The following is a 57,671-nucleotide window of genomic DNA, read 5'->3' on the forward strand; positions in this document are numbered from 1 at the left end:
AGGAATGCGAGGAAGGTTCCGAAGTAGGCGACGATTCCGAGAATCAGGCCGACGAGCAGGCCGACGGTGGTTTTACTCATGTTCACGAGTTCTCCTAGCAGTGGATGGGTGCGTGCGGCGATGAGGATCCAGCCGTCGCGCATCGGGATCTGGGGCCGACCACACACCGTGCGGCCGGCCCCAGATGGTGTCAATCGAGTTCAGGTTTGTCTGACTTCGCGGAGTCTTCCGCCTCGGGCAGCTTGACGTCGGTGACATTGACGTTCACTTCCACGACTTCGAGTCCCGTGCCGTGTTCAACTGAGCGGATGACGTTGCGACGGATGTCCTCTGCAACCTCAACGATTGCAGTGCCGTACTCGACGACGATCGCAAGGTCGATGGCAGTCTGGCGTTCGCCCTTCTCGACCGAAACCCCGCCTGAGACGTTCGTCTGAGAACCGGGGATGCGTTCGTTGATTGCATCGAAGGCGCGTCGCGCGGCGTTACCCATCTCGGCAACACCTGGAACTTCGCGGGTGGCGATTCCCGCCAGCTTCTGGACAACTGTCTCTGAGATGGTTGTCGTCCCCTCGTCGGTGATGAGCGGGCTGTTTGGAACGACGACCGAACCCTGTGGATCGTTTGCTGTGTCGGACACGGAAGTTCCTTTCTGTCGTGCGCAGCCGTGGTGGCGCGCAGCTTTCGGTGTCACAAGTACAGACGAACGGCAGCGCGGATGTTCACGGTGGAAACGGAAATTTCTTGTGCCCGCGCACCTGCGTCAAGATTCAGTCACAGCTGACGTACGGCTTCCAGAGCGGCTCCAGCGGTGATGAGCGAAGCATGGGGACGGTGACGACGGCACGTAACCGACCAGTAGAAATCTGCTCGGTTCAGCTCGATGGCTCGAAATGCTCGTTTATGCTGACAACATGGACGCGTCGGCGCAGGCAATGGAGAGAGCGGACGATGAAACCTTAGTCATCCGCTTGCAGGACGGGGATATTCGCGCTTTCGAAGAACTTGTTGCGCGGTACCAGGTGCCATTGCTCGCCTTCGCGCGGCGGACGCTCGGCGACGCAGCCGAAGCTGAGGACGTCGTGCAAGATGCATTGCTCAGCTTGTGGCACAACGCCTGTGCGATTCGAGAAGCGGCGGCCATCAAGACCTGGATCTACCGTCTCGTAGCGAACGGCTGCTTCGACGTGCTGCGTCAGCGCCGTCGCCATGACACGACGGCGATGGATGCGCATCACCTGAGCGAGCTGAGCGATTCGCAGTCCACGACCTCTCGGGCGTCTGGCTCTTCGGCGCACCGACTAGGCTTCCCGGAGCAGCAGGCTGAGTCCAATGCGGCCGTCGACGCGCTGAAGGCAGCGCTGGCGGAATTGCCGGATGACCAGCGAATGACCTGGGTGCTCTTCGAGTTGCAGGGGCTGACGTACGATGAGATTTCACGATCGCTCGAACTGACCACTGCAAGCGTGCGGGGAAAGATCTATCGCGCACGCAAATCGATTGCAACGAAGATGGCGGGTTGGAAATGAACGAGGACTTGACCGGCGGTTTCGCTGATAGCGCTGACCGCACCAGCGGCGAGGCTGATCGAGCCTCGCGGCCGGCAGACTTGTCCGCGGATGCAGAATTCCCCACTCCCGAAGAAGAAGCTGCACTTGAAGTCGAAACGCAGCGCATACGGCAGATCATTGATTCGTACGCCGCAGAGACAACGCCAGATCCCGAACGTGCGCACTTGTTGGAAGGCTGGGTGCTGCGGGTTGCACGAGCCGAGATGCTGCGCGGGCCAAAGCTTGAACTGGTTGATGAATCGGGTCTCGAACTCACCGTTCTCGTAGGAGCTTTGAAGCATCGCGTCCGTAATATCATTGACGCTCATCCTCAGTCACGAGCCCGTTCCGTCAGCGCAGCTGTGTCTACTCCAGCAGAGGATTCCGATGCCGACCTGTGCATTGAATTCTCTCTCGGGATCGATGTAGCGCTGGAGGGGTCTGCTCCGCAGATCGCGCAAGAGATTCGTCGAAGCGTCGGCGCTGCCATTGCGGCAGAGCTCGGGGTGCCGGTGTCTCGCGTTGATGTCCTTGTGGGAGACCTGCTCCCACCGCGGTCGGAAGCCGGAGCAGAGGTACACCCCTCTCAGAATCTGATGAGCGAAGACGGTCCAACGAGTTCGGATACGCATGCGGCGGACTGCCCGCAGAGGGGCACCGCCACTGAGGCTGAAGACCGCAGCGACGAGGTAGCAGAATCCACCGAGCCAGCTGCGGTGGTTGCGGATATCACCCGTCGGACTCCTGGCATCGCGGGACTCTCCCCAAGTCTCCGAGATCGGTTCGAGGATTTTGTGCGACAGCGGCAGACAGAGACGACGACAGTTGACTTGGTGTACCGCGGCGACCGTGCGGACCTTCACCTGGACTGTCAGCTCGACGGTAGCCGGTCAGCGACTGCGATCGCCCGTGAAATCGCCGAGACCGTCTGCGGTGCGGTGACTAAAACCCTGCAGAGCGACGAATCGGCACATGCTCAGCGCCGAGTCAGTTCGACCCGCGTTCGGATGCGCATCACCGAGCTCGGGGTTGAACCTCATGACCGAGCGATGCCGGTACAGTCACGAGCTGACTGCGCATGCACGCGGAACGACGGCAAAGACGATTAGGGTCCAGAATCGTAGCGCTCGCCCTCGATTGAATGGGCCGCTCTCGGAGTAGATGAAGCATCGGACAGGTGAGCTGGCGCTCAGATTATGCGGAATGTCGCCGCATAGGTCGTCACGGCGGCGTCTGTGCTGTGCGCCAAACGGATCGTCCGCCTCGGAGACCTGCCGCTGCCACAAGGCCTGCGGCTCGAAGAAGCTCGGAAGGGCTGCTGCGTTGACTGTTCATGTGGGGCGCGCCGACCCTGCCTGCGCGAGCGGTTCGAAGGCGCTGAATGCGCCGGGGAGCTCGGTGTGCGGCCGACTTCGAGGGAGTCGAGCGTGTCCGTTACCGTGATGTGAGACCTCCTGAGGCAGTGCCGAGAAAATAATTCAGAAGAATTCTTCGACGTTCTGACCAGTGCAAACGGTTACTGAGTCGAGCACTTTGGCCCGGACTCGTCTCATCGAGTCCCATATTCATCTAAGCGATGTCAGCGCCTGAATCTAGAGTGAAATCAGGTACAGCGCACGGGGGTGAATCGATCGTGAGTGCGGAACCTGAATCCGGCATCGGAGCCGGCAGCAGCGCAGCTGAGTTTCTCACGGCTGCTGACACAGAATCGATCGCTCAGCATTGCCCGGAGATCCTCACAGCGATACACGCACTGGACACTGCCAACGCCACTATCGGCAACTCTGCTGCAGTCGATGGTTTCGCCTCTCTTGCGATGGGAAAAGGGCTGGAACTCCTCCGTCGCAAACTTGAATCTGCAATGGCTTCGAACACACGTGTCATGGTCGATGAGGTCGACCCTCCTCAATACGGCGCCCGACGCCTGCCGCACCTGCTGCGTCAGACCATGCGCATCAGCGCCTCCGGGGCCACCCGTCGGCTTCGCATGGCCAGCTGGCTGACACCTCGGCGAACCCTGTCCGGTCAGCCCGTGCCAGCGCAGCTGCCGGAGGCAGGCGGCTCCATGGCAGCAGGGCTGCTGTCCGTCGAGCAGGCGCAGGAAGTCATCAAGCAGATCGAGATGCTGCCAGCGCGGGTCCGGAGCGAACACGGACCGGCGGTCGAGAAGCTCCTCGTCGACAACGCCCCAGACTTGCAGGTGACTGATGTCCGAGCACTCGGAGCGCGTGTGCGCGGTCATCTGGATCCCGACGGCAGGCTCGCCGCTGAACCAGCGCACCCTGATGAGTACTTCGTAAGCGTCAAGCAGAAGACCAACGGTGACTGGCGACTCAGCGGTCTGCTCGATGCAACAACGGGGCTTACACTCAATGCGCTGCTGACCAATCGGCAGCAGAATCCAGCTGACATCGTCGCCTAGACTCCAGGCAGTGCCGCAGAGCCGGTGGGCAGCGCGGCGGCGACGACGGGTGGCATGGGCTCTGGCGCGAACGCCGTCGGTGCAGACGGCAGGCCGCAGGTCATCAGCCTGTTCAAGGACTCCCGGCCCGACGGTGCTCGCCGACACGATCGATTCAGCGTGCTCATCTCCCGTGGCGCCTGTCAGCCGGGGGCGGCTGGAGCCTACGCACTCGTCGTCACCGCAACGGCCGAGCAGTTCGCTCGGGATCGCGGGGAGGTCGAAGCAGCCGGGGGCCATGCCCGGCTAGAAGACATACTCCAGCTGTCGCCGGGTGGGAAGTTCTGCTACCTCTCCCAGGCCCCCGGCTCCAGAGATGTGATGGTCCGCTCCGAGGGGCGATTCGCCACCGGCACGCAGATGACGCTGCTGAAAGCGCGAGACCGCGGCTGCAGCTTTCCCGACTGTGATATTCCCGTCGGCTGGTGCGAGGCGCACCATATCCGGGCCCATCGGCACGGCTGGCCCACGGAGATCTCGAACCTGACTTTTCTGTGCCGCTTCCATCACGGATGGCACGAGCGACACGGGTGGCGCGCGGCTCTCCTCAACGGGCTTCCCGCCTGGATCCCTCCGTATACCGTCGATCGTGAGCGGCGTCCCATCTATCACTCGCGCTACATCGCTGAGCTGACCCGTCCTGAGGCTCTGCTCTCTTGCGAATTGCTCGCTGACGCGTCGTTCGCTGACTCACTGCCGCCCGATGATGCCGACGGCGCGAGTGACCGGAGTGCTCCTGGTCCCTCAAATACTGACGACGCCCGGATCTCTGGTGATGCAGAAGTGGACGACGGCGCTGGCTTCAGTGACGACGGCTGGTTCGAAAGCGCATCGCTTCTCCCAGAAGACGCACTGTTCCCTGAAAGCCGTTGCGATGACCCTCCCTGATGCGCCGCGTCAGCTTGGCTGATGCACGATGTCGACTTAGGCCGCGCCCGCAATGCCCGCCGCCGCGGCGAGCAGCCCGAGCCGCGCGAACCGGATGCCGGACGGCCGGACGGCACCGACTGAGACACCGCGTCAGCCGGTCACGGGTGTGCGCTGCACCGCAGCCGGCAGACCGCTCAGCCGGCTGATCGCCCAGCCGGCCACACCGGTGAGCAGCACCGCTGCTGCTGAGGGCGGTGCTGCGGTGGTGGCGGCCAGCAGCATTCCCAGTGCCCCGAGCACCGTCATGAGGATCGGGGTGGTCAGCTGCGCGATCACGCCGACGGGCAGTGCCCCGGCTTCGGTCATGACCGCCGGTGCCAGCCAGTTCGGCGGTGGCCGCAGCGCAGCATGCGTCGCGGTTGCCGCGCAGATGAGGGCGAAGAGGCAGGCGAGGGCGAGCAGCACGGGCTGGCCGAGTTGGACGGTCAGCGGCAGGAAGACGAGCACACCGGCCGGCAGCAGCACGGTGGCAGGGGTGAGTGCGATGAGGAGCCGGCAGGTGCCGCTGCCGAACGGGAACGCCTCGGTGAAGGCCGGGTTCGCAGCACAGCTGCGCACGCTCATGACGGCCAGCCAGCCGGCGATGCCCAGGCTCAGGCAGGCGATGAGGACACCGGCGACCGGCAGCCGGCCGAGTGGCAGCGCGCTGGCCGCCCACGGCAGCAGCACCGTCATGGCGAGCAGCGCGGGCACCCCTGCTGTGCGGGCGAGCCCGATGAGCAGACCGGCCGGCAGGGTCATGAGGGCCGGCAGGCTCATGAGCTTCGGCGGCCCGGTCAGGCCTGCGGTCAGCTGACCGGTGGGCGCACCCCGGCGGGTCCGCAGGCGGGCGAAGAGGGTCGTGGCAAGCGCATTGGCATCGGCTGTCACCAGCCCGAAGCGCATGAGCTGCCCGGCCCGCGACCCGGTTTCGAGCTGCGGCCACGACAGCACTGGAGGCCGCCGCACCATCCACGCGGCAGCAGCGACGACGAGCAGCGCCAGGCTCGCGGCGAGACCCAGGGCCACCGGTGCGGTCAGTGAGCCGGCTGCCGTGTGCATGACCGGGTCGATGAGGTCAGCCAGCGGTGCGGTGAGGGCGAGCAGCGCCAGCGCAGCGACCGCCGCCCACAGCAGCCGGTCGCCGAGCTGCTCGGTGTCGGCCGAGACGCCGAACAGCCCCGCCTGCAGACCGATGAGGATCAGCGCTCCGGCCGCGCCAGTGGCTGCCAGCACGGTGACAAGTGCGATCGCGGCAGCCGCGGTGATGCCGAGGTTGAACACCACCGCACCGCCGGTGGCCTGCCAGGACAGGTGCGGCACGACGGCCAGCGACCCGATGAGGATCCCACCAGCGACCCCACCGAGGATGACCGCACTCAGCCGGCGGCGCAGCCAGGCCGGACTGAAGTTCGGGTGCTGGAACAGCCACACCCGCACCGGCTCGGGCAGCCCGAGCGGACCGAGACGGGTGAGCAGCCAGGTGAGGACGAGCAGCCCGGCAGCGGCGATGAGGACCGACTGCAGGACCGGCAGCGGGGAGGCGACCACCGCCTCGGCGACGGTACCGGCCGGCAGGGTGGTGAGCGCTGCGAGCAGCGGTGCGGCAAGGGACTGCGCGGCAGAGGTGAGGACGGCGATGGCGACGGCGGCGGTGAGTGCGTACGTGTAGACGATCCCGGCGGTGAGCGGGTGCCGGCGGCGGCTGCGGGTGAGCCGCGCGAGGCCGGCGGGTGTGAGGACCTCAGGCAGCGTCGGTTCAGGCCGCGTCAAAGCCCAGCGTCCCGTCGAGGTGTTCGCAGATCTGCACGGTCGTGGTGCGCTCGGGGTCGATGAGTGCGTCGTCGTGGGTGGCGAGCAGGATCGCCGTGCCGCTCTGCGCGCGGTCGGTCAGCAGGCCGCGCAGCGCCTGGACGGAGGTGGCATCGAGGTTCTGTTCAGGCTCATCGAGCAGCAGCACGCCGGCCGGCCGGATGAGGACGGCGGACAGCAGCACCTTGCGCCGCTGTCCGCTCGACAGGGCTTCCGGGTAGTCCTCAAGGAACCGCACCGGCAGGTGCAGCGCCCGGCACACCGCGGTGATGGCAGCCTCGGGTGCGGGCACACGGTGGGCGCAGGCGAGAAGCCTCAGATGCTCACCGGCGGTCAGCCCGGTCAGCCAGGCGTCGTCACCGAGGAGGGCTGCGACCTGCCGCTTCCAGACAGGCCCGGTGGGTTCGGCCGGCTCGCCGCCGAGCAGCACGCGGCCGGCCAGCGGAGCCTGGCGGCCGGCGATCGTCTGCAGCAGCGTCGACTTGCCGGCCCCGTTCGCACCGGCCAGCCGGACGATCGACCCAGCAGCCAGGTCCAGGTGCACAGGCGGCAGCGCGAACCCGGCCGGGTAGCCGGCGACGAGACCGGTGACGGTGAGCATCAGCGACCTGCCGGCATCGTCGCGGCGACGGTCGGGGCAGCGCCGCCGTAGTGGGCGGCGAGTTCGGTCAGGCCCTCGTCGATGCTGACCCTGGGCTGCCAGTTGAGGACTGCGCGGGTGCGGCGCTGGTCGAACCAGTGGGCGGTCGAGAGCTGTTCGGCGAGGAACCGGGTGAGCGGCGGCTCATCGGCCAGAGTCTCGTGCAGGCGAGCTGCGGCCGGGTCCGGCAGCCGGGCGGCCAGTGCGTCCTCGACGTCAGCGGCGAGATCCCACACCTTCTCGACGACGGTGCCGGCGGCCAGGGCGGCGGGCACGGGCACGCTGAGCTTCGGGCGGCGGGCACCACCAGCCAGTGCCATCTGGGTCATGAGCTCACCGACCGGCCGCGGCTGGCCGTTGGTGACGACGAGCGCCTCACCGTGATGGTGCTCGACTGCCGTGAGCGCGGCGAGGATCGCGTCGACGGCATTGGTGATGTAGAGCGTGTCGATGAGTGCCGCCCCGGTGCCGAGCACCGGCATCCGGCCGGCGCGGGCGCGGTCGATGATCCGCTCGGTCAGCTGCACATCACCAGGGCCCCACATGAGGTGCGGGCGCAGCACGAGGACCCGGAAGTCCGCGCTGTCAGCAGCGAGTGCGAGCAGTTCGCCGTGGGCTTTGGTGCGCGCATACTCTCCCCGAGCCTGCTCCGGGTCAGCCGCGCTTGCGCCCTCGCCGACGAGGGAGTCACCGGCATGGGCGACCGAGGGGGAGGAGATGTGCACGAACCGGTTCACGCCTGCATCCTGGGCCGCTGAGAGCAGTGTGCGGGTGCCGGCGATGTTGATCGCCTCGAAATCGGCCGGATCCCCGGTCATCGAGACCTTCGCGGCCAGGTGCACGACCGCCTGCTGGCCGGCCACCGCCTCGGCGACGGCGGCGGCATCGGTGATCGAGGCGGCGATGTCCCGTACCCCGCCGACCCCGGATGGACGGCGCTGCAGGGTGGTGACCGTGTGACCGGCGGAGGCCAGCGCGGCAGCGACTGAGGAGCCGAGCAGACCGGATGCGCCGGTGACGAGAATCTTCACTGTTCCTCCTGGAGTGCTGGCCGGGCCCGAGGCGGTGGTCAGGGTGTGCGGATCGGCTCGCCGCCCAGCACGGCGGCGGCCCAGTCGGCCAGCCGGGAGCGGTCGATCTTCGAGTTGTGGCGGATGTCGGTCGGGAACGACGGGGCGATGAGCACGGCGGCGACGTCCGAGCCGGTCGCGGCGGCCACCTGAGCGCGCAGCCGCTGGGCGACCGGCAGCGGTGCCAGGCCGGGGGCCAGGGGTTCGCCGGATTCCGGGTCGCTGCCGGCTGCGGGTTCGAGCACGAGGGCGAGTGCCTGTGTGCCGGTCGGTCCGACGCCGACGGCCGCAGAGCGGAAGACCGCTGGGTCGCGGTCGGTCAGTGCTTCGATCCCGCCGGGGCCGAGCGGGCCGGCCGGGGTGGTGATGATGTGCTGGAGGCGGCCTTCGATCCAGATTCGGCCGGAAGCGTCGATGTGGCCGATGTCGTTGGTGCGGTGCCAGCGCTGCCCGTCGAGCGTGTCGCGGCCGGCCTGCTGGTCGGTCGACCACAGCCTGTCGTAGCCGTTTCTGATGTGGGCGGCGGAGACGACGAATTCGCCGAGCACCTGCTGGGCGTTCGTCCCGGTCAGCAGCTCATCGGCAGACCGGCCGTCGGCGTCGATGGGGGCCAGGGCGAAGCGCACCCCGTCGATCGGGGTGCCGACGCACACGCCGCGCGCCGCCTGCGCACCCGGGTCTGCGTCATCGGCGCTGTCCGTGCGCGCGGTGCTCTCCGCCTCGGCGGCGGCCACTTCATGCCGGTCGATATCGGCCAGCAGCAGGCCCTCGGTCATCCCGTAGGGGGAGTTGATCTGTGCGTGCGGGAAGATCTCGGCCACCTGGTCCATGAGCGACAGCGGCACCGGCGCCCCGGCCGAGAGCGCAAGCTCGACCCCGGCGCAGGCGGCCCGCTGCGCTTCGGTGAGCTCAGCGGCGGTCGCGCAGACATTGGTGTAGGCCGCCGGGGAGGCGAAGACCATCGTGCAGTCCGCCTCGGCGATGGCATCGGCTAGGGCCGCGGCGGTGAGCGTGCGCGGTTTGGTCACCGACATGTCCGGGGTCACGCTTGTGACCCCGAGGCCGGGGCCGAAGAGTGCGAAGGGGGCGAACCCGGCGACGAGCCCGGCACCCGGGCGCATGTCGAAGGTGCGGGTGAGCACGCCCATGAGCGCAGAGAGCTGGGCGTGGGTGTAGCGCACGCCCTTGGCCGGGCCGGTCGACCCGGAGGTGAAGAGCACCGCAGCCAGATCCGCAGGTCCTGGGGTGCGCAGCGGCTCACCGGCGGCGAGGTGGGCGTGGCCTTCGCGGATGAGCTCGGTCAGCGAGGTCTCGACGTTCAGCGCCAGTCGCTCGGGGCCTGGCAGGGGGCTGATGGAGATCCGCCGGCCCGGCCAGCCGGCGGTGCGGGCCAGGGTGAGGCCGGGCAGTTCGCCGATGATCCACTGCGGGTCAGCAGACCGGATCGCCCGGGTCATCCCGGCCACCCCGAGGCCGGCGTCGGCGACGACGACGGTGCCGCCTGCCTTGAGCACACCGTAGGCGGCGGCGGTGAGGTTGTTGCCCGGGGTCACGAGCAGCGATACCCGGTCACCGGGTGCCAGGCCGCGGGCCTGCAATCCGGCTGCGATCCCGTCGACGACGCCGGAGAGCTGCCGCCAGCTCACCGACTGCGGTGGGCGCTGGGACATGTCGACCGAGGCGATCGCCTCATCGTCTGCGCGTTCGGCCAGCGCATCATAGATCATCGGCGCAGTGGCCGCCGGCTGCTGGCTGTCCGCGGGCCGCTGGCCGTCAGCCGGTCCCGCGGCCTCGGTCTCGTCAGCCGCGCCGGTCTCGTCAGCCGGTCCCGCCGCGCCGGCCGGCTGGCCGGGTGCGGCGAACTGGGCGGTGAGCCAGTCGAGGACGATGCCGGCGACATCGGTGTCTTCGCTGACGAGGTGGGAGGCCTTCTCGCAGCGGTGGATGTCCGCCTGGGGCAGGCGGTGGCGCAGATCGCGCAGGAACCGCTCCAAGAACACCGGGTCCTTCGGCCCCCAGATGAGCAGGGCCGGCAGGTCGATGCCGGCGATGTCGTCTCCGAGCCGCTGCAGCTCGGCATACGACGGGTGGGTTTCGACCGCCGGGATGTCAGCGACGAAGGCGCCGATCCCGCCGCGCAGCTCAGCCGTGCGGTACGGGGCGCGGAAGGCGTCCTTCTCCTCGTCGGTCAGCGAATCCTGGGCCAGGGCGAGGGTGGTGCGCAGGAACCAGTCGGTGCGCACTGTTGACAGCGGCAGCATCGGCCCGGCCAGGGCCGCCTGCAGGGGTGCCGGGATCGGGGTGCCCTCCGGCTGGGCGACGGCGGTGTTGAGTGAGATGACCGCGTCGATGCGGTCCTGGTTGCGGGCCGCCCACGTCAGCGACAGCACCCCACCCCAGTCATGGCCGAGGGTGACGGTGCGCGCGGTCGGGCACTGCCCGATGAGCTCGCTGACGACGGCGTCGAAGTCCGCGACGCGTTCGGCGATGCGCCGGTAGCCGGGACCGTGGGTGGTCGGCAGGCCGGTGTGTGCGAGGCGTTCGGAGAATCCCATCTCCAGCTGGTCCGGGGCGATGACCCGCCAGACAGGACCCCCGCCTCGGGCGCGGTCAAGGGAGGCGGCAGCCAGGTGGCGCCACAGGTAGGACCAGGTGGGGTTGCCGTGCAGAGCGAGGATCGTGCCGGTCGGTGTGAGCCCTTCGGCCTGGAGTGCCGGGAGGGTGTCGAGGACGTGGAAGGTGCGCTCACCGTCGACCGTGCCGACGGTCACCAGCCGCGACCACTGCGGATCCCAGCCCGGCAGGATACCCGGCGTCTCGGCGGGGCGGGCCGGCAGGCGGGGGCTGAGGCCGGGCAGTCTCACCACTCGATCTCCGTCATCGCCGTGTTCAGGCCCGAGCCCACGCCCATGCACAGCACACGGTCACCGGTGGTGAGCTCTGCGGCCTTGCGGGTGAGCGTGATCGGCAGGGAGGCCGGGCCGACGTTGCCGAGCTGCGGGTAGGTCTTCGGGATCCGGGCCGTGTCGAGGTCGACGGCCTTGGCGATCGAGTTCGTGTGGATGTCAGAGACCTGGTGCATGACGTAGGCGTCCATGTTCCGCCAGTCCCAGCCGTCGCCGTGGGCGGTGTGCCAGGCGGTGGTGACGAGCTCCATGCCGTTCTCCAGCAGGCCCTTGGCGTCGGTGAACATGCCGTCGTGGTCGCCGACGCACAGCTGATGGTTCCACGTCGCCGCCCGGGTCACCCCGCCGAGGATCCGGTGGCCCTCCGGATGCTTGTCGGCCGGGCCGAGTAGGGCCGCGGAGGCCCCGGAGCCCAGCGTCAGGGAGGCGAACTCGTTGAGGTATTCCGCGCGCGTGATCTCCGGGCGGGAGAGCCGCTCGATCGTCGACTCCTGCACCCGGGAGGCGTCCTCACCGGCGACGATGAGGGCGTAGTCGAGCTGGCCGGAGTCGATCATCGTCGCTGCCAGGGTCATCCCGTTGACGAATCCCAGGCACGCGTTGGTGAGATCGAAGTTCATGGCGTGCGGCTGCAGGCCGATGCCGTGGTGGACCGACACCGCAACAGAGGGCTCGAGGTTCTCGCGGGTGACGGAGGTGTTGATCATGAGCCCGACCTGCTCGGCGTCGATACCGGTCTCGCGCAGCACCGTGCGCCCGGCCTCGGCGGCACCGGTGGAGAAGTCCGAGGGGTGCTCCCAGTTGCGGCGGGTGCGCACACCGGCGACGCGCTCGAGCAGACCGTGGGGCAGGTTGAGGCGTTCGAGGGTTCCGGCGAGTCGCTGGTCGAAGGAGGCCGAAGTGACCTCGACAGGTGCCGTCACCTCGGCGAGGCCGAGGAGTGCGACGTTGGAGTGCCGGAAAGTCGAATTGCCGTTCAAAGAAGGGTCCGTTTCGCGAGGTTGACGGTGCAGAGTCTCCGACTCATCCTAATACCCAAGCTGGCAAATCACTGCAACCGGCAGGTGCCCGGCGTTCGGCGTCCCTGTGCGGTCAGGCGGCGGTCTCGGCCCCGAGCAGGGACCTGGAGGCGAGGATTGACGGCACCGGGCCCGAGGCGGCGTGCGGCTGATCGTTGATGGCAAGGGGGCTTGTGGTCACTGGGGTGTGGGCGCACTGCGCACCGTGAGGCGCACAGCGATCGCCAGGGCGAGGCCGGCGGTGATGGCTGCCAGCAGGTCCGGGGCCCCGATCGTCAGCAGTTCGATGAGGCTCAGGCGGGCGTCGTGGTCGAGTTCGCCGGCGGAGGCGAAGCGAGGCAGCCGGGCGAACAGCAGGCCGAGGCCGAGGAGGTAGACGAGCAGGCAGACTGCGAGCATGATGCGTGGGTGGGCCAGCAGCCATATCCCGCAGATCGCGAGGATGACAGCGCAGCAGCTGAAGAGGATCGCACAGGCAGTCGGCCACGCGGAGTCTGTCGCCGGCGCGTCGGTGCAGGTGGAGACGGCCATGAACAGGGGTGCGGCGATCAGCAGGCAGGCGAATCCGAAGAAGCGCCGGATGCGCGGCAGATCATCGCCGGTGTGGCCAGCGGCGGGTTCGGCGGTCGCGGGTGCGGTTGTCGCTGCCGCAGCCGGATCGGTTGCTGCGGCTGGGTCGACTGCTGCCGCAGCCGGGGTGCGCGCTGTGCGCTGCGCTTCGATGGCGCCGACGACGGCGACGGCCAGGACGATGAGCCCGGCGAGGGCCGTCAGCAGACTGCCGGCCAGGTACATGAGCCCGGCGCCGATGTTGGCACCACTGGAGTGGGCGAGGTTGTCCAGCAGCAGCCGCAGCGTGCCGAAGGCGAACAGCCCGGCAGCCAGGCTGCACCCGATGAGGAACGTCGCCCGCACCGCGCGGCTGGCGAAGCGTGCGAAGGCACCGATGAGAACGCAGGTGAGGCCCGCCGCGGTGAGCGCCAGTGTGGCCGCCAGCAGCAGCGAGGCGAAGAGCACCTCGATCCAGACGGACAGGCTGGCAGCCAGCAGGCAGGCTGCGCCGAGGGCCAGGGTGGGAAGTCCCGCAGTGCGGTTCACGTCAGAGTCGCCTTCCGGATGGGGATGCCGCGCAGGCGGCCGGGCAGGGGAGGAGGCTGTGCTGACACCCTATATCCCCGTCTGCTCCGAGGTGCGGCGGTGCGCCGGGCAGGGTCTTCTTAAGCGGCAAGTGACCTTGTGTTCAGCGTGTGCACAGGCGCCAGAGCCTTCGTTATGGTAGGGACGTGCGTGCCAATTCCCGGCCCTTCTGGTTCTGGGCGATTCCGGTGAATATCCTCGTCATCGCCCTCATCGCGATCTTCATCCTCGTCATCGACGAGGACGATCAGCCTGCCCCGGTGGCCGAGCAGACCCAGCCGGCTGGCCAGGCTGGCGGCGCCGACTCCGGCACCGACGCCTCGGCTGCGGCCGACAGCGAATCCGACGGTGAGACCCCCGGTGAGGCCCGGCGCGACGCCGAGGACCCCTTCGGGCTCGGCAACCCCGAGTCGCCGGTGGCGATGGTCGTCTTCACCGACTTCCTGTGCCCGTTCTGCGCCAAGCACTCCGCCGAGGTCGAACCGCAGCTCATCGACCAATACCTCAATGAGGCGAAGCTGCGCATCGAATGGCGCGACGTCGACTTCTTCGGCGAGGACTCCAACCGCGCCGCCCGCGCCGCGTGGGCGGCCGGCCAGCAGAACCAGTACATCGAGTTCCACCAGAGCCTGTTCGGCGACGGTGAGCCGCTCGACCCGTCCGACCTGACGCAGGAGAAGCTCACCGCCGCCGCGCAGGCGCTGAGCATGGACGTCGCGCAGTTCGAGCGCGACATGGAATCCGATGAGGCCTACCAGCACGTGCGCGACAACGCCGAAGAGGCCGCCGAGGTCGGTGCGTTCTCCACCCCGGCCTTCCTCATCAACGGACAGCCGATGTCCGGTGCGCAGCCGCTGGAGGAGTTCCAGAACGCCATCGAGACCGCTGAGCAGGACAACCCGTACGAAGCAGGAGGCGACTCATGACGATCGGCCTCACCGCAGCCTTCCTCGGCGGCGTGCTCGCTCTGCTGAGCCCGTGCGGGGCGCTGCTCATCCCGGCGTTCTTCGCCTTCACCGTCTCCGGCGGGACGAAGCTCGTCGGCCGGGCGGCGATGTTCTTCATCGGCCTGCTCACGATCCTGCTGCCGATGGGTGCCGGCGCCGGATTCATCGGCGCGCTGCTGACCGCCCACCGCACCACCCTCATCATGGTCGCCAGCGTCCTGCTCATCGTCTTCGGACTGCTGCAGATCTTCGGGCTCGGCTTCGACCTGGGCCGCTTCATGCCCGAGAGCCTGCGCAACCCCGGCGCCGGCAGCGGCGGCACCGCCTCGCTGCTGAGCGCCTATGTGCTCGGCATCGTCTCCGGTGTCGCCGGATTCTGCACCGGCCCGATCCTCGGTGCCGTGCTCACCCTGGCAGCCTCGGGCGGCAGCCCGCTGACCGGCATGTTCTACCTGTCGGTCTATGCGCTCGGCATCGCGGTGCCGGTGTTCGTCATCGCCGTCGTGTGGCAGAAGCTCGGCGCCAACCGGATGTCGTGGCTGCGCGGCAGGACGATCACGATCGCCGGCCGGGACTTCCACACGACCTCGCTCATCTCCGGCATCGTCTTCATCGCCGTCGGCGTCATCTTCATGGCCACCAACGGCCTCGTCGGCGCCCCGGAGGTCATCTCCACCGCGACCGCCGGAGCGCTGCAGGAGGCGCTGCTCGCCTTCGACCGCGCGATCCCGGCCTGGGGCAACATCCTCATCATTGCAGGCGTGCTCATCGCTCTGTGGTTCCTCATCCTCTACCCGCTGACCGCCCCGGGCAGGAAGCTCGGCTTCGACGTTCGGAACTACCCGGCGGTGAGGACGGCGACCGCCTCGCCGACGGCTCCGCTGCGACCCGCCCGGGTGAGGCTCCCGGCCCAGCGCGTGACCTCGCCGAGGCGGAGGGAACCACCGCCTCGGAACCGGTCACCACCAGCTCGGGAGCGGATCACGCGGCAGGCGAGAGGGAGTTCCTCACCCGCCGGCAGCGCCGCGCAGCCGAACGCGCCGGACGCGGCTGAGACCGCCTGAGGGCGCACTGCTCAGACCGGTGAGAACCGGATAGGCTGGTGGAACCTCACGTCCACGGGCCGCGTGCGGCCCCAGCCTTAGGGAGTTTCGATGTCGAACGCGCAGGCTCACACGACGGCGGCGCTGCCGCTGAACGAACAGCTCGTCCTTGTCACCGGAGGCGGCCGCGGGCTCGGCGCCGCGCTCGTCAAGGCCTTCTACTGCGAGGGCGCGGCACTCGTCATCAACTACCGCTATTCGGCTGACCAGGCCCAGGAGCTCGCCGAGCAGATCCGGGCCCGAGGCGGTCGCGCGTTGGCCGTCGAAGCCGACGTCACCGACTTCCGCCAGGTGGTGGCGATGTTCGAGACCGCCCGCGAGGAGTTCGGCCAGCCGGTCTCCACCGTCATCAACAACGCGCTTGTCGACTTCTCCTTCAACGGCGATGAGCGCCCGGACGCCGATGAGATCGCCTTCGCCGCCTTCGAACAGCAGTTCCGCGGCACCGTCGGCGGGGCGATGCACGTCATCCAGGCGGCGATGAACGGGTTCCGCGAGATCGGGTCGGGCCGGGTGGTCAACATCGGTACCAACCTGTTCCAGAACCCCGTCGTGCCCTATCACGACTACACGGCTGCGAAGGCCGCGCTGCTCTCGCTCACCCGCACCTACGCCAAGGATCTCGGGCCGCTGGGCGTGCGGGTCAACATGGTCTCCGGCGGACTGCTGCGCACCACCGATGCCTCTTCGGCCACCCCTGATGCGGTGTTCGACGCGATCGCTGAGAACACTCCGCTGGGACACGTCACGACCCCCGAGGAGTTCGCCTCGGCGGTGACGTTCTTCGCCTCACCGGCCTCACGTGCGGTGACCGGCCAGAACCTCGTCGTCGACAACGGCCTCGTGATGGACTGAGCTGCCGGTGGGGTGATGCGGCGAGCACGTCCGGTCACCCCGCGAGGAGCGCTCCGGCGGTAGCCCGCTTAGGCAGGCGGATACATCATTCGGGGAAGAGTGTGATCGGATCGGTTAGTTCGGCTTGGAATCGGGAGTGGAAGAGCGGGCGTTGGGTTCGGTCGAGTGTCTGGGGTGGTATCCAGGCGGGTAGTCCGTTGATGAGTGTGGATCGCCAGCCGTGGCGTTCGTGCCAGGCGTGGTGGAAGCGGCAGAGCAGTGTGAGGTTGTTCAGATCGGTGGGTCCGCCGTGGCGGTGGGCGTGCATGTGGTGGGCTTCGCACCAGCCGACGGGGATATCGCAGTCGGGGAAGCTGCAGCCGCGGTCGCGTGCTTTGAGCAGTGTCATCTGGGTTGGGGTGGCGAACCGGGCCTCGGTGCGGACCTTGACGTCGCGGGTGCCTGGTCTGGTGGCCGAATAGTAGAACTTCCCTCCAGGGGAGAGCTGCAGGATGTCTTCGAGGCGCGTGTGGCCGCCTGCGGCTTCGACCTCGCCTTCGCCGCGGGCGAGCTGTTCAGCTGTGGCAGTGACGACAAGAGCATAGGAACCGGCACCGGTGGGTTCGCAGGCGCCGCGGGTGATGAGGACTGAGAACCGGTCATGGCGGCGTGCACCGTCGGGGCGGTTGTCGTCGAAGACCGGCGCGACTGTCGGGCTGCCATCGACAGTCGACGCGTTTGGTTGGCAGCCGGCGTCCTCCCAGGAGTCTGCGAAGGGTTCCAGGGCGGGTGGGCCGAATGACGAGCCTACGGCATCGAGGTGACCGGCACCGGCCACAGTGGAACCGTCTTCTTCAGGGGACGCGGAGCCGCCCTGTGGATCGTTTGCTGTCGTGTGGACGGCATCGATAATGTCGGCTGGGCCTTGTTGGCGGTTGGTCAGCAGTGCGTTGAGGGTCAGCCCGGTTGTCGAGTCGAGGAGTCCGCGGAGGATCCAGTCGCCGTTGGTTTTCTGGTTGACGGTGACGAAGTAGTCGTCGGGATGGCTGGGTTCGGTTTCGAGTTTTCCGTCTGGGTCGAGGTAGCCGAGGATGCGTTTGCCGAGCACCCGGAATTCCTCCACTCGCAGGCCTGGGGCGTTTTCGACCAGGACCCGTTCGATGGCGGGTTTGTGTTCGGCGCGCACGCGAGGTGGCAGAGCATCGATCTGCTTGATGATCGCCTGCGCCTGGTCTACCGAGATCGTGCCTGCCTGCAGACAGGCAGCAACTTCCGGCAGCTGGGCTGGGATCGGCTGACCGGTCGTGCTGTGATGCTCCGTTAAACAGCGAGCCATCGACAGCCGGCGGCGGGCCTCGTGGGTGGTGATGCGCATCTTCTGTTTCAGTAGTGCTGGCAGCTTCCGCACATCGTAGTGGCTGGGTTCGATCTGCTCTGACATGAGGCGTGTGCTTTGTGCGGTGGCGGATTCGAGTTTCCGGCGGACGAGCTCAAGTCCCTTGCCGATGGCGATCGCTGCGGCACTGTCGAGGGCGGCATTGTGCTGGATCGTGGAGGCGGTGTCCTCTAGTGCCGTGACCGTGGCCAGCAGTTCGGGGCAGTGTGATTTGAGCTGCGCGATGTCGGCGGCATCGAGGAACTCAGGATGGGCTTCGGCCGGATGGGCTCCCTCGGCCGGAACGGACTCGGCGGTCATGGCAGATCACCTCCTTCGGTGTATCTGCTTCCAACCTAGATTGAGGCACGGACACCCCTACCACAGAACGAGCCCTCATCGCGGCGAAAACGGGCCCGGCAGCCTGCGAAACAGCTATCGTTGCAGGTCAGGATGCAAAGAAAATTCTTTGAAGAAATTTTCGGCCATACCCTGCGGTCCCACTCCGCCGGTCGCGTGAACGACGCAGTTCGAACTCCCCGCTCCGCCGATCAGAGCGCGGTCTGATCAGGTCCGGTTGCGGTCGATCTCCTCTGCCAGGAACGCCTGCACCCGGGCCATGAGCAGCCGGGCCAAGTCTGCGTCGTACTCCGGGGCAGACGGGTCGGTGAACAGGTGCGCGCTGCCGGGGTAGACGAACTGCGCGGCGTTCGCCCCCGCCTCGGCGACGGAGGCGACGAGCAGCTCCGGTGCACCGGCATCGATCCACTCATCGCCGATCGCATAGTGGATCTGCACAGGCACCCCGGCTTGCCAGGAGGTCTTCTTCGGCACACCTCCGGCGTGGAACAACAGCGCGCCGGCCGCCCGCGGATCCCGCTTGCCCATCGACTGCGCCATCGCGGCACCGAGTGACCAACCGCCGAACACGAGCGGCCCCTCGAGGTCCTCGATGAGGCTGGCAACCCGCTTCGCCAACTCCGGGAAGCTGACGTCGTCACGGTAGGCGATTCCCGCCTCGACCGAGTCGAAGACATGACCGTCGTAGTAGTCGGGAGTGTGGACGGCATGACCGGCATCGGAGAACTGCGCGGCCAGCTGCGTCATGCCCTCGGTCAGCCCGAGCGCGGAATGGAAGAGCACAAGATCAGCCATGACCTCATCCTGGCACACGCGCACGGCGGTTCCCAGCCCGTCTGGGGCCGGATCTTCTCTGCCGACCACCGCCTCGGCGACGGCGGGCAAGACGGTAGCCTGTGGCCATGGCACTACGACGACGCATTCCCCGCTGGAACGATCTCCGCCCGCTCATGCAGTTCGACGTGCAGCTCAACCGGCGCCAGCAGCGCCTGAGCCGCGTCAGCAGCATCGAGGACCTGCGCAAGATCGCCAAGCGACGGACCCCGACCGGGCCGTTCGACTACGTTGATGGGGCGGCCGAGTCCGAGGTCACCCATCGCAGCAACCGCGAGGCGTTCGCCGAGCTCGAATTCGTCCCGGCGATCCTGGCCGGCAACGACCAGCTCGACCTGACCGCCAGCGTGGCCGCGGAGACCTTCCGGCTGCCGGTGGGCATCGCGCCGACCGGATTCACGCGCATGATGCAGGCCGAAGGCGAGATCGCAGGTGTGCGGGCCGCCGAACGGGCCGGGGTGCCGTTCTCGCTGTCGACGATGGGCACACAGTCGATCGAGGACGTCGCGGCGGCGGCGCCGAATGCGACGAAGTGGTTCCAGCTGTACCTGTGGCGCGACCGCGACGCCTCCCATGACCTCATCCAGCGCGCGTGGGCGGCCGGCTACCGGACGCTGCTCGTCACCGTCGACACCGCGATCGCCGGGCGGCGGTTGCGCGATGTGCGCAACGGCCTGACCGTGCCGCCGAAGCTGACGCTGGGCACCGTGCTCGACGCGTCCTACCGGCCCGAATGGTGGATCAACTTCCTCACCACCGACCCGCTGACCTTCGCGTCGCTGTCCGATGACACCGCCTCGCTGGCCGAGCTCATCAACGGGATGTTCGACCCGACCCTGTCGATGGAGGACCTCGCCTGGATCCGCGAGCAGTGGCCCGGGAAGCTGTTCGTCAAAGGTGTGCTCACCGCCGAGGACACGCAGCGCTCACTCGACAACGGCGCCGACGGCCTCGTCGTATCGAATCACGGCGGTCGCCAGCTCGACCGCGCGCCGACGAGCTTCGATGCCCTACCGGTGGTGCGTGCCGCCGCCGGAGACGATGTCGAGATCATCCTCGACTCCGGGATCATGCACGGTGCCGACATCCTCGCCGCGCTCGCCTACGGGGCCGACTTCACGCTCATCGGCCGGGCATACCTCTACGGCCTGATGGCTGCAGGCGAGGCCGGCGTGCGCAAGGTCCTCGAACTGCTCGAAGCGCAGATGCGGGTGACCATGCACCTCATGGGTGCCGCGACTCTCGCGGACCTCAACCCGGATATGATCCGCCGGGCTGAACGAGACCGCGGCGAGGGCTGAGGAGCCGGTCAGGGTGCGGGGTTGAGGAGGACTGATGGGACAGCGGATGTTCACCGCCATCCACCCGCCGTCTGAGATTGTGCAGACGCTGGGTGAGCTCGTCGAGCCTCGGCGCGGGATCGACGAGAACCTGCGCTTCACAGCTGAACGCTTGTGGCATGTGACGCTGGCGTTCATGCCCGATGTCACTACCGACTGCGAGGACCGGATCGACGAGATGCTCGCCGAGACCGCCCAGACGATTGCGCCCTTCGACATCGAGTTGGCTGGGGGAGGAGCGTTTCCGAACGCGGCCGAGGCGAAGGTGCTCTACCTCGGGATCGGGGCGGGGCGGGATGAGGTCATCCGCCTGCAGCAGCGGGCGCGCAATGTCGCCAACAATGCTGGCACCCGTGTCGACTCGACCGACCCGGTGCCGCACCTGACGATCGCCCGCACCGGCAGGCGGGCGATCAACGCGACGAAATGGCTGCAGGTGCTCGACGCATTCCCCGCATTGCGGTGGCGGGTCGAGGCGATCAGTCTTGTCGCTTCTCACCGCGGGCACGGGCCGACCCGGCATGAAGTGCTCGGAACGCACCGGCTGACAGGGCGGGGCTGAGCCGGTCAGAGCCGCGAACGTCGTTGACTACCACATCGACGAGCGTTGATGTTGCAGTGAACGTTGTTGAGGTCCCGAAACCGGGCTGGCCCGGCTGGCCGCGTGCAGTTCATGTGGACTCGACGCACGCCGATTCCGCACGACGTGCACACCATCGCCGGATCAGCGTGCGTTTCGTGTGGAACCGAGAAGTCTCGATTCCACACGACGTGCACACCATCGCTCACAGCCGAGTTCAGACGGTCTCGATGCCCGCTTCGGCTGCCAGCTGGCTGATCTTCCGGGCCATGCGGACGTCGCGGCTCGTCAGCCCTCCGACATCATGGCTCCACAGCGTCACCTGCACCTGCGGGTAGGACAGCAGTATGTCGGGATGATGGTCGGCGTCCTCAGCGGCAGCGCCGATCCGGTTGGTGAACTCCAGGCCCGCGGCGAAATCGCCGGTGCGGAACGTCGCCACGATCGTCTCGTCGCGCTGCTCCCAACCGGTCAGGTTCGCCGCGGCGATCTCTGCAGGACTGAGTTTCTTCTTCGGATCACTCATGGCTCAACCGTGTCACAGGCGCAGAGCCGCTGGGAAGTGCGGGCTCTGCAGGAGGCCCTCAGCCCTCCGCCGGCTCGTCGAACATGATGACCTGGCGGACGGCCTGGCCGTCGGCGAGGGTGTCGAGGGCGTCGTTGATCTCCTCCAGCCGGATGTGCCCGGAGATGAGCTCGCCGACCGGCAGCGCACCCTCACGCCACAGTCGCTCATAGACCTGGATGTCGCGCGCCGGCACAGCCGAGCCGAGGTAGGAGCCGATGATCGTGCGCGCCTCAGCGGTGAGCACGAGCGGGGTGATCTCCGAGCGCGCATCCGGTGCCGGCAGGCCGACGGTCACGGTCGTCCCACCGACCCCGGTCGCAGCGACAGCGGTCTCAAAGGCCTGCGGATGCCCGGCGGCCTCGATGACGACAGCCGCGCGCACACCCTGCTCAGCCACCTCGGCTGGGGTGTGAGCGGCATCGGCGCCGAGCTCGATCGCCCGGGACAGCTTCGCCGGATTCGCATCGACGCCGATCACCTTGCCGACATGGCCGTCCGCGCCACCATCGCCGCCACCACCGTCGCCGCCATCGTCTCTGCCGGCCCGGGCGCGCTTCTTCAGCGACAGCGCGGTGATGAGCGCAGCCATCCCGACCCCGCCGAGTCCGACGACCATGACATCGTCGCCGTCGGCTGGACGGCCGGCGTTGATGACCGCCCCGCCGCCGGTGAGCACCGCACAGCCGAGGACCGCGGCGATGTCGGCAGGCACATCCGCTCCGACCGGCACGACCGAGGAGCGGTGCAGCACCGCATGGGGGGCGAAACCGGAGACGCCGAGGTGGTGGCGCACCTCTGCCCCGTCGCGGCGCAGCAGGATCCGGTCGCCGACGAGGGTGCCGGCGTTGTTGACCGCAGTGCCCCGAGTGCACGGCAGCTTGCCGTCGGTCGCGCAGTTGGCGCACTGCCCGCAGCGCGGCAGGAACACGGTGCTCACCTGCTGGCCGGGCACGAGGTCGGTGACCTGCTCACCGACCCGTTCGACGATGCCCGAGGCCTCGTGGCCGAGTAGCATCGGGGTGGGCCGGGGCCGGTTGCCGTCGACGACGGACAGATCCGAGTGGCACAGCCCTGCGGCGCGGATGCGCACGAGCACATCCTCAGGACCGGGTTCGGCGAGGTCGAGGCGGCTGATCGTCAGCGGGTGGGTGTCGGCGTAGGGGCGGGCGGCCCCGATCTGTTCGAGGACGGCTCCGGTGATCTGCATCGTCTCTCCCCTCAGTCCGGCAGGCGCGGCCTGCCCGGATTCCGGCGGTGGAATCCTCATCGTAGGGCGGCGGTGAGCGTCAGATCAATGCCTGTGCATCCTCAGTTCCCGATGAAGTCCGCGGCGAGCTTCTCCGCCCCGCGGGCGACGATCGCGACATCAGCGCCGACGAGGATGAACTGGGCACCGGCCTCGGCATAGGCGCGCGCGGTGTCCGGGTCGAAGGCGTTGACACCGGCGAAGGTGCCGGCCGCCCGCACCTCGGCGAGCACCGAGCGCACCGCAGCGACCACCTCGGGGTGGGTCTGCTGGCCGAGGTGCCCCATCGAGGCGGCGAGGTCGGAGGGCCCGACGAACACCCCGTCGATGCCCGGCGTCGAGGCGATCGCCGCGGCGTTCTCCACCCCGGTGCGCGTCTCGATCTGCACGAACACGGACACGTGCGCGGCGGCTTCGGTGAGGTAGTCCGGCACCCGGTTCCAGCGCGCCGAGCGCGCCAGCGCCGAACCGACACCGCGCACCCCAGCCGGCGGATACTGCGCAGCCGCGGCCACCGCCTCGGCCTCGGCTCGCGTCGAGACCATTGGCACGAGGATGTTCTGCGCGCCCAGATCGAGGACCTGCTTGATGATCGTCGCATCGGCCACCGGCACCCGCACGACCGGCGTCGTCGGGTAGGCGGAGACGGCGTAGAGCTGGTGGAGGACCGCTTCGAGGCTGTTGGGCGTGTGCTCCATGTCGATGAGCAGCCAGTCGAGGCCGGCTCCGGCCATGATCTCGGCCATCGTCGGCGAGCCCGACGACACCCAGCCGCCGTAGAGCGTGCGCCCGGCAGCAGTGCCCGCGCCCGAGGCGGCGGTCGCCTGCGCATCAGACGCGCCCGAGGTGCCGGTCGCCTGCTGCAGTTCGGCGGCGAAGGTCGGGTTCAGACGAAGCGGCATGAGATCGTTCCCATCTGTCCATAGTCGGCCAGCACGGTGTCGCCGGGCTGGACCCACATCGGTTTCGTGAACGAGCCGGCGAGGATCACCTCGCCGGCGGCGAGGCTGTCGCCGTGCTCGGCGAGCTTGTTCGCCAGCCACACGACACCCATCGCCGGGTGGTTGAGCACTGCGGCGGCGACACCGGAGTCCTCGATCGACTCGTTGCGGTACAGCAGTGCGGACACCCAGCGCAGGTCGACGTCGTGCGGGTCGGTCGGGTTGCCGCCGACGACCATCGCACCCATCGCGGCGTTGTCGCTGATGGTGTCGACGATGCTGCGGCCCTCCATCTCGACGCGGCTGTCGAGGATCTCCAGGGCCGGGATAACGTATTCGGTGGCGCGCATGACGTCGAAGACGGTGACATCGGGGCCTGCGAGCGGCTCCTTGAGCGCGAAGGCGAGTTCGACTTCGATGCGCACCCCGGAGAACCGCTCATGCTCGATGACCGAACCGTTCTCGTAGACCATGTCGGAGAAGATGACGCCGTAGTCCGGTTCGCTGATCCCGGTCGCCTGCTGCATGACCTTCGAGGTCAGGCCGATCTTGCGGCCGGCCTGCCTCCGCCCGGCGGCGATCTGGCGGCGGCGCCACTCGTTCTGCACCGCATAGGCGTCCTCGACGGTCATGGACTCGAACCGGGCGGTCAGCCTCGGGATCTGGGTGTGGGTGCGCTCAGCCTCGGCGAGCTCGTCGGCGATCTGGGCGATGGTCTGCTCATCGAGCATGGGGTCTCCTTCCAAGCGGAGGTGCCCACCGCCTCGGGAACGGTGGCCTGGCAGCGGCTGCCGAAGGCAGCGACCGCGCCCGAGGCGGTGGTGCGGGTGGGGTGGGATGGATCAGAGCTGGTGGCCGAGCTTGTATTCGCCCTGCTTCCACTCCGGCATCGAATCCTCGTCGTTCTCCCGAGTGTAGGAGAACCCGTCGGCACCGATGGTGACCTCCATCTCCGAATCGTCCTCACGTGACACGAGCGGCTGCGGCTTGCCGTCGAGGTCGAGGACGAGGGAGGCGTCGGTGTACCAGCTCGGCACGACCGGGGTGCCCCACCAGTCGCGGCGCTGGTTGTCGTGGACGTCCCACGTCACGACCGGGTTGTCCGGGTCGCCGGTGTAGTAGTCCTGCGTGTAGATCTCCACCCGGTGGCCGTCGGGGTCACGCAGGTAGAGGTAGAACGCGTTCGACACGCCGTGACGGCCGGGACCGCGCTCGATGTGGTCCGACAGGCGCAGCGCACCGAGCTTGTCGCAGATGGCGAGGATGTTGTGCTTCTCATGCGTGGCGAAGGCGACATGATGCATGCGCGGGCCGTCGCCGCCGGTCATCGCGGTGTCGTGGACGGTCGGCTTGCGGCGCATCCAGGCGGCGTAGACGGTGCCGGCGGAGTCGCGGATGTCCTCGGTGGTGCGGAAGCCGAGGTCGTCCATGTACTTCACCGCCCGCGGCACATCCGGGGTGACCTGGTTGAAGTGGTCGAGGCGGACGAGTGCGCCGGGGGTGTAGAGGTCGTAGCGCCAGGCCAGGCGCTCGACGTGCTCGACGTCGTAGAAGAACTCGTACGGGAAGCCGAGCGGATCCTCGACGCGCACCGAGTCGCCGATGCCCTTGACGAAGCCGTCCCGGCGGCGCTCGACACGGCAGCCGAGCTCGGTGAAGTACGCCTCGGCACGGTCGACGTCCTCCGGGGTGCGCACCCGGTAGGAGAACGCGGCGACCGCGGCGACATCGCCCTTGCGCAGCACGAGGTTGTGGTGGATGAACTCCTCGAAGGAGCGCAGGTAGATGGCGTTGTCGTCCTCAGCGGTGACGACGAGCCCGAGCACGTCGACGTAGAAGTCGCGCGAGCGCTGAAGGTCGGTGACCTGGATCTCCATGTACGCGCAGCGCAGCACATCGGGTGCCGGTGCGGACGGGGTCGGAATCGGGTTGGCGGGCTGTGGTGTGGTGGTCATGACGGTTCCTTACTTCTTGCGCAGAGCGCTCACTGCTTGCCGAATGACGGGTTGTGGACCTTGCCGAGGTTGATGTGCACGGCCTGCTGATCGGTGTAGAAGTCGATCGAGCGGTAGCCTCCCTCGTGGCCGAGGCCGGAGGCCTTGACGCCGCCGAAGGGCGTGCGCAGGTCGCGGACGTTGTTGGAGTTCAGCCACACCATGCCGGACTCGACGGCCTGGGCGAAGTTGTGGGCGCGCTTGAGGTCGTTGGTCCACACGTAGGCGGCCAGGCCGTACTTCGTGTTGTTGGCCAGCTCGAGCGCTTCCTCCTCGGTGTCGAACGGGGTGATCGCGACGACGGGCCCGAAGATCTCCTCCTGGAAGATCCGCGCGGTCGGCGGGACGTCGACGAACACGGTCGGGGCGACGAAGTTGCCGAACTCGAAGCCCTCCGGGCGGCCGCCGCCGGCGGCGAGCTTCGCCTCGGACTTGCCGATCTCGACGTAGCTCATGACCTTCTCGAAGTGCTCCGGGTGCACGAGCGCTCCGACCTCGGTCTTCGGGTCGTGCGGGTAGCCGACCTTGACGCGCTTGGCCTGCGCGGCGTACTTCTCGACGAACTCGTCGTAGATGCTGCGCTGGACGAGGATCCGGGAGCCGGCGGTGCAGCGCTCGCCGTTGAGGGAGAAGACGCCGAAGATGCAGGCGTCGACGGCGCCGTCGAGGTCGGCGTCGTCGAACACGATGGCCGGGGACTTGCCGCCGAGCTCCATCGACAGGCCCTTGAGGTAGGGGGCTGCGTTGGCGAAGATCAGCTGGCCGGTCTTCGACTCACCGGTGAAGGAGATGAGCGGGACGTCCGGGTGCTTGACGAGCGCATCGCCGGCATCCTCGCCGATGCCGTTGACGAGGTTGAACACACCGGCCGGCAGCTCGGCCTCCTCGAAGATCCCAGCCCACAGCGAGGCTGAGAGCGGGGTGAACTCCGCCGGCTTGAGCACCACGGTGTTGCCGGTGGCCAGGGCCGGGCCGAGCTTCCAGGACTCGAGCATGAACGGGGTGTTCCACGGGGTGATGAGGCCGGCGACGCCGATCGGCTTGCGGTTGACGTAGTTGATCTGGCGGCCGGGGACCTTGAAGGTGTCATCGGACTGGGCGACGATGAGGTCGGCGAAGAACCGGAAGTTCTCCGCCGCCCGGCGGGCCTGGCCGAGCGCCTGCGAGATCGGCAGGCCGGAGTCGAAGGACTCCAGTTCGGCCAGCCGGTCGCCGCGGGTCTCGACGATGTCGGCGATGCGGTGCAGCACGCGCGAGCGCTCACGCGGCAGCATCTTCGGCCACGGGCCCTCGGTGAAGGCCTTCCGGGCGGCCTCGACAGCGCGGTCGATGTCGGCCTTCTTGCCGGCGGCGGCCTGCACGTAGGTCTCATTCGACACCGGCTCGAGGACGTCGAAGGTGCTGCCGTCGAGCGAGTCGACGAACTCGCCGTTGATGTAGTGCTGGATCCGCTCGGGCAGATCAGCCGGCACGTGGCGCTCGCTCAGCGATGCCTGGTTCGGGGTGTCAGTGTTCGTCATGGATTCCCTCCGAGTGTCGGTGCGCCCAGGGCCGGACGCAGTCAGTGGGTGAAACGGATCAGGTGGTCAGATGCGATCAGGTGGTCAGATGGTCAGTGGTGGCAGGCTGCCGGTCGGCTGCCGGCCCGGTCGGTCAGGTGGCGGGATTGCGGTCGAGGAACGCCTGCAGGGTCCGGTGGCGGTGGTTGCGGGCGGCGAGCTCGATGTCGATGGGCTCGGCCCCGTCGCGGATGAGCCCGAGGATCTGCGCATGCTCGACAACCGACTCCTCGGCCCGGCCGGGCACGAACGTGAACGTCGAATCGCGCAGCCCCGACATCCGCGTCCAGCAGCGGTGCACCTGCTCGAGGACGAGCGGGTTGGGGCACGCCCTGAACAGCACGGAGTGGAATTCCTTGTTCAGCTGCGTGAAGTAGTGCGGGTCGAGCCGGTCGAGCAGTGAGCGCATCCGCTCATTGATCGCCTCAGCCTCATCGAGGGCAGCCGCATCGAGCAGCGGTGCCGACAGCGCGGTCGCATAGCCTTCGGCCACGCCGAGGGTCTGCATCGCATCGAGGTAGGCCTGCTCGTCGACGAGCGCGACACGGGCGCCGACGTTGCGGTCGTACTCGACGAGCCCCTCGGCCTCGAGCCGCCGGATCGCCTCGCGCACCGGGATCGCGCTCATCTGCAGCTCCCCGGCGATCGGCGCGAGGACGAGGCGGTACCCGGAGCCGAACTCCTTCGACAGGATCCGCTCGCGGATCCAGTCATAGGCCCGCTGCGACTTCGAGGCCACGACGGTGGTGGCGACCTGCGGCGGGCTCGCCGTCGCCGAGGCGGTGGCTGGCCGGCGGCTCATGACCGGCCAGCCTGCTGCGCGGCTTCGTACTTGGCCCGCCAGTCCTTGTTCATCGGGAACAGCCCGTCGACCGGGTGGCCGTCTGCGACCTGTTCGAAGACCCAGGCGTCCTCGGTCTCCTTCTTCGCAGCCGCCTCGGCGACCTCCTCGGCCAGGGCCGGGGGGATGACGATGGCACCGTCGTCATCGGCGACGATGATGTCGCCGGGCTGCACGACGGTGCCGCCGCAGCTGATCGTCAGGTCGGTGTCCCACGGCACGTGGCGGCGGCCGAGCACGGCAGGGTGGGCGCCCTGGGAGAAGACCGGGATGTCGATGTCGGCGACTGCGGCGTAGTCGCGCACGCCGCCGTCGGTGATGATGCCGGCAGCGCCCCGGGTCTTGGCGCGCAGGGCGAGGATGTCGCCGAGCGTGCCCGAGCCGGTCTCTCCGCGAGCCTCGATGACGATGACCTCGCCCTCACCGACGGTGTCGAAGCAGCGCTTCTGGGCGTTGAAGCCGCCGCCGTGGCTCTTGAACAGGTCCTCGCGCCCGGCGATGAAGCGCAGGGTCTTGGCGGTGCCGACGATCTTGGCGCCCGGCCGGTTCGAGCGCACCCCGTCGATGGTGACATTGTTCAGGCCGCGCTGGCGCAGCTGCTGGGACAGCCCGGCGACCGGGATCTCAGCGAGCTTGGCGCGCAGCTCAGCGGTCAGGGCCGGGCGCGGATCCAGGCCGGCGGCCGCGCGGGAGCCGTAGGCCTCCTCACGCTGAGTGTCATCGACCTTCGGCAGCGAGCCGATCGCGGCATCGAAGTCACCCGGGCCCTCGACGACAGTGCTGACCAGCCGGCCGGTCGACGGTGCGCCTGCGGCATCGGGGGCATCGACCTCGATCTCGATGACGTCGCCGGGTGCGGCGACCGAGGAACCGGCCGGGGTGCCGGTGAGGATGATGTCGCCGGTCTCCAGGGTCACGTGCTGGGACAGGTCGGCGATGAGCTGGGCGAAGGGGAAGAACATCCCGGCGCCGGTGTCCTCCTGCACGAGGCGGCCGTTGTGCCAGGTGCGCACCCGCAGCTGCTCAGGGGAGACCTCGGCGGCGGCGATGAGGCCGGGACCCAGCGGAGTGTAGCCGTCGCGGCCCTTGTTGCGCAGGTTCGAGCCCTTGTCGTTGGCGCGCAGGTCGTACAGGCCCCAGTCGTTGGCCGCGGTCACCCAGCCGACGTGCGACCAGGCATCGGCGGTGCTCACCCGCTGGGCGGGCGTGCCGATGATGAGGGCGATCTCGCCTTCGTAGGCGAGCAGTTCGGTGCCGGCCGGGCGGGCGACCTCAGCGCCTGCCGGATCACCGGAGGCGGCCACCGAGCTCAGCGGCTTGATGAAGTACGACGGGCTGGACGGCTTGCGGCCGCGCTGGGCGGCGCGGGACTCGTAGCTGAGGTGGACGGCGATGATCTTGCCGGGCACCTGGGGCAGCGCGGCAGTGCGCTTGTTCGTCGCGGCGTCGGTGTCCATGGGCTCCTTGCTCTCTGCTGGTGAGACCGCCCGTGAGGCAGGTCTCCGAAACGGCTTCGGATGTGATCTGCTTTACACAATATCTGAAATCGTATATCTTTTCATCTATCACCGTGAGCAACCTCACTCAGACCGCGAATATTCCGCAGCGCATACTCCGCAGCCGCACCTGGCTGCACCACCTGGCTGCACTGCCGCCGGGGCATCGCGAACCCGGGACTTCTGCGGTCTGGAGAGACGTCTAAGGAGCGTTCATGTCTGCAGCGTCAGCTGTGACCACCTCGCCGACCTCGGCGAGAGAGCGGCGCAAGGTCGCCTTCGCCGCCGTCATCGGCACCACCATCGAGTGGTACGACTACTTCGTCTACGCAGCCGCCGCCGGGCTCATCTTCGGCCAGCTGTTCTTCGAACCGGCTGGAGCCCAGTTCGCCGTCATCATCTCGTTCGCCAGCGTCGGCATCAGCTTCCTGTTCCGCCCGCTCGGCGCCTTCCTCGCAGGCCACTACGGTGACAAGCTCGGCCGCCGGTTCATCCTCGTCGTCACCCTCATCGGTATGGGTGCGGCCACCGTCCTCATCGGCCTGCTGCCGACCTACGAGACGATCGGCCTCGCCGCGCCACTGCTGCTCATCGGCCTGCGCATCCTGCAGGGCATCTCCGCCGGCGGCGAATGGGGCGGAGCCGTCCTCATGGCCGTCGAGCACGCACCGGGGCACCGCCGCGGCCTGTTCGGGGCGATGCCGCAGATCGGCGTGCCGCTCGGACTGCTGCTGGCCAGCGCCATGATGGCGATGATGACCGCGATCTTCCCCGGCGACGCCTTCCTCCAGTGGGGCTGGCGGATCCCGTTCCTCTTCAGCATCGTGCTCATCGGCGTCGGCTACTGGATCCGCCGCAGCGTCGAGGAGTCCCCGGTCTTCGCCGAGATCGCCGAACGCCGCGAACAGGCCAGCGCCCCAGTCGTCTCCCTCTTCGCCCGCTACGCCCCGCTCGTGCTGCTGGCCGCCTGCGTCTTCGCCGGCAACAACGCCGTCGGCTACATGACCACCGGCGGCTACGTCCAGCACTACGCCACCGACCCGGACGGCCCGGTCGCTCTGCCGCCGGGACCGGTCCTGTGGGCCGTGACGATCTCCTCGGTCACCTGGCTGCTCTCGACCTTCGTCGCCGGCTGGATCTCCGACCACCTCGGGCGCAAGAACACCTACCTGCTCGGCTGGATCCTCCAGGGCGCTGCCGTCGTCGCGCTGTTCCCGCTCGTCAACACCGCCACCGTCGGCATGCTCACCCTCGCCCTCGTGCTGCTGACGATCGGGCTCGGCCTGACCTACGGCCCGCAGGCCGCCTGGTACACCGAGCTGTTCCCCGCCTCAGTGCGATTCTCCGGCGTGTCGATCTCCTACGCACTCGGCTCCATCATCGGCGGCGCCTTCGCCCCGATGATCGCCCAGTCGATCCAGCAGGCGACCGGCTCATCGACCGGCGTGACCGTCTACCTGCTCGGCATGACCGTCATCGGCCTCATCGCCACCCTGATCCTGCGCGACCGCCGCGGCATCGACCTCTCGCCGAACGCCGAAGACGAGCAGACCCGCGGCATCTACGCCGGATCCAGCCACCGCACCGGACCGCATGCCATGCCGGCCACCGCCTCGGGCCAGGCGGCCACCGCCTCGGGCACGGGCCATGACACCACTGACGACGCGACCACGAACACCGACCGCCCGGGAACTGCCGGCCACTGAGCCGCGCGAAGCCAAAGGAGCCTCAGATGCAATTCCACCACCACGGATACGTCACCCACGACCCGCTCATCGAACCGGCAGCCGGCATCGGCCTCGACCGGCCCGAGGAGCTGCCCGACGAGATGGACGTCCTCATCGTCGGCACCGGGCCGGCCGGCATGATCACCGCCGCCCAGCTCGCGCAGTTCCCCGACGTCCACACCCGGATCATTGAGCGCCGCCCGCAGCGGCTGGAGATCGGGCAGGCCGACGGCATCCAGGCGCGCAGCGTCGAGACCTTCCAGGCCTTCGGGTTCGCCAACCGGCTCATCGACGAGGCCTACCGGATCACCGAGATGTGCTTCTGGGGCCCGGACCCGGACAACCCGGAGAACATCGTGCGCCAGTCACGCCCGGCCGATGACCCGCACGGCATCTCTGAGTTCCCACACCTCATCGTCAACCAGGCCCGCATTCAGGACCACTTCGCGGCGTTCATGCACAACTCGCCGGCGCGCATGAAGCCCGACTACGGCTGGGAGATGCTCGGCCTGTCCCGCGATGACGCCGAGGAGTACCCGGTCGCCGTCGAGCTGCGCCGCACCACCGGACCCGATGAGGGCAGCACCCGCACGGTGCGCGCGAAGTACGTCGTCGGCTGCGACGGCGCGCACTCGCAGGTGCGCAAGGCGATCGGCCGCAAACCGCAGGGCGACCAGGCCTTCCACGCCTGGGGTGTGATGGACGTGCTCGCCGTCACCGACTTCCCCGACATCCGCACGAAGTGCGCGATCCAGTCGAGCTCCGGCGGCAACATCCTCCACATCCCGCGTGAGGGCGGCTACCTGTTCCGCATGTACGTCGACTTGGGCGAGGTCTCACCCGAGGACGCCGGCGCGATCCGCAAGACCACCGTCGAGGACACCATCGCCAAGGCGAACGCGATCATCCACCCGTACTCCCTCGACGTCAAGAACGTCGCCTGGTACTCCGTCTACGAGGTCGGCCACCGGGTCACCGACCGGTTCGACGACGTCGACGACGGCGATGAGCGCACCCCGCGCGTCTTCATCACCGGCGACGCCTGCCACACCCACTCGGCCAAGGCCGGGCAGGGCATGAACGTGTCGATGCAGGACGGGTTCAACATCTCCTGGAAGCTCGGCCATGTGCTCTCCGGCCTGGCCCCGGAGTCGCTGCTGCGCTCGTACTCGCGGGAGCGCCAGCCGGTGGCGCAGAACCTCATCGACTTCGACAAGGAATGGTCGACGCTCATGGCGAAGAAGTCCAGCGAGTTCGAAGACCCCGCCTTCCTCGCCGACTTCTACGTCAAGACCGCCGAGTTCCCCGCCGGCTTCATGACCGAATACGACTCCGCCCCGCTGACCGGCGGTGCCGAGTTCCAGCAGCTGGCCGCGGGCTTCCCGCTGGGCAAGCGCTTCAAGTCAGCCCCGGTGGTGCGGGTGGCCGATGCGGTGCCGCTGCACCTGGGCCACCACGCCCGGGCCGATGGCCGCTGGCGGATCTACGTCTTCGCCGACGCCCCGGTTGCCGGGGCTGCGGATTCGAAGCTCGCCGGCTGGGCGGACTGGATGGCCAACGACGCCGCCTCGCCGCTGCGCGTGCACACGCCGTCCGGCGCGGATCCGGATGCGCTCTTCGACGTCAAGGTCGTCTACCAGCAGGCGCATCACGAGTTCGAGGTCACCTCCGTGCCCGAGGTGTTCCGCCCGAAGGTCGGCCCGTACAAGCTCATCGACCAGGAGAAGGTCTTCGCGATCGCCCCGCAGGACACCCATGAGAGCGATCGCCACCTCGCCGGCGACATCTTCGCGATGCGCGAGATCTCCCGCGAGGGCGCTGTCGTCATCGTCCGGCCCGACCAGTACGTCTCTGCCGTGCTGCCGCTCGACCGTCCCGAGCTCGTCGGCGAGCACTTCGCCCCGCTGCTCAACCGCGCATGAGCTGAGCGACCGCGCATGAGGTGAGCAACCGCGGCACGCCTGGCGCGCCCCGCACACGGTGAGCACGCGTCCCGGTGACTGCAGCCGCTGCCGAGGCGCCGGTTCCGAACGATCGGAACCGGCGCCTCGGGGGTGTGTAGGGTGAGGACATGGCTCCCACATCCCCCTGGAGTGTCACCACCGCGCTCTCCCCGCTGCCGGCGGTCATCCTCGCCGTGAGCATCGCGACGATGGCCGGTCTCACCATCGCCTACTGGCCGGAGGTCGGCTGGTTCATGCTCGCCTGCACGGTGTTCGTGATCGTCATCGCCGCCCCGTTCTTCGCCGCCGGCCTGCAGGTCGACGACACCGGGGTGACCACCGCCTCGGTGCTGGGATTCCCGCGCGTGCACATCCGGCCGGAGGAGATCACCGGCCTCGAGGTCGTCCGCATCGACGCGCTCGGCGACTACCTCGGCTGGGGCTGGCGGTCGAACCGGTCAGCCAAGGGCTTCGTGCTCCGCGACGGGCCAGCGCTCATCATCCACCGGACTGCCGGCAAGGCGATCGTCTTCACCACGCCCGAGGCGGAGGACGCCGCCGCACGGATCGGCACCATGGCGCCCCACTGAGGAGTTGGCACCCCGCTGAGGAGTGCCGGGCCGGGGCCGGACGACATCCAGTCGCGCCGACTGCTGAATCCTCGGACCTGGATAGTGCAGTCAACGTCGATCCGTCTGTCTCCGCACGCACCGGCGCCCTGACCTCGACGAGGCCAGGGCGCCGGGTTGGCGGATCACCCCGGTGGCCGGTGGGACTCAGCGGCGGCTTTCGAGGGTCTCTTTGACCTTCGCGATCGCGAAGCCCCAGCCCTGTTCGACCGTCGGCTTCGGCGGCACGGAGATCTCCTCGGGGTTCGTCAGCACATCGATGAGCACCGGGGTCCTCTGCGCAAACGCCCAGCGCAGCGACTCCTCCAGATCTTCCGGCTCCTCCACCCGGCGGGCGGTCCAACCCATGGCCGTGGCGACGGCGGCGAAGTCCGGGTTGTCGAGCTCAGTGCCGAACTCCGGCAGCCCGCCCTGCTCCTGTTCGAGCTTGACCATGCCGAGGCGGGAGTTGTTGAAGACGACCGCAACGACCGGCAGATCGTAGGTGACCGCGGTGCGCATATCGCCGAGCAGCATCATGAGCCCGCCGTCTCCGCACATCGCCACCACCGGCCGCGACCGGTCGAGCGCCTGCGCACCGAGGGCCTGAGGGAGCGCATTGGCCATCGACCCGAGATTGAACGAGCCGAGCAGCCGGCGCTCATCGCGCATGCTGATGAACCGCGACATCCACACCGTCGACATGCCCGTATCCGTGGTGAAGACTGCGTCGGCCGGGGCGAGCTCATCGAGCAGCGCGCCGACCATCTCCGGGCGGATCCGGTCATCAGGGTTGTCGAACAGCCCGCGGATCCGCTCGAGCATCGAGGCGGTGCCGCCCTCGGGGTCGGACAGGATGCCCTGGTGCTTGCGCCAGTCGGCGTAGCGCTTCTGCACCTTGGTCAGCAGCTTGTCGTCCTTCTTCGGCTGCAGCCGGGGCTGCAGGGCCCGCAGGGTCTCACCGACATCGCCGACCAGCGGCAGGTTCACCTGCGTGCGCCGGCCGATGTGGGCCGGGCGCACGTCGACCTGGATGACGGTCTTGCCTTCGGGGAACCACTCCCGGTACGGGAAGTCGGTGCCGAGCATGAGCAGCACATCGCAGCCGTCGAAGGCCTCGGCTGCGGCCGGATTGCCGATGAGCCCGGACTGCCCGACGTTGAAGGGATTGTCGTCGTCGAACGCGTCCTTGCCCTTGATGGTCACGACCATCGGCGCATTGAGCGTCTCGCACAGCGCGAGCACCTCAGCCCGGGACTCCCGCGCCCCGATGCCGGCGAGCACCGTGACAGCCGTGGCATCGTTGAGCGCGGCAGCCGCGGCATCGAGCTGGGCTGCCGCCGGCGCCCCGGCCGGCAGCGGACCGGCGAGGGCCGGCTCGACCGGATCGTCGAGTTCGAGGGTGCCGAGGTCGCCGGGGAGCGTGAGCACCGCGACCCCGGATTCGGCGTAGGCGGTGTTGATCGCCTGCTCGAGCATGTGCGGCACCTGCTCAGCTGAGGTGATCGTCTGGTTGTACACCGCGACATCGGCGAACAGCAGGTCGTTGTCGACCTCCTGGAAGTAGTCGCTGCCGGCCTCGGCGCTCGGCACCTGCCCGCAGATCGCCAGCACCGGGGCGTGGGACTTCTTCGCGTCGTACAGGCCGTTGAGCAGGTGGACCGAACCCGGCCCGACGGTGCCCATGCACAGCCCGATGCGGTTGCTCAGCTGCGCTTGCGCGCCAGCGGCGAACGCGGCCACCTCCTCGTGCCGCACCCCGATCCACTGGATCCGCCCGTCGCGGCGGATCGCATCGGTCAGCGGATTGAGCGCATCGCCTACGACACCCCAGGACTGCTCGACCCCGTGGTCGGCGAGGGTGCGGATGATGTGCTCGGCGATCGTCGTCATGACATGGACTCCTTCTCGTGTGCGTCTGTGCGGTCAGGTGCGGGTGGCTGTGGGGCCCGGGCGCGTCCCGTCGCCGAGGCGGGGGCTGCGTGATGCGGGTGGCGGGCTGGTCAGCGGGAGGGCCGGAATCTCGCGGCTGAGCAGATGGAGTTCGTGGGGATAGCGCAGTGCGCAGAACTCGTCGTCGGCGGCGGGGACGGCGTTCAGCCAGACTGTTGCTTCCACGCGCTGCCGCCCAGCGCTGAGACCGACTAGCCTGCACATCGCTGACCTTTCCGGCGGGCATGGCGTCCACTCCGGTTTCCACTGTCCTCCTCCCTGTGCATGAATGCAAGTGCCCTTGACTGACTCGTGCCCTCTGACCTGCGTCGTCATCGATACGAACGAAAGTGGGACCGCTCACATGCCGGGCGTGTTCTGACTTGCACCGGCCCGTCCGATTGCCTGAAAGCGTCTGCGAGAAGAATGATTGCGAACTGAAATGGGACCTGGCTGACACTGCACCGCCTCGAGACGACGCAGCTGCTGGCCAGAACCATCGACGAGACGATCAGCGAAAGGGTGGCGCCGCGCCCAGCACCGGCGCCGTCCCTGAATCCGTGCCCGCGCCCGAGGCGGTGCTCACCACCGTTCCCGCGGCGGAGTCCGCGACCATTCCCGAGGCGGTTCTCGCGATAGGCTGACGGCACCGTCCCGCCTGCCCCTGGCCTGCAAAGGAGCACCATGACCGAGACCCGCGCCTCCCACGGCGCCGTCGTCCTCACCGTCACCGATGGCCTCGCCCACGTCGAAATCGACCGGGCTGAGACCCTCAACTCGCTCACCGGCGAGGTGATGGCCGACCTCGTCGAGATCGGCACAGGCCTCATCGACCGCGACGATGTCAGCGCCGTCGTGCTTTCCGGGCGCGGCCGGGCGTTCTGCGCCGGCCTCGATGTCAGCGAATTCGGCCGGATGGTCTCCGGTGGTGGGGGATCACCGGAGTCCGAGGAGCCCCTCGGTGCCGCCCGCGCCCTGGCCCAGCAGTGCGTGCACGTATGGTCGCTGGTGCCCGCCCCGGTCATCGCCGCTGTGCAGTCGGTCGCCTACGGCGGCGGGCTGCAGATCGCCCTCGGCGCGGACGTGCGCATCGCCAGCCGCGAGCTCAGAGCCTCGATGATGGAAGTCAACTGGGGGATCATCCCGGACATGTGCGGCACCCAGCTGCTCACCCGGCTCACCGGGCCCGGCCGGGCCAAGCTGGCGATCCTCACCGGCCGCGTCATCGACGCCGACACCGCACTCGCCTGGGGCATGGTCGACGAACTCGCCGATGACGCCAACGCCGCAGCGCTCGCCCTCGGTCGCGAACTGGCCCAGAAATCCCGCCCTGCCCTGCAGGCAGCCAAGCAGCTCGTCGACCTCGCCGCCACTGCCACCCTCGCCGAGGGCTTCGCCGCTGAGCAGGAGGCGATCCGCTCACTCATCGGCGGACCCGAACAACAGCAGGCGGTCCAAAGGCGGATGGCCGAACTCACAGCACGCAAACGCTGAGAGCCGCCCACCTCCGTCGCGGCACTGCGAGCACCGCTCGCCTCTCACGCTCACCGCTCACCTCTGCCGCTGCCTACTCCTCTTCGCCGCTGGCCACCGCCTGCGCGAACTGCGCACGGTACAGCCCGGCATAAGCGCCGTCAGCGGCGATGAGCTCCTCATGCGAACCCTGCTCGACGATGTCGCCGTGCTCCATGACGACGATGACGTCAGCATCGCGGATCGTCGAGAGCCGGTGGGCGATGACGAAACTCGTCCGCCCGGCCCGCAGCGCATGCATCGCCTCCTGGACGAGCACCTCGGTGCGGGTGTCGACCGAGGAGGTCGCCTCATCGAGGATGAGCACCGGGGGATCGGCGACGAAGGCGCGCGCGATCGTGATGAGCTGCTTCTCACCGGCCGACAGGCTCGTGCCGTCCTCATCGAGCACCGTGTCATAGCCGGCGGGCAGGCTGCGGACGAACCGGTCGACATAGGTCGCCTCGGCGGCACGCTGCACCTCATCGGGCCCGGCATCCGGGTTGCCGTAGGCGATGTTCTCCTCGATGGTCCCGCCGAACAGCCACGTATCCTGCAGCACCATGCCCATCCTGCGGCGCACTGCGGCCCGTGACATCTGGGCGGTGTCGACACCGTCAAAGAGGATCCGCCCGCCGTCGAGCTCGTAGAAGCGCATGAGCAGGTTCACCAGCGTCGTCTTCCCCGCCCCGGTCGGCCCGACGATCGCCACCGTCTGGCCCGGTTCGACATGCAGGTTCATGTTGCGGATGAGCTCGCTGTCGGGGGAGTAGGAGAAGCGCACGTGCTCGAAGTCGATCGCCCCGCGCACCGGGTGCGCACCCTCAACCGGATCCGGGTTGAGCCCCTCCTCCTCGACGTCGAGGAACTCGAAGACCCGCTCGGCGCTCGCCACGGCCGACTGCAGCTGCGCGGCCATCCCGCCGAGCTGCCCGAGGGGCTGCATGAACTGGCGTGAGTACTGGATGAATGCCTGCACATCACCCAGCCGCAGCGACCCGGTCGCCACCATGACCCCGCCGACGACGGCGATGGCGACGTAGACGAGGTTGCCGAGGAACATCATCATCGGCATGAGCACACCGGAGAGGAACTGCGCCTTGAAGCTGGCCTGGTAGACCTGCTCGTTCTCGGCATCGAAGGCCCGCTGGACGTCGCCGCTGCGGCCGAACACGCGCACGAGCGCATGGCCGGTGAAGGACTCCTCGACCCGGGCATTGAGTGTGCCTGTCTCGGCCCACTGGGCGACGAACTGCTTCTGCGAGCGCGTCGCGATGATCCCGACGACTACCGCGATGAGCGGGATCGCGACGAGAGCGACGAGCGTGAGCTTGAGCGAGATCGTCAGCATCATGACAAGCACCGCGATGATCGTCAGCACGCTGTTGACGATCTGCCCGACCGACTGGTTGAGCACCTGGCTGAGGTTGTCGAGGTCGTTCGTCAGGCGTGAGAGCAGATCTCCGCGCTGCATCCGGTCGTAGTACGACAGCGGCACCTGGTGGATCTTGTCCTCGATCCGGGTGCGCATGAGCCGCATCACCCGCTGGATGACGACGTTGACGAGCGCCGACATCGCCCACAGCATCACCGATCCGGCGAGGAACACCCCGAGCGCCAGCAGCAGCGTCTGCCCCAGCGCGCGGACATCCATGCTCTGACCTGGGGTGATGTGCATGGCGGCGAGCATGTCGGCCTCAGTGGTGCGGCCTTCGGCGCGCAGCTGGCCGACGAGCTGGTCCTGCGTCATATCGGCCGGCAGGCGCGAGGCGATCGCGCCTTCGAAGACGATGTTCGTCGCCTCGCCGAGGATCTTCGGCCCCAGCGTCGTGAGCACCACCGCAGCCACGCCGGAGAGCAGCGCGAGCATGAGCAGCAGTGTGTGCGGCCGGAACCAGCCGGCCAGCCGGTTGAAGTTCGGCCAGAACGCCTTCGCCTTGCCCATCGGCGCGGTCCCCCAGTCGCCGGCTGAGGGCGGGGGCTGGTTGTCGTCTGCCTCGTCGACCGCGCCCGAGGCGGTGGCCGGGCTGGTCTGATCGGTCGGCTCCGCCGCCGTGGGCTTCTCTGGATTCACGGGGTTCACAGTGCACTCCCGACGCTGCGCTGGGATTCGACGATCTCGCGGTAGACCTCATTGCCGGCCGCAAGCTCGTCATGGGTGCCGGCGCCCACGACCGCACCGTCATCGAGGACGATGATCTGGTCGGCGTCGGTGATCGAGGCGATGCGCTGGGCGACGATGATCCGGGTGGCATGCCCGTAGTGCTCGTCGAGCGCGGCACGAAGCCGGGCATCGGTCTCGGTGTCGAGGGCGGAGAACGAGTCGTCGAACAGCAGCACCGGCGGGTTCGCCACGAGCGCGCGGGCGATCGCCAGCCGCTGGCGCTGCCCGCCGGAGACGTTCTGCCCGCCCTGGGCGATGCGCGCCTCCAGCCCGCCGGGCATCTCGGCGACGAACCCGGCCGCCTGCGCGACCTCGAGGGCCTGCCACAGCTCATCATCGGTGGCCTCGGGGTTGCCGTAGCGCAGATTGCTCGCCACCGTCCCGGAGAACAGGAAGGCCTTCTGCGGCACGAGCCCGATCTGGGCATGCAGCACCGCAGGGTCGAGCCGGCGGACGTCGACGCCGCCGACTTCGACGGTTCCGGACTGCACGTCGAACAGCCGGGGGATGAGCCCGAGCAGGGTCGACTTCCCGGCCCCGGTCGAGCCGATGATCGCCGTCGTCGTCCCCGGTTGGAAGGCGGCGGTGACATCGCGCAGCACCGGCGCCTCGGCCCCGGGGAATCCGAACGTCGCCGAGGTGAGCCGGACGGCACCCGGGATCTCCACCTCGGGCACGGGGTCAGCAGGCGGGTTGACCGTCGGGGCGGTGGCCAGCACCTCGCCGATCCGCTTGGCCGAGACGGCCGCGCGCGGGATCATCATTGTCATGAACGTCGCCATCATCACGCCCATGAGGATCTGCATGAGGTACTGCATGAACGCCATCATCGTGCCGACCTCGGTGATGCCGGCCTCGACCTGCAGGCCGCCGAACCAGATGACGGCGACGGAGGAGACGTTGAGGATGCCCATGACGAGCGGGAACATGAGCGCGAACAGCATGCCGACTCGGAAGTTCGTCTCCGTCAGCTCCCGGTTGGCGATGTCGAAGCGGCCGCGTTCGGTGGCCTCGCGGGCGAAGGCGCGGATGACGCGGATGCCGGTGAGCTGTTCGCGGGCGACGGCGTTGATCTTGTCGATGCGGGTCTGCATGACCTTGAACTGCGGGATCATCCGGGCGATGAGGATGCCGAGCGCCACGAGCAGCAGCGGCACGGCCACCAGGATGAGCCAGGACAGCCCCAGGTCCTGACTCAGCGCCATGATGATCCCGCCCAGGGCCATCATCGGGGCCATGACGAGCATCGTGCAGCTCATGAGGATGAGCATCTGCACCTGCTTGACGTCGTTGGTGTTGCGGGTGATGAGGGTGGCCGCACCGAAGCGGGCGACCTCGTGCTGGGAGAAGGACTGGCCGGTGTGGAAGACGTCGCGGCGCAGGTCGCGGCCGGCGCGCATCGCGGTGCGCGCCCCGAAGTACACCGCGATGATCATCGTGACCAGCTGCACGAAGCTCACCAGCAGCATGAGGCCGCCAAGGCGCCAGATGAGCGGCACATCGGCCTGGGCGACACCACGGTCGACGATGTGGGCGTTGAGGGTCGGCAGGTAGAGCGCGGCCAGGGACTGGACGAATTCGAAGATGAGCACGATGACGAGCGCCCCGGTGTAGGGGCGCAGGTACCGTTTGAGCAGCGTGAGCAGCATGTCTCCCCTGATGCGGGTGGTTGACGCCGCCGAGGCGGTGGCCGTCGGCGGCGAGCGGACCTCCCGTCGGCAGTGGTGGGAGGCAGATCGTGGCACGCCTGCGGCGTGGGTGCTGGCAGGTGGACGCAGCGGCGGGCAGTCGTGAGTCTGCGGGCTGATGCTGGGTGCCGGCGGGCCGACCGGCGAAAGCACCATCCTACTCCGCTGGCCGGCGCATGCCTATAGCCGCATGGGTGTTCTCGCTCACAGCGAACCGGGGTGCCGTAATCTGGCATCATGCGTCTGCGTGTGGGAGCCTACTGCGTCATCGTCGATGACGAGCGTCGCCTGCTCATGTCCCGCTGGATCGAAGGACCCGCGCCGCTGTGGTCGATGCCCGGCGGCGGACTCGAGGAGGGTGAGGATCCGGCCGATGCCGCCGTGCGCGAGGTGTATGAGGAGACCGGCTATGAGGTCGCCTTGGGCGAGCTGCTCGGCATCGATTCGCTCGTGGTGCCCGGTGAGCGCCGGCTCAAACCCGGGAAGACCCTGCATGCGCTGCGCATCATCTACACCGCCAGCGTCACCGGCGGGCAGCTGCGCCACGAGGTCGGCGGGTCGAGCGACCGGGCCGCCTGGATCCCACTCGATGAGCTGGCTGACCTGCCGCAGGTGGGGCTTGTGAAGATCGCGGTGGAGATGGCGGGGTTGGACTGACAGGATGGACAGCTCCACCATATCCCCCGACATCGCGCCAGGTCACCGCGCTCAGGGCGGTCCCGCTCCCAGCGGCCGGCCGAGGGCAGGCGGTCAGACTGCTGTCGACGAGCAGATCCTCAGCTGTGCTTGCCGGGTTCGCGCGGCTTGACCGGCACGATCTCGTGATCGCTGCCCATGACCGCCTCGACCGAGCCGAGCGCGTCGATCTCGCCGAGCAGCGCGAGCGTCGGGCGCATGAGCTTGAGCCGGTGCGCCTCCTCCTCGGCGATGATGTGCCGGACGTTCATCCACTCGGAGTTCTCGGCCTCGGTCGTCTGATGCACCGCGGCATCGGCATCTTCCGGGGCCGTTACGAAGAAGTAGGTGTCGAAGCGGCGGGACCGCCCCGGCGGGGTCACCCAGTTCGCCCACGGTTTGAGGTCCTCAGCGGCCAGCACGACGCCGGCCTCCTCGGCGACCTCGCGAATCGCACACGCCATGAGCGTGCGGGCGCCTCCGGGCAGTTCGGCGCACGCACTCAAGTGCCACGCCTGCTCATGGGCGTCCACCACCTCGGGCGCGGTCGCCAGGCTCGCCCCGGTCGTCTCATCGACCGGATCGACCCGGCCGCCGGGGTAGACGACGACGCCTGCGGCGAAGTCCATTGTCGCCACCCGGTGCTGGACGAAGACCTCCAGGCCATCATCGCCGTCGCGGATGAGCAGCACGCTGACGGCCGGGCGGACGGGCACGGCGTGCGGGTCGGCGGGCATGACGGTCGCATCGGTGATGTCGACGACGTCGGAGCGGTCGGTTCCCTCCGGGCCGAGATTGCGGACCATCATGCCTCCAGTCAGCTGTCACCAGGTGTGTCGTCTGTCACCCTAACCCATTAGACTGACCTGGGACGCGGCGGGCCACAGGTGCCGGCCGCGGCCTGGTGCAAGACGACTGCGGCCTGCCACGGTGCGAATCGGGCGGGCCGCGCAAGTGCCGCCTGCGGCGATGAAGGAGTAGCAATGGTGCGTGAGATCAACGGGATCGCCGAGCTGGAGAAGCTCGTGGGACAGGAAGTCGGCTCAAGCGACTGGGTGACGATCGACCAGGATCGGATCCAGCTCTTCGCCGATGCGACCGACGACCACCAGTGGATCCACCTCGATGAGGAGAAGGCCAAGGCCGGCCCGTTCGGCGGCACCATCGCCCACGGCTTCCTCACCCTGTCGCTGCTGCCGATGCTCTCGCAGCGCACCATCGACGTCACCGGCATGAAGATGAAGATCAACTACGGGCTCAACAAGGTCCGCTTCCCGCAGCCGGTGCCCTCCGGCGCCCGCGTGCGCGACACCATCACCCTCGACAGCGTCGAGCGCAAGGACGCCGGCGTCATGGTCATCATGACCCACGTCATCGAGATCGATGGCGAGCAGCGCCCGGCCTGCATTGCCGAGAGCGTCTCGCTCATGGTCGAACAGTGAGCTCCGGGCTGCTCGCCGGGCGCACCGCTGTCATCACCGGTGCCGCCCAGGGCCTTGGGTTCGCCATCGCCGAGGCATATGTCGCCGCGGGTGCGAACCTCGTGCTGGGAGACCTCAACGGGTCGGCCGTCGCCGAGGCGGCGGAGCGTCTGGACATCGGTGAGCGTGCCATCGGTCTCGGCTGCGATGTCGTGGCCCTGGCCGATGTCGAAGCCCTGTGCCAGAAGGCCGTCGATGCCTTCGGTGCGCTCGATGTCATGGTCAACAATGCCGGCATCACCCGCGATGCGACGATGCGCAAGATGACTGAGGAGCAGTTCGACCAGGTCATCTCCGTGCACCTGCGCGGGACGTGGAACGGGCTCAGAACCGCCGCAGGTCTTATGCGCGGGCAGGAGTCAGGCGGCTCGATCGTCAACGTCTCCTCGATCTCCGGCAAGGTCGGCAATCCGGGGCAGACGAACTACTCGGCAGCCAAGGCCGGGATCGTCGGGATGACGAAGGCGGCGTGCAAGGAGGTCGGCTTCGCCGGCGTGCGCGTCAACGCGATCCAGCCCGGCCTCATCCGCACCCCGATGATCGAGGCGATGAAGGACGATGTGCTGGCCCAGCGCCTGACTGAGATCCCGCTCGGCCGATTCGGCGAACCGGCCGAGGTCGCGCAGGTCGCACTGTTCCTCGCCTCGGACATGTCGAGCTACATGACCGGCACCGTGCTGGAGATCTCCGGCGGCCGCAATCTGTGAAGTCAGCGCGTCGGGCTGATAGCGGACCTGGCGCGGGGCTGATGAGTCGGTCGGCGCCGGCATTCTCGCTGCCCCAGTGGAATCGCTGCCGCTGGTGGTGATGCACGGTTCACTGCGTCGAGGTGTCGAGCAGGTTCACTCCCGGGAGCTGAAACTTCCTGATGTTGCGGGTGACGATCGTCATGTCATGTTCCACAGCAGTGGCGGCGATGAGAGCGTCCATTTCGGGCATGGGGTCAGGAACATACAGGCGAGTTGCATTGAGAACATCGGTATCGAGCAGGAATCTCACTGGTCGAAGTTCCGTTCCGGTTCGATGCGGCGCGAAGGCAGGTCGAACTCGATGGTGGGATCCTGGTTGCGCCAGAGCCGGTCTCCCACCAGCTCGTCCCGCCCGGTGATGCGGTTGTATTCCCCGGCGGTGATGAGCACGTGAGACGGGCGTCCATGATCTGTGATGGTGACCGGCCCGTATTCGGCTGCGCGCATGGCGGCTGACACATCGCGGTTGAACTCGCGGCTTGTGATGACGGTGCTCATGCATCCCACCTCCGACGGAAAGTACCTCCTGTAGGCAGTATGCTCTCCGCTGGTCGCGGGCGGAACCTGTTCGTCGAACAGGGTGGTGTCTCATTGCCGTGCCCGTCAAGAGATCTGCTGCCCATGACTGCAGCGCGGCCGCGTCGATGATGATGGCGGAATCGCCCGACGTTTGGCGCCTGACGCCTGACGGTCAGGCTTCGGATGCATGTGCGGCAGTCAGCGCAACTCGATGAAGCACATGATGCGGTGGTGCGGAAACGCCTTTTCGAAATACCCCTAGAGGGTATATGCTCACAGTGTTCGAGTCGATCGCAATGACGACGCAGCAGCCTTACCGCTACGTTCGCGACGGTGCCGAGACACCGGAGGGAAGAATGAACGAACACCTCGCCCCTTCAGGCGACCGCACAGACCGCAGCCCGACCGACTACGTCGCCGGCCGTGAGCACGCCGACGCTGAGGGCCGCGCCCAGCACGGTGGGCACGACCACGGTGACCACAGTGGGCATGGCGAGCACGCCGGCCACAGTGGGCACAACCACGGCGACCACAGTGGGCACGCTGGCCACAGTGGGCACGCAGGTCACGGAGACCATGTGCGGCAGTTCCGGCGGCTGTTCTGGACCATGCTCGTCCTCGCGGTCCCGGTCGTCGGCTTCAACGCAATGTTTGCTCACCTGCTCGGCTACCAACTGCCTGATACCGCCTGGGAGCCGTGGGTGTCGCCGGTGCTGGGCACCATCATGTACGTCTGGGGCGGCTGGCCCTTCCTCACCGGAGCTGTCTCCGAGATCCGGTCGCGCGCACCCGGCATGATGCTGCTGATCGCGCTGGCCATCACCGTCGCCTTCCTCTCGTCCTGGGGTGCCAGCCTGCACCTGCTCGATCATGAGCTGAACTTCTGGTGGGAGCTGGCGCTGCTGGTCGTCATCATGCTGCTCGGCCACTGGATCGAGATGCGCTCACTGGCCCAGACCACCTCGGCGCTGGACTCACTGGCAGCGCTGCTGCCCGATGAGGCGGAGAAGCTCGTCGGTGATGAGGTCGTCGCTGTCTCACCGGCTGACCTGGTCGTCGGAGATGTGACGATTGTGCGCCCGGGATCTGCCGTGCCTGCTGACGGCACGATCATCGACGGCTCAGCCTCCATGGACGAGTCGATGGTCACCGGTGAGTCCGCCACCGTCCGCAGGCAGACAGGAGACCCCGTCGTCGCCGGTACGGTCGCCACGGATTCCGGACTCCGGGTCGAAGTAACCGCAACCGGAGATGACACCGCGCTGGCCGGCATCCGGAAACTCGTGACCGACGCGCAGTCCTCATCCTCGCGCGCGCAGCGGATCGCCGATGTCGCTGCCGCCTGGCTGTTCTGGTTCGCCCTCGGTGCCGCTGTCATCACTGCGGTGGTGTGGTCGCTGTTCGGGGTGCCCGGCACAGCTGTGGTGCGCACCATCACCGTCCTCGTCATCGCCTGCCCGCACGCCCTGGGCCTGGTGATCCCGCTCGTCGTATCCATTGCCACGGAGCGCGCCGCCCGCGGCGGTGTCCTCATCAAAGACCGGCTCGCCCTGGAGTCCATGCGCAGCGTCGACGCGGTGCTGTTCGACAAGACCGGGACCCTGACCAAGGGCGAACCCACCGTCACCGGCAGCGCGCCCGTCGGCAACCGCACCGGCGACGAGGTGCTCGCGCTGGCTGCCGCCGCCGAGGCCGACAGCGAACACCCCTTGGCGCGCGCCATCACGGCGGCCGCCGCTGCTCGCGGCCTGGACGTCCCCGCCGCCCGGGAGTTCACGTCCTCCCCGGCAGTCGGCGTACGTGCGCGCGTCGGCGAGACGGTCATCAAAGTCGGCGGCCCCTATCTGCTGGAGCAGAGCGGCCAGCAGGAGCTTCCGGCAGCCCAGTAGTGGCGCAGCGAAGGCGCCATCATCCTCCACGTGCTGGCCGACGGCGCCGTCATCGGTGCGCTGCGGCTGGCCGATGAGATCCGCGCGGAATCGCACGATGCCGTCGCTGCCCTGCATGCAGCCGGCGTGCAGGTCGTGATGATCACCGGTGACGCGCAGGCAGTTGCCGACTCCGTCGCAGCAGAGCTCGGCATCGACCGGGTGTTCGCCGGCGTCCGGCCCGAGGACAAAGCCGCCACAGTGGAGGATCTCCAGCGTGAGGGCAGGCGTGTGGCGATGGTCGGGGACGGCGTCAACGATGCACCGGCGCTCGCCCAGGCAGACGTCGGCATCGCGATCGGTGCGGGCACCGATGTGGCGATCGGCTCCGCTGGTGTCATCCTCGCCTCGTCTGATCCGCGTTCGGTGCTCTCGGTGTTCGAGCTGTCCCGTGCGACGTATCGGAAGATGAAGCAGAACCTGTGGTGGGCTGCCGGCTACAACCTCATCTCGGTTCCACTTGCCGCCGGCGTGCTGGCACCGGTCGGCTTCGTGCTGCCGATGAGCATCGGCGCCATTCTCATGTCCGCCTCCACAGTCGTGGTGGCGCTCAACGCGCAGCTGCTGCGTCGTCTCGACCTCTCACCGGCTGCCAGCACCGCTGCCGTGCTCGAGTCCTGACGCACCGAACCGGATTGAGGTCACTCCGCCTGCGGCCGCTGCTGCTCAACGCCCGGTGACGCAGCCTCAGCCGTCCGTGCCGGTTGCGTGCCAGCGGCGACCTCCGCCTCGGGCGCGGTGGCCTGACCTGCTGCCGTCGACGTCCCCGCGGGGACGTCCCCAGCCGCAGCCGGCTCCTCATCGACACCGTGCGTGCGCAGCTCACCGGCCCGGTAGGCGTGGTAGTAGGCGACGACGACCTCATCATCGGAATGCCGGGTCGTCAGGCTCACCGCGATGAGCACGACGGCCGAGGTGATGAGACCGGGCAGGATCTCGTGGATGCCGAAGGGCTGGCCGGAGAAGCGCCACACGAGTGAGACGGCCATCGCAGCGATCATCGACCACACGACACCGCGCTTCGTTGCCCGCTTCCAGAACATCGCCGCGAGCACCGGCATGACGAGCGTGGTCGCGGTGAAGGACAGCGCCACCTGGTAGATCGCGATGATGTCCTTGATAACCAGCGCGATCCCCAGCCCGATGACCGCCATCGCCGCGACCGAGATCCGGGACACGGTGAGGATCTGGTCGTCGGTGGCGCGCGGGTTGACCCAGCCCTGGTAGATGTCCTTGGAGATGTTGATCGCACCCGAGAGCAGGAACGACGTCGCTCCGGTCAGCAGCGCGGCCAGCAGCGAGACCATCAGCAGCCCGCCGATCGAGCCGTGGAAGATCTCGGCGATGAACGAGGTGTAGATGACATCGGGCATGGTGTCGGCGGGGAACATCTGCAGGGCGGCGATGCCGATGACGATCGCTGCCGCGCCGATGATCACGGAGACGGCGAAGCCGATGACGACCGCCCAGATGCCGACCCGGTCGCTCTTGGCTGCGGTGAGCCGCTGCCAGGTCGTCTGCCAGACGATGTAGAACGGTCCGAAGATGAGGAACCAGTTGAGCAGCTCGATGCCGCCGATCGAGGTGAAGGAGAAGTGATCGGCCGGGGTGCTTTCGATGATCGTGTCGATCCCGCCGACGTAGTTGATGCCCATGATGAGCGTGATGATGACACCGGCGAGGATCACGAAGGTCTGGATCGCATCTGTCCAGGCGACACTCGGCATCCCGCCGACGAGCGTGAACGCCAGGGTGACGACGAAGCCGGCGAGGATGCCCCAGAACACGGTGAGGTCGGTGATCGAGGCGAGGATCGCGCCCATGCCCACGAGCTGCATGCCGAACGTCGGGGTCATGTACAGCAGCCCGACGATGAGGGCCGGGATGAGGGCTGCGACTTTGCCGAAGCGGCGGGCGAAGAGCTCAGGCACGGTGTAGAGCCGCAGCCGGCGGATGACCGGGCCGAGCAGCAGCACAGCGGCGATGGTGAAGCTGGCGTAGGCCACACCGGTGATGTTGTACGACAGCCCCATCTCGAAGCCCTTGCCCGCACCGCCGATGAGGGCGGCCGAACCGGTGACGGTGGCGATGACCGAACCGCAGATGGGGAAGAACCCGAGTCTGAAGTCGGCCATGACATAGCCGTCAGCGCTCTTGACGCGAGTTGTGGCGACGACGCTGATGACGAGCAGCAGCAGCAGGAAGCCGATGATCCATACGAGATACCAGTTCATGGGCGCAGGTTCTCCATCCCCGTTGATGAATATTCACCCTCATTGATGAATGCGTATTCCCTCACCATCCCGGCGATCATCGCTGGTGGCTAGGACCAGTTCCGTCACGCCCGATGGGTCCAGCACCGTGGTGGCGCAGGTGCGCTCAGGCACCGGTGAGCACAGGCGCGAGCGCGGCGGCCGCCGCGTCGACGGCGGCCTGGGGGTCGGCCCCGGCGGCGATGAGCACGAAGCCGCCGGTGGCCGGCCGGTCGGTGGGGCGCACGTCGATGCGGCGCCCGGAGAGCTGCACGGAGTGCGCCGTTCCCGAGGCGGTGGGCACGATCCCCTTCGCGCGCACGAGGGTGCCGGCGAGGGTGTCGAGCACGCCGGTGAGCGCTTCGACGTCGACAGCACCGGTGATCGCGACGGTGGCCGTGGCGTGCGCAGCCGCATGCCCCGATGCCGCGGCGTCATGGGCGCGCGGGGTGGGTGCGCTCGCTTCCGGCGCGGGTCCCCCAGCCGGGTCCGGGGCGCTCGCCTCAGCTGCCTGCGGCACGGGGGTGCGCAGCGCCTCGGCGGCGGTGGCATCGGGATCGTCTGGATCCTGGACGACGATGACGGCCTGTCCGGCGGCCCGCTGGCAGGCGGCGACCGCCGCCTCGACCTGGGCGGGGGAGGCGAGGTCCGTCTTCGTCACGAGCACCACCTCGGCGGCGGCGAGCTGACCGGCGACCGCATCGCCGACGTAGAGGTCGGCCAGCTGGCTGGTGATCGCTGTCGCGTCGGCGCACACGAGCACGGGACCCGCACTGAAACCCGGATAGCTGCGCCAGACAGCCAGCTGGCCGGGGTCGCCGACGCCGCTGACCTCGCACAGCACCTGGTCGAGGTCGTCGCGGGCGGCGAGTGCGCTCATGGTGCGCAGTGCGTCGTCGCTGATCTGGCAGCAGATGCAGCCGTTCGTCAGCTCGATGGTGTCATCACTGGCTGCGGCGATGAGTGCGGCGTCGATGTTGACGGCCCCGAAGTCGTTGACGACGACCGCGGTGCGCCCGGGCAGGATCCCGGCCAGCAGCCGGTTGACCAGCGTCGACTTCCCGGCACCCAGGTAGCCGCCGATGATCCCGAGCCGCGCACCGGACCGGGGGTCACCGGAGCGGGTGACACCGGCTGGTCCGGCCGTCGGGCCCGCGGCCGCAGGATCGGTCACCGGCTGTCCGCTCCCGCGCCGCCGGCCGGTTCGACGACGGATGCGTAGTGCTGCCCGCCGACCATGGTGCCGCGGACATGGATCTGACCGACCTCCTCGGGCGCGACCTCATAGGGGTCGGCGTCGAGCACGGCGACATCGGCGAACTTGCCGGCCTCGAGCGAACCGACCTCGTGATCCATCTTCAGCAGATAGGCGGCCCCGAGGGTGACCGCTTCGAGTGCGTCATCGAGGCTGATCCGCTCGTGTTCGCCCATCACCCGCCCGGAGACCGTCAGCCGGGTGACGGCATGCTTGACGGTGTGCAGCGGCCCGAGCGGGGTGACCGGGGTGTCCGAATGCAGGGTGATCGGCACCCCGATCCGCAGTGCGGTCGCTGCCGCATTCATCCGCGCGGCCCGGTCGGGCCCGACGGTGATGTCCATGTGCTGGTCGCCCCACGCCCAGATGTGGTTGGCGAAGATGTTCGCCCCGGCGCCCAGGGCCTTCATCCGCTTGTACTGCGCCTGCGTCGTCAGCTGCGAGTGCGTGCACGTGTGCCGGTGGTCCGGACGCGGGTGGGCGATGAGCGCGGCTTCGAGGGCGTCGAGGAACAGCTGCGTGGTCTGGTCGCCGTTGCAGTGGACGTGGATGAGCAGACCGGCTTCGTGGAAGATGCGGAAGGCCTCGATGAACTCCTCCGGGGCCACACCCCAGATGCCGTTGGGCTCATCGCCGAAGTAGCCCGGCTCCATCATCCGGGCGGTGAAGCCCTGGATCGAGCCGTCGAGCATGAGCTTGACGTTGCCGAAGCGCAGCCGGTCGGTCGAGGTCTCCCGCAGCTCGATGAGCCGCTGGGCGGCCTCGGGCAGGGACAGGGCGACCTCGCCGACGCCTGCCCCGAAGTGGAAGACGTTGATGCGGGCCGGGAAGTCGTCGCCGACAGTCGAGCGGAACAGCTCAACACCCTCGTCTTCCATCAGGATCGTGGTGCCGAGGTCGGTCAGCGTTGTGGTGCCGGTGTTGACACCCTCCTGGCTGAACCGGCGCAGGGCGGTCGCGTCGATGTTCAGCAGTCCGCCGCCGTCGGTCAGCTCACCGGCGAGGGCCATCGCGGCGAACTCCTGCAGCTCGCCGTTGGGGTTGCCGTCTGCGTCCTTGACGACGCCGGTGACCTCGGTCGAGGCGTCGATGCCGCAGCGGGCCATCGCTGCGGAGTTGACCGTCGAGACGTGCCCGCTGGTGTGGGTGACGTGGATCGGCCGGGTCGTCGAGACGCGGTCGAGGTGGGCGGCGACGAGCCGGTCGCCGGGGAAGTAGATCGGGTCGAGGCCCCAGGCCAGCAGCGGCTCCTCCGGGTCGGTCAGCTCCGCCTCGGCCTCGCGCAGCCGCTCGAGCACCGCCTCGATGCTGCGGCAGCCGGGCCACCGGCGGCCATCGGGGTCGATCCGGTCGACGAGACCCACGTAGGTTGAGCCCCACACATTGCCCGAACCGGCATGGGAGTGCGCTTCGACGAAGCCGGGCAGCAGCACCGCCTCGGCGTAGCGGTCGTCGATGACCGCGTTCGGGTAGGTCAGCAGCTCCTCGACCGTGCCGACTGCCCGGATCCGGTCGCCGCGCACGGCGATCGCCTCCGCAGTGGGCCGGGCCGGGTCCATCGTGCGGACGATGCGGGCGGGGTAGACGACCGTCGGTTCCATTGCTCTCCTATCGACGCTGATGAGGACGCTGACATCACGGCGCTGTGCGGGCACCTGCCGCCAGTCCACCATCTGCACCAGCCGGCGGCAAGCACCAGATCAACCGGTGTTGATGAGTCCAGATGCGCCCGGTTGCATGAGTCCGCATCCCGCTGCCGAGGCGGTGGGCCGCTGGCAGGTGCGGCCCGCCTGTCGTCTCACCCGGCTTCCGGGATGACGACAGCCGGCCGGGCGACCGTGGGTCGCCGGGCCGGCTGTGTGTCAGGCGGGCAGCTCAGCTGGTGTGCGACGCTCCGTTCTCGCGCGTGGCAGCGTCCTTCCGGGACGCCGTTCCGGCCGACTTGGCGTTCTGCCGTGGCAGCGGCTTCTCGCCTTCGGCGATCGCCTTCACCTCGGCGGTGTCGGTGATCTCTCCGCATTCGATGGCCTCGCGGATCTCCTCGACCTTCTCGTCGGGTACGACCGGGATCTCCTCGCCGTCGGGGTCGAGGAACCGGCCGTCGATGAACACATCGCCCTCCCGCAGCTCGCGCAGGTCGGTCGGGGTGAGGATGCGCACCGGCTTGGCGGCGAACACCGATGGGTTCTTCGTGTTTCCGAACTTCAGCTCGTTGAACAGGATGTTGAGCAGCACGGCCATGACCGCTGCCGAGGAGATGCCGGAGTGGAAGATCGTCTGGAACCATTCGGGGAACGAGTGGTAGAAGTCCTCTTTGACCACCGGGATCATCGCGAAGGCCAGCGAGGCCGAGACGATGACGAGGTTCATGTTGCCCTGGTAGGAGACGTTCTTGAGGTTCCTGATGCCCGAACCGCCGACGGTGCCGAAGAGGATCATGCCGGCACCGCCCAGCACGGGCATCGGGACGGCGGCGATGACCTCACCGAGGATCGGCAGCAGTCCGAGCAGCACCATGATGACGCCGCTGGCGGCGACGACGAAACGGCTGCGGATGCCGGTCAGCGCCACCAGTCCGACGTTCTGGGCGAAGGCCGACTGGGTGAATCCGCCGAACAGCGGGGCCACGGCCGAGGAGATCATGTCGGCGCGCAGGCCGCTGGCGATGCGCTTGCGGTCGACCGGCGAGCCGACGATCTCGCCGACGGCGATGATGTCGGCAGCCGTCTCGGTCTTGATGACGAGGACGACGATGAACATCGAGATGATCGCAGCGACGTCGAAGCTCGGGGCGCCGAAGCCGAGGAAGTCGGGGAAGGCGACCGGTGCGCCCGAGCCGACCTTCGAGAAGTCCGCCACGCCCATCACCGCGCCGACGATGGTGCCCACCACGAGGCCGAGCAGGATCGACAGCCGCGACAGTGTGGCTGAGCCGACCTTGCTGAAGATGAGGATCACGGCGAAGGTGATGAAGGCGAGCAGGATGTTGGTCAGTGAGCCGTAGTCATCGGCTTCCGCGTTGCCGCCCATCGCCCAGTTCGCCGCCACCGGGATGAGGGTCAGCCCGATCGCGGTGATGACGACACCGGTGACCACCGGTGGGAAGAAGCGGATGATGCGGGCGAAGAACGGCGCGATCACCAGGCCGATGAGCGAGGCGATGATGACTGCGCCGAAGACGGTGGTGAGGTCGTTGCCCGGCCCGGACAGGATGGCGAGCATCGTGGCGACGCCGGCGAAGGAGACGCCCTGCACCAGCGGCAGCTTCGAGCCGAAGAACGGCAGGCCGACGCTTTGGAGGATGGTGGCGAAACCGCCGACGAACAGGCTGGCGGTCACGAGCATGACGATCTGCTCAGGGGTGGCACCGGCGGCATTGCCGATGATGAGCGGGACGGCGATGATGCCGCCGTACATGGTCAGGACATGCTGCAGGCCGTAGGTGGCCAGCTGCGGTATCGGCAGCCACTCGTCCTCGGGGCGGTCGGAGCCGCGGGGGACGGTCGTGACCGCTCGTTGATTCTTGGGGGTGGTCTTGTGACTCATCGTGAGAGCCCTTCAGTCCGACAGCAGAACGAATATCGTATTGCGGATAAGTCATTCCATTTCAAGAACGGCAATGAGTGCAATGTAACCCCAGTCACAGTTGTGGTGTCAAGCGCCTGCTGATCTTTTCCGGTGTCTCTCCCGTCGCCTCGCGCGGGCGGTGTGTCACTGCCTGCGCCGAGGTCCCGGCTGGGAGTGCGTGTTGACGCGACTGGCGTGAGCCGTTAAGTTAGCTTCCAAGATACGGATTGAAACTTCCGCATCATGAAAGTTAATTGATCGAACCCGTGCAGGAGGAATCCGATGCCGACGCCGTTCACCTTCACCTCGCCCGACAGCTACGTGCTCAACTGCTCGACCCTGCTGACCGAGCTGCCCGTCATGGAGCGCCCCGCCGCCGCACGTGCAGCCGGCTTCACCCAGGTGGAGTTCTGGTGGCCCTTCGACGGCCAGCCCGCACCGTCGTCAGGTGACGTCGACCAGTTCGTCGCCGCACTCGATGAAGCCGGCGTGGCCCTGCGCGGCCTGAACTTCTGGGCCGGCGACATGGCCGGCGGCGACCGCGGCATGGTCTCGATCGAAAGCGCCCGCAGCGACTTCGCCGCCAACGTCGACCTCGCCGTCTCCATCGGCGAGCGCACCGGCTGCACGGCGTTCAACGCCCTGTACGGTCTGCGCCAGAGCTCCGAGAGCGCCGAGACCCAGGACCAGGTCGCAGTGGAGAACCTGCGCCTGGCAGCTGAGAAAGCCGCCGCCGTCGGCGGCACCGTGCTCGTCGAGCCGGTCTCCGGAGCCGACGGCTACCCCCTCACGACCGCAGCCGACGCCCTCGCCGTCGTCCGCCGGGTCAAGGAGCAGGGCGTCGACAACATCGGCCTGCTCGCCGACTTCTTCCACCTGCACGTCAACGGCGACGACGTCGCCGCCGTCATCGAAGCGCACGCCGCCGACTTCGCCCACGTCCAGATCGCCGACGCTCCCGGCCGCGGAGCTCCCGGCACCGGCGAGCTGCCCCTTGAGCAGTGGATCAACCGCACCTACGAGCTCGGCTACACCGGCCGGATCGCCCTCGAGTACAAGCAGGACAAGGACACCGCCTTCGACTGGCTGTCCCGCTGACCCAACCGACCCGGATCTGAACAGACCGGAACGGACCTGAGCGAACCGCCCGCCCGGCGCCTCCCGCAGGCTCCGCCACGACCACCCGAACAACACCGTCCCGCGAACCTGCAGGCACAGCCGCCTGCACCGGGACACACGGAAAGGAACGCGAACATGAGCAAGAAGATCGCCTTCATCGGACTTGGAATCATGGGACTGCCCATGGCCAAGAACCTCCAGGCCGCCGGATTCTCCGTCACCGGCTACAACCGCACTCCCGCCAAGGCCCAGAAGCTCGCCGAGGCCGGCGGCACGGCTGCCGCATCCGTCGCCGAGGCGGTCGCAGGCGCCGATGTCATCATCACCATGGTGCCCGACTCGCCTGACGTCGAGGCAGTGCTGACCGGAGACGACGGCGTGCTTGCCAACGCTGAGAAGGGCGCCGTCTGGATCGACAACTCGACCATCCGCCCCGACGTCGCCCGGGAGCTCGCCGAGCAGGCCCGCGACGCCGGGCTGCGTCCGCTCGACGCACCGGTCTCCGGTGGTGAGCAGGGTGCGATCGACGCCGCCCTGTCGATCATGGTCGGCGGCGAGAAGGCCGACTTCGACTCCGTGCGCGATGTCTTCGAGGCAGTCGGCAAGACCATCATCCACGTCGGGCCCGCCGGCTCGGGCCAGACCGTCAAGGCCGCCAACCAGCTCATCGTCGCCGGCAACATCCAGATGCTGGCCGAGGCCGTCATCTTCCTCGAGGCCTACGGTGTCGACATGGAATCCGCCCTCACGGTCCTCGGCGGCGGCCTGGCCGGCTCGAAGGTGCTCGACCAGAAGGGCCAGAAGATGCTCGAGCGATCCTTCGAACCCGGCTTCCGCCTCGAACTCCATCACAAGGACATGGGCATCGTCACCGCCGCCGCGCGTGAGGCCGGTGTCGTCACGCCCCTGGCCAGCGCGGTGGCCCAGTTCATCGCCTCGACCGTCCAGCAGGGCAACGGAGGCCTCGACCACTCCGGTCTGCTCACCGTGGTCGAGCAGCTCTCCGGGCGCAGCAAGTCGCAGGACTGAGCGTCCACCTCATCCCTCAGATCAAAGGAGAAACCATCATGACCCGCATGCGTGCAGTCGACGCGGTGGCCCTCATCCTCGAGAAGGAAGGCGCCGCAGAGACTTTCGGACTGCCCGGCGCGGCCATCAACCCCCTGTACTCGGCGATGAAGGCGCACGGTGGTATCCGCCACACCCTCGCCCGCCACGTCGAAGGGGCCTCGCACATGGCCGACGGCTACACCCGCTCGGCGCCCGGCAACATCGGAGTCTGCATCGGCACCTCCGGCCCGGCCGGCACCGACATGATCACCGGCCTGTATGCCGCACAGGCTGACTCCCAGCCGATCCTGTGCATCACCGGCCAGGCACCGGTGGCCGTGCTCGACAAGGAGGACTTCCAGGCCGTCGACATCGCCGCCGTGGCCGCGCCCCTGACGAAGATGGCCAAGACGGTGCTGGAGGCCGGCCAGGTGCCGGGCACCTTCCAGAAGGCGTTCCAGCTCATGCGCTCCTCCCGCCCGGGTCCGGTGCTCATCGACCTGCCGCTGGATGTGCAGCTGACCGAGATCGACTTCGACATCGACACCTACGAGCCGCTGCCGGTCGGCAAGCCGGAGGCCACGGATGCCCAGGCGGAGAAGATCCTCGACATGATCGCCGCCGCCGAGCACCCGATCATCGTCGCCGGCGGCGGAATCCTCAATGCCGCTGCCGAGGACGCACTCGTCGAATTCGCCGAGCTGCTCGACATCCCGGTCTCACCGACCCTCATGGGCTGGGGAGCCATCCCGGATGACCACCGCCTGATGTCGGGCATGGTCGGCATCCAGACCCACACCCGCTACGGCAACGCCTCGTTCCTCGAATCCGACCTCGTCATCGGCATCGGCAACCGCTGGGCCAACCGCCACACCGGCGACCTCGAGGTCTACCGCCGCGGGCGCAGGTTCATCCACATCGACATCGAACCGACCCAGATCGGGCGCGTCTTCGCCCCGGACTACAGCGTCGTCTCCGATGCCGGTGCTGCCCTGCAGGCACTGCTGCGCGTCGCCCGCCGGCGCCGCGCGGACTCCGGTCTGCCGGACTTCTCCGCCTGGGCTGATGCCTGCGAGCAGCGCAAGGGCACGCTGCACCGCAAGACGTCGTTCACCGACAAGCCGATCAAGCCGCAGCGCGTCTACCAGGAGATGAACTCCGTCTTCGGCAAGGACGTCACCTACGTCACGACCATCGGCCTGAGCCAGATCGCCGGCGCCCAGATGCTCCACGTCTACCGCCCGCGCCACTGGATCAACGCCGGGCAGGCGGGTCCGCTCGGCTGGACCGGCCCGGCTGCCATCGGTGTGGCCCGTGCCAAGCCGGACGAGACGGTCGTCGCGCTGTCAGGCGACTACGACTTCCAGTTCATGATCGAGGAGCTGGCCGTCGGCGCCCAGCACCGGATCCCGTACCTGCATGTCGTCGTCAACAATTCCTACCTCGGACTGATCCGCCAGTCCCAGCGCGGATTCGAGATGGACTACGAGGTGTCGCTGGCCTTCGAGAACATCAACAGCACCGGTGAGGCGGCAGGCTACGGCGTCGATCACGTCGCTGTCGCCGAGGGGCTGGGCTGCAAGGCGCTGCGTGTTGAGGATCCTGAGCAGATCGCTGACGGGCTGCGTCAGGGGCTCGACCTCATGCGCGAGCACCAGGTGCCGGTCGTCGTCGAGGTCATCCTCGAGCGCGTGACCAATATCGCCATGGGCAAGGCCATTGATAGCATCGAGGAGTTCGAGGCCCTCGCCCAGACTGCTGGCGAGGCGCCCACCGCGCTGACTCCGCTCGCCGCTCCGGCACAGACGCCGGAGGTGGAGCGCGAACTCGAGGAGGTCCGTTGAACTCTCAGCCTGGACAGGCTCCGCATGCACAGAGCACGACTGGCGATCCCGGTGCACACGAGTCGCTGGATCTGGTGATCCGAGCCGAGCGCGTGCTGCTGCCAGACGGGTGGTCGGCAGCCGAGGTCGGAGTCAG

The 57,671-nt window shown here is 68.2% G+C and carries 50 protein-coding genes and 1 pseudogene (2 of these 51 running past the window's edge); 22 read left to right on the forward strand and 29 right to left on the reverse strand.

What is annotated here, in order from left to right; genetic code table 11:
- Both H9634_RS03055 and H9634_RS03060 read right to left on the reverse strand, forming a co-directional pair.
- Positions 1-80: the 5' end (the start) of a hypothetical protein gene (locus H9634_RS03055; protein WP_191725317.1), read on the reverse strand. 103 nt of this gene lie to the left of the window's left edge; the window shows 80 of its 183 coding nt (coding positions 1-80); it begins with the start codon at positions 78-80; its stop codon lies beyond the left edge, outside the window.
- 110 nt (positions 81-190) lie between these two features.
- Positions 191-640 (reverse strand): Asp23/Gls24 family envelope stress response protein, encoded by a 450-nt coding sequence (locus tag H9634_RS03060; protein ID WP_191725318.1) that lies wholly within the window; start codon positions 638-640, stop codon positions 191-193.
- A 274-nt stretch (positions 641-914) separates the two neighbouring features.
- Here H9634_RS03060 and H9634_RS03065 point away from each other — a divergent pair, with 274 nt between their 5' ends.
- The 4 genes from H9634_RS03065 to H9634_RS03080 all read left to right on the forward strand — a co-directional run bounded on the left by H9634_RS03065 (position 915) and on the right by H9634_RS03080 (position 4,899).
- Positions 915-1,529: an RNA polymerase sigma factor gene (locus H9634_RS03065; protein ID WP_191725319.1), complete on the forward strand. Its 615-nt coding sequence runs from the start codon at positions 915-917 to the stop codon at positions 1,527-1,529.
- The gene (locus tag H9634_RS03070) at positions 1,526-2,659 is read left to right on the forward strand and encodes a hypothetical protein (protein WP_191725320.1); all 1,134 of its coding nucleotides are present in this window, start codon (positions 1,526-1,528) and stop codon (positions 2,657-2,659) included. Before H9634_RS03065 ends, H9634_RS03070 begins: the two co-directional genes overlap by 4 nt.
- A 488-nt stretch (positions 2,660-3,147) precedes the next feature.
- Entirely contained in the window at positions 3,148-3,972 is an 825-nt protein-coding gene (locus H9634_RS03075; RefSeq protein WP_318244981.1) for a DUF222 domain-containing protein, read from the forward strand.
- 360 nt (positions 3,973-4,332) lie between these two features.
- On the forward strand, positions 4,333-4,899 hold the full coding sequence (locus H9634_RS03080; RefSeq protein WP_191725322.1) for an HNH endonuclease signature motif containing protein: 567 nt from the start codon (positions 4,333-4,335) through the stop codon (positions 4,897-4,899).
- Between the two features lie 132 nt (positions 4,900-5,031).
- On the opposite strand, the gene H9634_RS03085 is transcribed toward H9634_RS03080, so the two are convergent.
- The 6 genes from H9634_RS03085 to H9634_RS03110 all read right to left on the reverse strand — a co-directional run bounded on the left by H9634_RS03085 (position 5,032) and on the right by H9634_RS03110 (position 13,465).
- Positions 5,032-6,693: a hypothetical protein gene (locus H9634_RS03085; protein WP_191725323.1), complete on the reverse strand. Its 1,662-nt coding sequence runs from the start codon at positions 6,691-6,693 to the stop codon at positions 5,032-5,034.
- Positions 6,680-7,333 (reverse strand): ABC transporter ATP-binding protein, encoded by a 654-nt coding sequence (locus H9634_RS03090; protein ID WP_191725324.1) that lies wholly within the window; start codon positions 7,331-7,333, stop codon positions 6,680-6,682. The genes H9634_RS03085 and H9634_RS03090 overlap by 14 nt, the downstream gene beginning before the upstream one ends.
- Complete coding sequence (locus H9634_RS03095; protein ID WP_191725325.1) at positions 7,333-8,403, reverse strand: NAD-dependent epimerase/dehydratase family protein; 1,071 nt, start codon at positions 8,401-8,403, stop codon at positions 7,333-7,335. Before H9634_RS03095 ends, H9634_RS03090 begins: the two co-directional genes overlap by 1 nt.
- A gap of 38 nt (positions 8,404-8,441) precedes the next feature.
- A complete protein-coding gene (locus H9634_RS03100) occupies positions 8,442-11,309 on the reverse strand; it encodes an alpha/beta fold hydrolase (protein ID WP_318244982.1) in 2,868 nt (955 codons plus the stop codon).
- Positions 11,303-12,328 (reverse strand): 3-oxoacyl-ACP synthase III, encoded by a 1,026-nt coding sequence (locus H9634_RS03105; protein ID WP_191725326.1) that lies wholly within the window; start codon positions 12,326-12,328, stop codon positions 11,303-11,305. The genes H9634_RS03100 and H9634_RS03105 overlap by 7 nt, the downstream gene beginning before the upstream one ends.
- A 216-nt stretch (positions 12,329-12,544) precedes the next feature.
- Positions 12,545-13,465: a hypothetical protein gene (locus H9634_RS03110; RefSeq protein ID WP_191725327.1), complete on the reverse strand. Its 921-nt coding sequence runs from the start codon at positions 13,463-13,465 to the stop codon at positions 12,545-12,547.
- A gap of 185 nt (positions 13,466-13,650) precedes the next feature.
- Here H9634_RS03110 and H9634_RS14415 point away from each other — a divergent pair, with 185 nt between their 5' ends.
- The 3 genes from H9634_RS14415 to H9634_RS03125 all read left to right on the forward strand — a co-directional run bounded on the left by H9634_RS14415 (position 13,651) and on the right by H9634_RS03125 (position 16,409).
- The gene (locus H9634_RS14415; protein ID WP_191725328.1) at positions 13,651-14,430 is read left to right on the forward strand and encodes a DsbA family protein; all 780 of its coding nucleotides are present in this window, start codon (positions 13,651-13,653) and stop codon (positions 14,428-14,430) included.
- Positions 14,427-15,515 carry a cytochrome c biogenesis CcdA family protein gene (locus H9634_RS03120; RefSeq protein ID WP_191725329.1) on the forward strand — a complete coding sequence of 363 codons (1,089 nt, stop codon included), beginning with the start codon at positions 14,427-14,429 and terminating at the stop codon, positions 15,513-15,515. Before H9634_RS14415 ends, H9634_RS03120 begins: the two co-directional genes overlap by 4 nt.
- A 90-nt stretch (positions 15,516-15,605) precedes the next feature.
- Positions 15,606-16,409, forward strand: a complete 804-nt coding sequence (locus H9634_RS03125) for a 3-oxoacyl-ACP reductase (RefSeq protein ID WP_191725330.1) — start codon at positions 15,606-15,608, stop codon at positions 16,407-16,409.
- 85 nt (positions 16,410-16,494) lie between these two features.
- On the opposite strand, the gene H9634_RS03130 is transcribed toward H9634_RS03125, so the two are convergent.
- Both H9634_RS03130 and H9634_RS03135 read right to left on the reverse strand, forming a co-directional pair.
- Positions 16,495-18,084, reverse strand: coding sequence for an HNH endonuclease signature motif containing protein (locus H9634_RS03130; protein ID WP_191725331.1), 1,590 nt, complete (start codon positions 18,082-18,084; stop codon positions 16,495-16,497).
- Between the two features lie 246 nt (positions 18,085-18,330).
- Positions 18,331-19,008: a dienelactone hydrolase family protein gene (locus H9634_RS03135; RefSeq protein ID WP_225210528.1), complete on the reverse strand. Its 678-nt coding sequence runs from the start codon at positions 19,006-19,008 to the stop codon at positions 18,331-18,333.
- A 17-nt stretch (positions 19,009-19,025) separates the two neighbouring features.
- Here H9634_RS03135 and H9634_RS03140 point away from each other — a divergent pair, with 17 nt between their 5' ends.
- Together H9634_RS03140 and thpR are read left to right on the forward strand one after the other, a co-directional pair.
- A complete protein-coding gene (locus H9634_RS03140) occupies positions 19,026-20,258 on the forward strand; it encodes an alpha-hydroxy acid oxidase (protein WP_191725332.1) in 1,233 nt (410 codons plus the stop codon).
- 34 nt (positions 20,259-20,292) lie between these two features.
- Positions 20,293-20,859: an RNA 2',3'-cyclic phosphodiesterase gene (thpR, locus tag H9634_RS03145; RefSeq protein ID WP_191725333.1), complete on the forward strand. Its 567-nt coding sequence runs from the start codon at positions 20,293-20,295 to the stop codon at positions 20,857-20,859.
- Positions 20,860-21,094: 235 nt separating this feature from the next.
- Here thpR and H9634_RS03150 read toward each other — a convergent pair whose 3' ends face one another.
- The 8 genes from H9634_RS03150 to H9634_RS03185 all read right to left on the reverse strand — a co-directional run bounded on the left by H9634_RS03150 (position 21,095) and on the right by H9634_RS03185 (position 29,483).
- Positions 21,095-21,403: a 4a-hydroxytetrahydrobiopterin dehydratase gene (locus H9634_RS03150; protein ID WP_191725334.1), complete on the reverse strand. Its 309-nt coding sequence runs from the start codon at positions 21,401-21,403 to the stop codon at positions 21,095-21,097.
- A 58-nt stretch (positions 21,404-21,461) separates the two neighbouring features.
- Positions 21,462-22,652 carry an alcohol dehydrogenase catalytic domain-containing protein gene (locus H9634_RS03155; RefSeq protein WP_191725335.1) on the reverse strand — a complete coding sequence of 397 codons (1,191 nt, stop codon included), beginning with the start codon at positions 22,650-22,652 and terminating at the stop codon, positions 21,462-21,464.
- Positions 22,653-22,753: 101 nt separating this feature from the next.
- Positions 22,754-23,593: an HpcH/HpaI aldolase family protein gene (locus H9634_RS03160; protein WP_191725336.1), complete on the reverse strand. Its 840-nt coding sequence runs from the start codon at positions 23,591-23,593 to the stop codon at positions 22,754-22,756.
- Positions 23,578-24,363 (reverse strand): 2-oxo-hept-4-ene-1,7-dioate hydratase, encoded by a 786-nt coding sequence (gene hpaH, locus H9634_RS03165; RefSeq protein WP_191725337.1) that lies wholly within the window; start codon positions 24,361-24,363, stop codon positions 23,578-23,580. Before hpaH ends, H9634_RS03160 begins: the two co-directional genes overlap by 16 nt.
- Positions 24,364-24,474: 111 nt before the next feature.
- Entirely contained in the window at positions 24,475-25,587 is a 1,113-nt protein-coding gene (hpaD, locus tag H9634_RS03170) for a 3,4-dihydroxyphenylacetate 2,3-dioxygenase (protein ID WP_191725338.1), read from the reverse strand.
- Positions 25,588-25,616: 29 nt separating this feature from the next.
- Positions 25,617-27,146 carry a 5-carboxymethyl-2-hydroxymuconate semialdehyde dehydrogenase gene (gene hpaE, locus H9634_RS03175; RefSeq protein WP_175293654.1) on the reverse strand — a complete coding sequence of 510 codons (1,530 nt, stop codon included), beginning with the start codon at positions 27,144-27,146 and terminating at the stop codon, positions 25,617-25,619.
- A gap of 133 nt (positions 27,147-27,279) precedes the next feature.
- Positions 27,280-27,987 (reverse strand): GntR family transcriptional regulator, encoded by a 708-nt coding sequence (locus H9634_RS03180; protein ID WP_191725339.1) that lies wholly within the window; start codon positions 27,985-27,987, stop codon positions 27,280-27,282.
- Positions 27,984-29,483 carry a fumarylacetoacetate hydrolase family protein gene (locus H9634_RS03185; protein ID WP_191725340.1) on the reverse strand — a complete coding sequence of 500 codons (1,500 nt, stop codon included), beginning with the start codon at positions 29,481-29,483 and terminating at the stop codon, positions 27,984-27,986. Before H9634_RS03185 ends, H9634_RS03180 begins: the two co-directional genes overlap by 4 nt.
- Positions 29,484-29,737: 254 nt before the next feature.
- On the opposite strand from H9634_RS03185, the gene H9634_RS03190 reads away from it, so the two are divergent.
- The 3 genes from H9634_RS03190 (at position 29,738) to H9634_RS03200 (ending at position 33,782) form a co-directional block, all read left to right on the forward strand.
- Positions 29,738-31,228 (forward strand): MFS transporter, encoded by a 1,491-nt coding sequence (locus H9634_RS03190; RefSeq protein ID WP_191725341.1) that lies wholly within the window; start codon positions 29,738-29,740, stop codon positions 31,226-31,228.
- Between the two features lie 26 nt (positions 31,229-31,254).
- Complete coding sequence (locus H9634_RS03195; protein ID WP_191725342.1) at positions 31,255-33,171, forward strand: FAD-binding monooxygenase; 1,917 nt, start codon at positions 31,255-31,257, stop codon at positions 33,169-33,171.
- A 149-nt stretch (positions 33,172-33,320) separates the two neighbouring features.
- Positions 33,321-33,782: a hypothetical protein gene (locus tag H9634_RS03200; protein WP_191725343.1), complete on the forward strand. Its 462-nt coding sequence runs from the start codon at positions 33,321-33,323 to the stop codon at positions 33,780-33,782.
- Between the two features lie 186 nt (positions 33,783-33,968).
- On the opposite strand, the gene H9634_RS03205 is transcribed toward H9634_RS03200, so the two are convergent.
- Both H9634_RS03205 and H9634_RS03210 read right to left on the reverse strand, forming a co-directional pair.
- Entirely contained in the window at positions 33,969-35,693 is a 1,725-nt protein-coding gene (locus H9634_RS03205) for a thiamine pyrophosphate-dependent enzyme (RefSeq protein WP_191725344.1), read from the reverse strand.
- A 33-nt stretch (positions 35,694-35,726) separates the two neighbouring features.
- Positions 35,727-35,918 (reverse strand): hypothetical protein, encoded by a 192-nt coding sequence (locus H9634_RS03210; RefSeq protein ID WP_191725345.1) that lies wholly within the window; start codon positions 35,916-35,918, stop codon positions 35,727-35,729.
- Positions 35,919-36,416: 498 nt separating this feature from the next.
- Here H9634_RS03210 and H9634_RS03215 point away from each other — a divergent pair, with 498 nt between their 5' ends.
- The gene (locus tag H9634_RS03215) at positions 36,417-37,226 is read left to right on the forward strand and encodes an enoyl-CoA hydratase-related protein (protein ID WP_191725346.1); all 810 of its coding nucleotides are present in this window, start codon (positions 36,417-36,419) and stop codon (positions 37,224-37,226) included.
- A gap of 73 nt (positions 37,227-37,299) precedes the next feature.
- Here the strand turns inward: H9634_RS03215 and H9634_RS03220 are convergent, their stop codons facing one another.
- Positions 37,300-39,318 carry an ABC transporter ATP-binding protein gene (locus H9634_RS03220; protein ID WP_318244983.1) on the reverse strand — a complete coding sequence of 673 codons (2,019 nt, stop codon included), beginning with the start codon at positions 39,316-39,318 and terminating at the stop codon, positions 37,300-37,302.
- A gap of 5 nt (positions 39,319-39,323) precedes the next feature.
- Positions 39,324-41,057 carry an ABC transporter ATP-binding protein gene (locus tag H9634_RS03225; RefSeq protein ID WP_191725347.1) on the reverse strand — a complete coding sequence of 578 codons (1,734 nt, stop codon included), beginning with the start codon at positions 41,055-41,057 and terminating at the stop codon, positions 39,324-39,326.
- Here H9634_RS03225 and H9634_RS03230 point away from each other — a divergent pair.
- Positions 41,056-41,202, forward strand: coding sequence for a hypothetical protein (locus H9634_RS03230; RefSeq protein WP_191725348.1), 147 nt, complete (start codon positions 41,056-41,058; stop codon positions 41,200-41,202). The genes H9634_RS03225 and H9634_RS03230 overlap by 2 nt on opposite strands.
- A gap of 131 nt (positions 41,203-41,333) precedes the next feature.
- Positions 41,334-41,753, forward strand: a complete 420-nt coding sequence (locus H9634_RS03235) for an NUDIX hydrolase (RefSeq protein ID WP_191725349.1) — start codon at positions 41,334-41,336, stop codon at positions 41,751-41,753.
- 119 nt (positions 41,754-41,872) lie between these two features.
- On the opposite strand, the gene H9634_RS03240 is transcribed toward H9634_RS03235, so the two are convergent.
- A complete protein-coding gene (locus tag H9634_RS03240; protein ID WP_225210529.1) occupies positions 41,873-42,580 on the reverse strand; it encodes an NUDIX hydrolase in 708 nt (235 codons plus the stop codon).
- A 174-nt stretch (positions 42,581-42,754) separates the two neighbouring features.
- Here H9634_RS03240 and H9634_RS03245 point away from each other — a divergent pair, with 174 nt between their 5' ends.
- A complete protein-coding gene (locus H9634_RS03245; protein ID WP_191725350.1) occupies positions 42,755-43,213 on the forward strand; it encodes a MaoC family dehydratase in 459 nt (152 codons plus the stop codon).
- On the forward strand, positions 43,210-43,959 hold the full coding sequence (gene fabG, locus H9634_RS03250; protein ID WP_318244984.1) for a 3-oxoacyl-ACP reductase FabG: 750 nt from the start codon (positions 43,210-43,212) through the stop codon (positions 43,957-43,959). Before H9634_RS03245 ends, fabG begins: the two co-directional genes overlap by 4 nt.
- Positions 43,960-44,068: 109 nt before the next feature.
- Here the strand turns inward: fabG and H9634_RS03255 are convergent, their stop codons facing one another.
- Together H9634_RS03255 and H9634_RS03260 are read right to left on the reverse strand one after the other, a co-directional pair.
- Positions 44,069-44,251 (reverse strand): PIN domain-containing protein, encoded by a 183-nt coding sequence (locus tag H9634_RS03255; RefSeq protein ID WP_225210530.1) that lies wholly within the window; start codon positions 44,249-44,251, stop codon positions 44,069-44,071.
- A complete protein-coding gene (locus tag H9634_RS03260) occupies positions 44,248-44,499 on the reverse strand; it encodes a type II toxin-antitoxin system Phd/YefM family antitoxin (protein WP_191725351.1) in 252 nt (83 codons plus the stop codon). The genes H9634_RS03255 and H9634_RS03260 overlap by 4 nt, the downstream gene beginning before the upstream one ends.
- Positions 44,500-44,876: 377 nt before the next feature.
- On the opposite strand from H9634_RS03260, the pseudogene H9634_RS03265 reads away from it, so the two are divergent.
- A pseudogene (locus H9634_RS03265) lies at positions 44,877-47,069 on the forward strand (heavy metal translocating P-type ATPase).
- Positions 47,070-47,089: 20 nt separating this feature from the next.
- On the opposite strand, the gene H9634_RS03270 reads toward H9634_RS03265, so the two are convergent.
- The 4 genes from H9634_RS03270 to H9634_RS03285 all read right to left on the reverse strand — a co-directional run bounded on the left by H9634_RS03270 (position 47,090) and on the right by H9634_RS03285 (position 53,501).
- On the reverse strand, positions 47,090-48,682 hold the full coding sequence (locus H9634_RS03270; protein ID WP_191725352.1) for a sodium:solute symporter family protein: 1,593 nt from the start codon (positions 48,680-48,682) through the stop codon (positions 47,090-47,092).
- A 145-nt stretch (positions 48,683-48,827) separates the two neighbouring features.
- On the reverse strand, positions 48,828-49,874 hold the full coding sequence (locus H9634_RS14845; protein WP_191725353.1) for a CobW family GTP-binding protein: 1,047 nt from the start codon (positions 49,872-49,874) through the stop codon (positions 48,828-48,830).
- Positions 49,871-51,556, reverse strand: a complete 1,686-nt coding sequence (locus H9634_RS03280; protein WP_191725354.1) for an amidohydrolase — start codon at positions 51,554-51,556, stop codon at positions 49,871-49,873. Before H9634_RS03280 ends, H9634_RS14845 begins: the two co-directional genes overlap by 4 nt.
- Before the next feature lie 274 nt (positions 51,557-51,830).
- A complete protein-coding gene (locus H9634_RS03285; RefSeq protein WP_191725355.1) occupies positions 51,831-53,501 on the reverse strand; it encodes a nucleobase:cation symporter-2 family protein in 1,671 nt (556 codons plus the stop codon).
- Positions 53,502-53,804: 303 nt separating this feature from the next.
- Between H9634_RS03285 and H9634_RS03290 the strand changes: the two genes are divergently transcribed.
- The 4 genes from H9634_RS03290 to allB form a co-directional block, all read left to right on the forward strand.
- A complete protein-coding gene (locus H9634_RS03290; RefSeq protein ID WP_191725356.1) occupies positions 53,805-54,620 on the forward strand; it encodes a hydroxypyruvate isomerase family protein in 816 nt (271 codons plus the stop codon).
- 156 nt (positions 54,621-54,776) lie between these two features.
- On the forward strand, positions 54,777-55,670 hold the full coding sequence (locus tag H9634_RS03295; protein ID WP_191725357.1) for a 2-hydroxy-3-oxopropionate reductase: 894 nt from the start codon (positions 54,777-54,779) through the stop codon (positions 55,668-55,670).
- 38 nt (positions 55,671-55,708) lie between these two features.
- A complete protein-coding gene (gene gcl, locus H9634_RS03300; protein ID WP_165883855.1) occupies positions 55,709-57,535 on the forward strand; it encodes a glyoxylate carboligase in 1,827 nt (608 codons plus the stop codon).
- Between the two features lie 65 nt (positions 57,536-57,600).
- A protein-coding gene (gene allB, locus H9634_RS03305; RefSeq protein ID WP_191725514.1) for an allantoinase AllB crosses the window boundary here: on the forward strand, positions 57,601-57,671 show its 5' portion. The gene runs 1,255 nt beyond the window's last position; 71 of the gene's 1,326 nt are visible here — the first part of the coding sequence; it begins with the start codon at positions 57,601-57,603; its stop codon lies off the right edge, out of view.

The organism is Brevibacterium gallinarum (assembly GCF_014836885.1).
Classification (GTDB): Bacteria; Actinomycetota; Actinomycetes; order Actinomycetales; family Brevibacteriaceae; genus Brevibacterium; species Brevibacterium gallinarum.

Bases quoted from the DNA above. Each gene is read 5' to 3' on its own strand.
- hpaE (WP_175293654.1), bottom strand. From the start codon at position 27,146: ATGACGAACACTGACACCCCGAACCAGGCATCGCTGAGCGAGCGCCAC.
- H9634_RS03290 (WP_191725356.1), top strand. From the start codon at position 53,805: ATGCCGACGCCGTTCACCTTCACCTCGCCCGACAGCTACGTGCTCAAC.
- H9634_RS03230 (WP_191725348.1), top strand. From the start codon at position 41,056: ATGTCTCCCCTGATGCGGGTGGTTGACGCCGCCGAGGCGGTGGCCGTC.
- H9634_RS03260 (WP_191725351.1), bottom strand. From the start codon at position 44,499: ATGAGCACCGTCATCACAAGCCGCGAGTTCAACCGCGATGTGTCAGCC.
- H9634_RS03190 (WP_191725341.1), top strand. From the start codon at position 29,738: ATGTCTGCAGCGTCAGCTGTGACCACCTCGCCGACCTCGGCGAGAGAG.
- H9634_RS03240 (WP_225210529.1), bottom strand. From the start codon at position 42,580: ATGATGGTCCGCAATCTCGGCCCGGAGGGAACCGACCGCTCCGACGTC.
- H9634_RS03155 (WP_191725335.1), bottom strand. From the start codon at position 22,652: ATGCAGATCACCGGAGCCGTCCTCGAACAGATCGGGGCCGCCCGCCCC.
- H9634_RS03150 (WP_191725334.1), bottom strand. From the start codon at position 21,403: ATGAGTGATCCGAAGAAGAAACTCAGTCCTGCAGAGATCGCCGCGGCG.
- H9634_RS03270 (WP_191725352.1), bottom strand. From the start codon at position 48,682: ATGAACTGGTATCTCGTATGGATCATCGGCTTCCTGCTGCTGCTGCTC.
- thpR (WP_191725333.1), top strand. From the start codon at position 20,293: ATGGGACAGCGGATGTTCACCGCCATCCACCCGCCGTCTGAGATTGTG.
- H9634_RS03295 (WP_191725357.1), top strand. From the start codon at position 54,777: ATGAGCAAGAAGATCGCCTTCATCGGACTTGGAATCATGGGACTGCCC.
- H9634_RS03205 (WP_191725344.1), bottom strand. From the start codon at position 35,693: ATGACGACGATCGCCGAGCACATCATCCGCACCCTCGCCGACCACGGG.
- H9634_RS03130 (WP_191725331.1), bottom strand. From the start codon at position 18,084: ATGACCGCCGAGTCCGTTCCGGCCGAGGGAGCCCATCCGGCCGAAGCC.
- H9634_RS03215 (WP_191725346.1), top strand. From the start codon at position 36,417: ATGACCGAGACCCGCGCCTCCCACGGCGCCGTCGTCCTCACCGTCACC.
- H9634_RS03065 (WP_191725319.1), top strand. From the start codon at position 915: ATGGACGCGTCGGCGCAGGCAATGGAGAGAGCGGACGATGAAACCTTA.
- H9634_RS03180 (WP_191725339.1), bottom strand. From the start codon at position 27,987: ATGAGCCGCCGGCCAGCCACCGCCTCGGCGACGGCGAGCCCGCCGCAG.
- hpaH (WP_191725337.1), bottom strand. From the start codon at position 24,363: ATGCTCGATGAGCAGACCATCGCCCAGATCGCCGACGAGCTCGCCGAG.
- H9634_RS03235 (WP_191725349.1), top strand. From the start codon at position 41,334: ATGCGTCTGCGTGTGGGAGCCTACTGCGTCATCGTCGATGACGAGCGT.
- H9634_RS03245 (WP_191725350.1), top strand. From the start codon at position 42,755: ATGGTGCGTGAGATCAACGGGATCGCCGAGCTGGAGAAGCTCGTGGGA.
- H9634_RS03120 (WP_191725329.1), top strand. From the start codon at position 14,427: ATGACGATCGGCCTCACCGCAGCCTTCCTCGGCGGCGTGCTCGCTCTG.
- H9634_RS03195 (WP_191725342.1), top strand. From the start codon at position 31,255: ATGCAATTCCACCACCACGGATACGTCACCCACGACCCGCTCATCGAA.
- H9634_RS03185 (WP_191725340.1), bottom strand. From the start codon at position 29,483: ATGGACACCGACGCCGCGACGAACAAGCGCACTGCCGCGCTGCCCCAG.
- H9634_RS03200 (WP_191725343.1), top strand. From the start codon at position 33,321: ATGGCTCCCACATCCCCCTGGAGTGTCACCACCGCGCTCTCCCCGCTG.
- H9634_RS03285 (WP_191725355.1), bottom strand. From the start codon at position 53,501: ATGAGTCACAAGACCACCCCCAAGAATCAACGAGCGGTCACGACCGTC.
- gcl (WP_165883855.1), top strand. From the start codon at position 55,709: ATGACCCGCATGCGTGCAGTCGACGCGGTGGCCCTCATCCTCGAGAAG.
- hpaD (WP_191725338.1), bottom strand. From the start codon at position 25,587: ATGACCACCACACCACAGCCCGCCAACCCGATTCCGACCCCGTCCGCA.
- H9634_RS03080 (WP_191725322.1), top strand. From the start codon at position 4,333: ATGGTCCGCTCCGAGGGGCGATTCGCCACCGGCACGCAGATGACGCTG.
- H9634_RS03225 (WP_191725347.1), bottom strand. From the start codon at position 41,057: ATGCTGCTCACGCTGCTCAAACGGTACCTGCGCCCCTACACCGGGGCG.
- H9634_RS03070 (WP_191725320.1), top strand. From the start codon at position 1,526: ATGAACGAGGACTTGACCGGCGGTTTCGCTGATAGCGCTGACCGCACC.
- H9634_RS03090 (WP_191725324.1), bottom strand. From the start codon at position 7,333: ATGCTCACCGTCACCGGTCTCGTCGCCGGCTACCCGGCCGGGTTCGCG.
- H9634_RS03140 (WP_191725332.1), top strand. From the start codon at position 19,026: ATGGCACTACGACGACGCATTCCCCGCTGGAACGATCTCCGCCCGCTC.
- H9634_RS03280 (WP_191725354.1), bottom strand. From the start codon at position 51,556: ATGGAACCGACGGTCGTCTACCCCGCCCGCATCGTCCGCACGATGGAC.
- H9634_RS03160 (WP_191725336.1), bottom strand. From the start codon at position 23,593: ATGCCGCTTCGTCTGAACCCGACCTTCGCCGCCGAACTGCAGCAGGCG.
- H9634_RS03125 (WP_191725330.1), top strand. From the start codon at position 15,606: ATGTCGAACGCGCAGGCTCACACGACGGCGGCGCTGCCGCTGAACGAA.